We start from the raw sequence: 57,671 nt of genomic DNA on the forward strand, positions 1-57,671 counted from the left end.
CAAGGCCAACTAATATACTTTTAAAGTGCATAACACGCTCTCTTAAGGGTTTGAAATTTTAATTGAGTCGATTATATCTTTTTTACATTTCAGTTAATCGACTATTTGGTAGTAACTTGTAATGTTTTTGTGTAGCAGAGGTAAAAAACAAATTAATGTGACGGATCTCACATTTACATTCCATTTATTGACATCTTTATAGCTGTCTATGTTTTATTAAATGGGAATTCACCCTTAACCGACGATAGAAAAAACAATGACAAATAGAATGACACTATTGAGAAAAGATTGAGGTTTAGAGCAAAAATAGAGGTAAATATGAAATGAAATCAAACGAGAAATTAACAATGGATTAAAATAACCAGAGTGCTAAATAGCACCCTGGCCTTGCTTTATTATTCTGAAAGTCGAATGTTATCTATTGCAACATCACCCTGCAATCCGCCTGCTGAAATATAACGGAATCTTACTTTTAAATGATTTGCTACATTGCTAGAAGAAAGAGAAACGGTTCTGCTTTTCCCTTCATTAGCAGAACCATCAGCCTTGATGTTGGCAAATAAATTAGTCTCAAAAAAACTATTTGGGGAATTTATAGAAGGTTTTGATGTTTTTTCAGGGCTGACTAGTTAGTTTTTTTTGGAATGAATCCCAAACTTACAATCATCTGCAGCGTTCTTTTTTGGAATGAATTTCAAACTAACAACGATTTAAAGTATGTGTTTTTCGATTATAAGAATTTAATTGACTCACAAACGCGTTTTTTGAGACGGCGTTCAGGATAAAAATATCCAACGCTGTCTTTAATAATTTTCCATGTGTATATTCAAAATTCAAATGAAAATTATTTTTTTGAATGCTTATCATGATTCTACCAAAGGATACCCAAGTTATGAAATTATCACGAAATCAAATACGCTCAATCCGACGCTTATCTATGCTCATAGCTGGTGCTTATGCACTTGCGCCATCCAATTCACTTGCATTAGATGCAGATGAAATAGTTGGCGGGGCGGGGTTAAATTTGGGCATTACGTTTAATAAGAACTTCAGCCCTAGATTGACCATAGGTATTGAAGCGTATCTGGTTCAGCACATTGAACAAGCAAATTACGAATTAATTAACACCACTGATATGAATTTAGCAGTGGGCTCAATGGTGCAACTAAATTATGTTGCCAAAGACGGATTACAGACAACTATTGGATTAACAGCAGGACAGGCAAATTATTACGACCAAAATGTGTTTATGGGTGAGCTTGGCACCACTTATCGGTTTAAACAAAACGACTGGGGATTACGCGTCGGTGCGTTATTTGAACCCATGGCTTTTAATACGGCTATTCGTCATGATTTTTTTATTGAGCAAACTACGTTAAATGCAGGCATTCGAATACCGGGGACATTTGCTGGTTTGTACTCTGCTATAGTGATGGAAGGTCGCCCGCTTCGTACAGACAATAATAATCAACAACGTGAAACTCGACATGTGGTAAATAGTTTGGCAACAAAATGGGCTGACATGGCACAAGATGAATTTGAAGCTGTCTTTGCATTTGGCAATTTAGCCTTTGAATTAATGATGGCTGGTGCACCTCAATCGTTAATTGACCAAGCATTAGATTCTGGCGAACAAGAAGTCGCACACGCAAAGTATTGTGCAGACCAAGCCGCTCAATTTGATGAAAGTTTTGCACTAACAGCGCCTTGTGACTTATTTAGAAATACGTCAACAGGTGTAGACAGTTTAAGTCGATTAGCCATGGAAGGCTTAATTGATGGTTGGTATGGCGAAGGGTTAGCAGCACAGAAAATGCAAGCTGGTGCAAAACAGACAACCAATCAACTTCTAAAACAAAACTTAGAAAAGATATCATCAGAAGAAACTGGACATGCAAATCTTGGCAGCAACATTGCAAAATGGGCAATCAGTAAAGACAACACAGGCATCGTACGCGAACACGTCGCCGCATTACATCAAACTGATTTGGGCAGTTTAACTGAAGAGTTTTCTGATCCAAAATCCGGGTTTATAAAATTTAGACAGTTACAAAATCTATCTGATCAAACCCGTGATGGTTTAAATGGCGAGATTGATCGAATATTGGTTATGTAAAGGGGAAGTTTTTTGGAATGAATCCCAAACTTACAACGATCTATAGTGTGCTTTTTTTGGAATGAATCCCAAACTTACAATCATCTTTAGTGTGCAAGATTACAACTATAGCTAAGAAGTACGATGTATTGGTATAAGCCCAAATTCTTTAGGTTAAAAAAAAAGCCCCTACGCTTTCACGTAAGGGCTTTTTTTTAATCACTATAAGATAAAAGCAACCTTAGAACTGGCTAAAGAATTTCCAAGACTCCGAAGGTACCCAAGAGTTTAAACCGTCACTTCCGCCGCCGCCATCGTGTGGCGCTGGATCATGGCCGCCATTATAAGTACAGACTTTGACTGGATAATTATCATCACAGCCTTGGTAGTCATAACAAACATGTCGAGACGGGCTGGATTGATTCCAAGTTGGAATCGTCGCCGCCGTACAATTATTATCCTGCGCACGTTGCTCACCAATAAATTTCGCACCATGCTGGCCGTTACCTCGATCCCAAGGTGTCAGTGTATCGCCCATTCCGGTAGCGCTCATCCATGCAATAGGGTCGGTTGGCAGCGGATTGGGTAGCCAAATATTAAAGTTAGCAGGGCTGATTCCTACCGCGGCGCGAATTTGCTGTTGGTGATTGGTTGATAGCGAGTAAGTGATCATGCCGCCAAAGCTAAAACCAGTAGCAAACACTCGAGACTCATCCACACACAGGTTACTGGTGACTTTCGCGATAATGTCATTGAAAAGGAATCGGTTATCGGTTTCTTGCCATGTTGAACCAACTGATGAAGGTGCAACAAAAATAGCCGGCTCGCCCGCTGCAAGTGATTCACGGCGCAGACCATAATAGCTCCAGTTAGTTGCGCTTTGATTCGCCATACCGTGGTCGCCGGTGGCTATAGCATTATCGTTACTACCAATCCAATGGGAGGTATAAAACAAGCGGTACGGTTTGTTGAAGTCATAATCAGCTGGAATATCAACAATAAACTCGCGATCTTGGTTATTGCTTCTAATGTACAGCTGTCTTGAAGTGGGTAGACCCCCGCTTACTGCTTGACCGCCTTGAAGCAATGTCGATCTGCCATCCATACCACAACCCATACTTTTAACTGGAGGGTTACCCTTTGGATAGTTACCCGGCACACCCGTAGCAACTTCATCAATCGGCCCGTCAAACTGGCCAATGTGTATCCAATCAAGGTCGGCATAATCGGTATCGCCTACTTCAACACGAATTTTTTGCACGCCTGGCATTAAATGAACTTTACCTGCCGATAAGGTCTTGTATTCGCCCCAATTTGCCACATTTGGAATATCAAATGATTCGATCAATGTTGAACCACATTGTGAAAGTTTTAATGTTCTGCCTGCGCCAACTGCTCCTGAACGAATCGTTACGTCAAAGTCGCCTTCAGCTTCAACTGAAATGGTATATTCAAGCCATTCATCTTGCATCAGCCAGCCAACAGCAAAGCCACCATCAATCGTTTTAATATCAACAGCGTCGTTGATGCGATATTCACCGCCTTCGTTTGCCACAGTCACATCGTTGAAACCGTCGATGTCATAATCTTCCGCTTCGATTCGAGATGGAATCGTCGGTGCAAACTGATTAAAGGCAACACTTTCATCACTTGGGCAAGTTTCGTGCACATAAAAGTCACAAGGTTCGCCTACTATGTTGCCATCAACAATTTCAAATGAATCGATATTAGCTAAACCTTGGTCAGTCAAAGACGTCAGTTTTATTTCATTTATACCTGCTTCTAAAGAAACAGTTTGGCTAACAGTCGTCCATTGTGCCCAGTCGGCTGTTTGTGCAAATGAAACCTCGTTAAGATCGGTGCCATTTATTGAAAGCGTACCTGCACGAGTCGTTGCTGCGCCATTAGCGTAGCGCCATTTAATTTCATATTGCCCTGCTTGTTGAACGTTAACACTCCAACGGATTTTTGCGCCCACAGCATTGTTAACATCGGCAAAGCCTTCACCTGTGTAGCCCATGTGTACGGTATCCACTACCCCGTCAAACAGACAAAAGCCCACTTCGTTTTCTTCAATTAAGAATGACATTGGAGCAGGCTCGCCGAAATCAATCATTAGCGTTTGTGAGTCCATACCACCTTTGTTATCACTGACACTGGCAATAACTGTTTGGTTGCCCATGTAATCATAGGAGTCAATATTCAAACTATTTGACGTATTGATACTTTGACCGGCAATTATCCAGTTATAGCTCAACATATCATTATCTGAATCGGTCGCATTGATTTCATAAATAGAATCATTCTGAGTAATCACATTAATAACAGGTGACTGATTCTCTTGAGCAACCTGACCAAAATCAATAGGAACGGATTGAATCGCAGTGCCGCCTTTACCGTCTGTCACTGTCACCTGGACAACTTGATTGCCACTAGCATCTACATCATCGATTACTAATTCACTTGAATTACCAATCGTGGCGCCATTTAATGTCCAAACATAACTTAATGTATCGCCGTCTAAATCCAAGGCTTGAACCTGATAACTATTATTGATTTGATCAACCGAGCTAATCTGAGGGGCTCGATTGACTTGAGTCTGATTTTGAGTATCAGTTTGAGTGTCAGTTTGAGAATTAGTCTGGGTTTGGGTTTGGGTTTGGGTTTGGGTTTGGGTTTGGGTTTGGGTTTGGGTTTGGGTTTGGGTCTGGGTTTGGGTCTGTGTTTGGGTCTGACTGACCACCTCAGTTTGAGTGTCAGTTTGGTTATTTGAGTCAACGGTATTTTTTGTATCGTCACAGCTTATAAGCATCAAACTCGCCAGTATTCCTACCCCGGTTGTCATTTTATAAAATCTCATAATTAAGCCTTTGCATTAGATATATTGATTCAACAATTGAATTCAATTTGCAAACAATTATAGCGAATTTAATATTACATAAAACAAACTCAGCACACAAAATACAAACATTTATTACAAACAACATACAAATATACTGTAAACAAGAAAGACTGGATTCATCAGTTTTTCCAAGGTCTGCGCATCAATACTTACTATATTCGCCCCTCCTTCCATTACTTTTGGGTAACAAACCACCTTGTTGATTTCAAGCTCATTTGAGACTTCAGGCCCATTTTTTTATATAAATTCCCCACCTATGTCACATTTATTAAATATACCTATTTTTAAATAATCTAAAAACCATCAAAATACAAAACACTACATACAACAAACAAAGGTTAAACATGAATAACAAACCAATACTCCCAATTGCATTGATTGCCTTACTTTCTAGCTGCCAGCCATCCTCTGACGTTGGTCAAACCCAAACACAGACTAACAATTCGCTAGGACAGATATCTGATACTCAAACGGACACAAGCGCTGTAACGGATACCGAGTCTCAAACAGATTCAAATACCAACACTGAAACCAATTCATCAGTTGATACTCAAACGCAAACAATTATAAATAATCCAGTTAATATGCCGCCAACGGCCAGTATTACAGCAGCAATTACCGCAGCACAGGCGCCAGCTCAACTTTCATTTTTCTCAAATGTGAGTGATAGTGATGGCAGCGTAGTAAATTACACTTGGAGAGTTGATGGAATGGTGGTTTCAACACAACCAAATTTCTCTCATACATTCAGCCAAGCCAGAAACTATGAATTGTCTTTAATTGTGGCCGATAATGATGGTGCTAATTCAGTAGCAGCGATTCAACAAATTATCATATCTTCAACCCCACCAATCAATCAAAAGCCAGTAGCAGTCATTACTGCTGATATCCTCTCTGGTGATGCTCCCCTAACGGTAAGCTTTACTGCAGATCAGTCAATGGACGATTTAAATGATATTAAATCGTATCAGTGGAAGATTAATAATCAATTAGAAAGCTCTAACATCAGCTTTACTAAAGTGTTTGATAGCGCAGCTAAATATAACGTGACACTTATGGTAACCGATGGTGAAGGCAATGAATCTACTGTCGTGACTAAATTAATTGATGTCACCGCAGCAGTCGACACGGCACCAACGGCAAATTTTGAGATCACTGGTAATGAATTAGACGTTGATGTTAACGCAGCAAACTCCACAGACTTAGAAAGCCCTAATGCTTTAAAATATTCTTGGAACTTTAACAATGAACATGAAATTTTAAATAGCACTAGCGCAACAGCAAATTATACCTTCGCTAATGGTGGCATGAAAAATATTACCCTAACGGTAACTGATCCATCTGGAAATACAGATGACATCACTCAATCCTATGATGCTGTTGAGCCTGTAAGCGAATATGACCAATTGTTAAATACATTAGCCGCTAATGTATTAGCTAAACACTGTATTGAATGTCACGCTGCCGATTCAGGTAAACCGATTCGTTTTGCAGGCTCTTCGCCACAAGATCTAGAAGCAGGCATTACCAATTACATTTTGGCCAGAAACCCAGCTAACGTGAATCGTGTGAAATACACACCAAGTGAATCAAATGGATACACCCATCCAGGTGGACACATTATTTATTCTTCAGTACCAGCATGGGAGCAATTGGTTGACATGATTGCTGCAAATAACCCTCCTGCAGATGTACCAGATGGCGATGAAAGTTATATTTTAAATTCATCACGCGCTAACTTTGATGTGTATGACATTCAAAACTGTGGTAAAAATCAAGTCATGAAATCTGGAAACCGCTTTGTGGTAAATGGTAATGGCGTAAGATTTGGCGGTTGGAGTTCTCCTAATGATAACTCTACAGATAAGTCTGCATTTATCGGCTATTTACGTAGCGCAGATTTCTCAGTTTACAATATGGCTAACGACTACAATGGCTTTGCAGATGATTGTAATAACGTCAGAACATTAAATGACATCTTGCTTAAAAAATTCAACATGTGGGGCAATCAACATCCAACGGGTATTCAACTTTGGATTAATGACAACAAAATGAGAATGGCCGATATTGATACTGTTGTGGTCGATATGAGAATCAATTCAGCTTTAACCGTATTACCAACCATGCAAGAAATTAAAAACACTTATGCAGGTATTTTAACTAGTGCGCAAGTTGAAGATATGGACGACAGTGAATATCACGCCAACTTAATATTAAATCTTGGTCGTAATCCTGGTGAAAATGAAGGTGAAAACCAAGCATTAGTTGATCTGCATTTCACAAGAAATGACTTAGACAAATGGATGCGTGTACGTATTCCAATTGAAAAATTCAGAACGTACTACACATTAAATTATCAAGATCAAAGCCGAAGCTTAGCGCAACTTGCAAACTTAACTGTTGGCGTGGTTACCTTCATGGGTGAAACCAAAACAAGAAAAGTGGCACAAAACTATGGCGTCAATAACATAGAAAGTATTCCAAAATTGTTTAAAGAAATGCCAATCGAAATCAAATCCATTGAGCTTTCAAGACAAGAAAACGATTTTGTAAACGAGCTTTAAATCTCTAAAAGACTTTGCAAAATTTTTGTAAATTTTTGTAAATTTTTGAAAGGTGGGTCATTTATTTATATCCAAATGACTCACCGAAAAAATCTAAGTGACTCAGAGCAATCTTAAGATAATTAAAAGATGCAACACTCTTGATAATTAAAAAGATACAACACTCTAGATAATTAAAAACATACAACACTTTTCAGCAGCAATAATTTTGTATTTTATTGCTGCTTTTTTCTTTCTAGATCATATCGCCCCTCTCTCAACACCCCCCTTCCAAATAGTATGTTCCTTTATAAATTCGATTAATTTTAAATTTTTTTGATCAATACCCAGCGCAAAAAGCAAATTCAGAAACGATAACCACGTCTGATTTTGTATGCAACATGTAAATTTCTCATTGAAAAACAACAATGCAAACACTTACAATACTTATTATACAAAACAATAACATTCATATATCAAAGCAAAACATACACAAAGTGATGTCGCCAATTGATCTTAGAACAGTGATTCTGGCAATTATTTAACCAAATAAAGAGATAACATTATGAATCCTAAACTACTATCCGCCGCATGCTGCATTGCATTATTTGCAGGTTGTATCAGCCCTGAAGGTTCACCTGATGACACCGACACCAACACAAATACTTCAATCAATCATCCACCAATAGTAACGCCAAGTGCTAGTGTAAATAATTCAACCGTCAGTTTTAATGCATCTGCGTCAGATCAAGACGGCGATGTGCTTACGTATTTATGGGATTTCAAAGACGGCAATACTTCTACTGATGCCTCTGCTGTGCATAATTTCACTCAAAGTGATGTTGAACAAACCATAATGGTTTCGTTAACTGTTTTAGATGGTAAAGGCGGCTCGGTTTTTAAATCCGTGCCTATAGTTATCCCTGCTAAACCATTAGTTAAAACAATCCCAAGTGCAACGCCTTCTGTGCAAATTTCTGCAACGGGTTTAGCTGCCTTTACAGCGCAAGCATTTGATGCTGATGGAGATGTTTTAACCTATTTATGGGATTTTAAAGATGGTACTACTGATATTACAGAAAATCCTTCTCATCAATATACATTGTTAGATAATGCTCAATCCTTAAATGTAACGTTAATTGTGTCTGACGAAGATGATAATGAGGTTAACGCTAATGTCACCGTTAATATTCCAGCTAAAGCAGTGGTAAATAACAATACTGTTCCACAGGTTAATCCAACTGTTAGTGTTGCAAATTCAGGTATTGCTTCATTTAGTGCAAATGCTAGTGATCTTGATGGTGATATTTTAACTTATTTATGGACCTTTGGAGATGGTAGTACCTCTATTGAGCAAAACCCATTGCATCAATATGCCAAACAAGCGCAAGTCTCATCTTATTCTGTCTCTTTAGTTGTCACTGATGAAGATAATAATAATATTTCTAAAACTGTGCCTGTGACGATTTCAGCGCAAGAAGTGGTTAATTCTGCTCCTACTGTCGAACCTATTGCTCAACAAAGTTCACTTACAGATACAACCTTAACTATGAATTTTTCTGCAGGGGCAACCGATGCGGATAACGATAACTTAACTTATGTTTGGGACTTTAAAGATGGTGGTTCTGCTACAACGGCTACACCTTCCCATGACTTCACTCGTTTAGATGCAGCTTCAACGGTTGCTGTGACAGTAAGCGTGAGTGATTCTGTGAATCCAGCAGTGACAAAAACAATCAATGTGACTGTTCCCGCTAAAGAAGCGCCTCAAATTACAGATGTGACGTTAACGATTGAAGAAAACACAATTGGCTATTGTGGTGTAAATGGTGTGATTGCAAATAATCATGTGGGTGCTGTTGGTGATGGCTTTGCAGATAGCGCGAATTCAAATGGCGCGGCAATGGGCTGGGCAATTGATGTAAGTGCTGCTGGCACATACGATATTGAATTTAGATACGCTAATGGTGGCGCAGCTGCACGAACTGCACAAGTTTCTGCAAACGGCTCTAACCAATCCATCAGCTTTGCAGCCGATGCGAATAATTGGGCTGCATGGAAAACTCAATCTGTTGATCTAGCGTTAACTGCTGGCACTAACTACATCACGCTGACTTCTACTACAGCAGATGGCTTAGCAAATATCGATTCGGTGACGGTTTCTGGCATGATCATGGGCGATGCTCAATTAAATGAAGCTGCGTGTACTTCTATGTATTTTGTGCCTTCCAACAATTTTGTCACCAATGGTGATGTTGAAAGCGGAACAGTTAATTGGGCAAATCGAGGTGCTGCAACAGTGACACAAACGACTGCGCAAAAACATGGCGGCAACAATAGTTTGTATGTGACCGGTCGAACTGCAACTTGGCATGGTGCAAGTTTCGCAGCGGGTAATCTTGAAAATAACAGCGAATACGATGTGGCTGTTTGGGTGAAATTAGCAGCAGGCTCGCCAGATGCTCAGATTCATTTAACGGCTAAGCGTATGGATGACACCGACGATACAACCTATTTAGAATACTCAAATGTTGACACCCAAACGGTAACGGCAAATGAATGGACACTGCTTCATGGTTTGTATACGCCCGTTGATGAAACCAATTTCCAACAATTCATTATTGAGTCAGCAAACGATACGGTTTCGTATTATGTGGATGACTTTACAGTAGGCGGTACGCCTGGGGTTGCACCTCCTCCTTCAAATAATGGGTTTTACATCGGTAACATCACAACAAATGGTGCGATTCGCAATGATTTCTTACAATATTGGAATCAATTGTCATTAGAAAACGGTGGCAAATGGGATGCCGTTGAACCGACACGCGATAATTACAATTGGACTAAAAGTGATGAGGCTTACCAATTTACAAGAGCCAATGGCATTCCATATAAACACCATACCTTTGTTTGGGGCAGCCAAGCGCCAAATTGGATTGGAAATTTATCTCCTAATGAACAAGCGGCTGAAATTGAAGAATTAATTCGCGATTTCTGTACAAGGTATCCAGATGTTGAACAAATTGATGTGGTGAATGAAGCAACTCCAGGTCATGCACCTGCTGAATTTGCAAGAAATGCGTTTGGTAATGATTGGATTATTAAATCATTTCAATTAGCAAGACAGTACTGCCCTAACTCTGAATTAATTTTAAACGATTACAACGTATTAAGCTGGGACACTGATAAATTTATTACAATGGCAAGACCTGCGGTTAACTCAGGTTACGTAGATGCGATTGGCTTACAATCTCACGGGTTAGAAACTTGGAGCCTCTCAGATTTGACATCTAAGTTGAATCAAATTGCAGCATTAGGTTTACCAATTTATATCTCTGAATACGATATTGGATCGACAAATGATCAAACTCAATTAAACATTATGAAAGAGCAATTCCCAATGTTCTATAACCACCCTTCGGTTAAAGGCATTACGCTTTGGGGTTATGTTTCTGGCGCAACGTGGATTACTGGTAGTGGCTTGATGAGCTCAAACGGTACCCCAAGACCTGCTTTGACATGGTTGATGGACTACTTAGAAAACAATCCTAAATAATTTTTTTGGAATCTAAAAAAGCACGACTTAGTCGTGCTTTTTTGTGGGCGCTCTCAATATGAACAGATATGTAAGCCAAGTTATATATGTTGGCTAATAGCAAAATCTTGCGAAGTAAGAGTTAGTAATAGTTTTCGTGTAGAAGTAATTTGTTTGATTGTGTTTTTTATAAATATACCCATTAATTGTTTTCTATTTGTTAATAAAATGTTGCAAATGTAGGGATAGTTCCATTATTTATTATGTAAATAAGAGTACGATTCTGTAAGTAATTGAAAATTTAAATGTGTTCTAGAAATTCATGAATTCATTGCTTATAGGAGCATACCCGTGAAAAAACCGATATTTAGTAAACCCTTAAACAACCCTTTTAAAATGGCGCAAGGAATTGTATTCGCGTTATTGGTTGTTGGCTGCCAAGAAAATAGTAATAAATCTAATCCAGGTGAAGATCTTTCAGGTACTTCCACTGCAGCCAATACGTATACAGATACGCAGACGCAGACGCAAACGCAAGTTGGAGTAAATACACCGCCAGTAGCCAGTCCTGTGGGTCAAGTCAGTTCAAATGGCGTAGCCAGTTTTATGGCTAATGCTTTTGATAATGATCAAGATCAATTAACGTATTTGTGGAACTTTGGCGATGGCAAAAATTCGACTTTAGCCTCACCCATGCATAATTACCCACAAAGTGAAATCGAAACACAATATAACGCTCAGGTAATTATCACCGACTCAAAAGGAGATTCGATCAGCAAAGTAGTCACGGTTGTTGTGCCGGCTAAACCAGCCGTGGTTGAAAATACGATTCCTACTTCAAATCCGACCTTTAATGTGGGTCAAAATGGCTCGGTGAGCTTTGCTGCAAATGCCGTTGATCTTGATGGAGATGTATTAACGTATTTTTGGGATTTTAAAGATGGCACAACGTTAACCACTGCATCGCCTATGCATACTTATGCGTTAACAGATGCCATTCAAAATTTCCAAGTGACGTTAACGGTGTCGGATACTGACGGTAATGTCATTCCAAGTACGCTTAATGTGCAATTACCCGCTGTATTACCACCACCGAATACTGCGCCAATTGTTTCGCCGAGTTTTGAATATGGATCACAAGCGAATGATGAGTTGATCGTTAACTTCAAAGCAGGGGCGACGGATGCAGAGAATGACCCATTAACTTACAATTGGGATTTCAAAGATGGCAGCTTCTCAGATGTTGCTAATCCGTCTCATTCATATCAAATGGACTTCACTGAAGTAACCCATAATGTTCAGTTAATGGTCAGTGATGGCGTGAATCCAGCTGTGACTAAAACTGTTTCAATCACTGTCCCAAGTAAGCCAGTCGTTGAACCTAATTTGGTGACGTTATTACTTGAAGAAAATACAATGGGTTTCTGTGGGTTTAATGGTTCGGTTATGGGTGACCATGCTGGATTTAGTGGTGCAGGTTATGCCGATGGTATAAATGAGGCGGGAGCAAGCATTACATGGCAAATAGATGCAAGTGCCACCGATACTTATCAGCTAGTGTTTGCATTTGCTAATGGAGGCGCGGCTACACGTATAGGTACATTGGACGTTAATGGACAAACTCAAAACGTTAATTTTGCTGCTACGACGAATGAGTGGGCAAATTGGCAAACTCAAAACGCTTCAGTTCAAATGCAAGCTGGAGTGAACACTATTAAGTTAACCGCTAATACAGCAGATGGTTTACCGAACATAGATTCATTAACAGTAAGTTTGCTTATAGCTGGAGATGCGCAAATTAACCCTGCAAATTGTGATGCTGTGATATATCCAGTCAATAATAATTTGTTGGAAAATGGTGATTTAGAGCAAGCAGTGACTTTGCCTTGGGTCAAACGTGGCGCAGCAACCATTAATGTTGTTACGTCTCAAAGCCGAACTTCAAGTCATAGCCTTGCAGTAACCGGTCGTACTGCGACTTGGAATGGTGCAGGTTATAAAATTGATCGCCTTACATCTGGCAATATTTATGACTTTAAAGTTTGGGTGAAATTAGCAGCCGGTGAAGCTTCTGCAAATATGAAGTTTACTATGCAATTAACCGATGACAATGGCGTGTCATACCACGCAATCAGTGAAGCAATGGCTAACAGTGATGGTTGGACATTATTAAGCGGCAGTTACGATCATCAACCTGCTGGACGCGCAACTGATTTATTAGTGTATGTCGAATCTGACAGCGATACCGTTAGCTTTTTTATGGATGATTTATCCATGACTGGTGTGATTGAACAATTAGCGACCTGTGAATTGCCATCAAGATTTAGCTGGACGTCTTCAGGACCGTTAGTAAAACCACAAAAATCAAACTGGGCATCGGTTAAAGATCCAACGATCGTACAATATAATGGTAAGTTTCATATCTGGGCGACGGTGTTTGATTTGGATCAAGATATTTGGGCCTCGGCTTATATAAACTTTTCAGACTGGGCAAGTGCTGGAAGCTCTGTGCAAGTGCCTATGGCAGGCACCGCTGTTGGTAATTCAATTGCACCACAGGTGTTCTATTTTGAGCCTCAAGATAAGTGGTATTTAATTACGCAATGGGGTGGCGCTTATGCAACAACGAATGATCCAACTAATATTAATAGCTGGTCATCTAAGAGAAAACTTTTACAAAATGAACCTAATGGCTCGTTAGATTTCTGGGTGATTTGTGATGATGATAATTGCTATCTATATTTCTCGCGTGATGATGGCGTACTGTATGTTTCTAAAACGACCGTTGCTAATTTCCCTAATTTCTCTGGTTATGAAATTGTAATGGAAGATCACCGAGGCAATGGCAATAGCTTTTTATTCGAAGCATCAAACGTATATAAAGTGGATGGCCAAGATTTATACTTATTATTAGTTGAGGCTTATCGCACACCTGGTTACGGCCCACGTTATTTCCGTTCTTGGACAGCAACTAGCTTAGACGGTACTTGGCAAGCGCTTGCGGACACTGAAGAAAACCCATTTGCTGGCAACAACAACGTCGATTGGCAAGGCAATAAATGGGCAGATGGTATCAGCCATGGTGAAATGATTCGTTCAGGCATCAATCAAAAAATGACAATTGATCCGTGTAATTTACAATACTTATATCAAGGTGATACGGGCGCTTCTATTGATGGCACTTATGGTGGAGAACCTTATAATTTAGGTATTTTAAACGCAAAATAAAACAAAAAAACCCACAAGCAATTTACACTTGTGGGTTTTATTTATAAAAAAATGCAAAATTAAAAATTTATGGACACACTAATAATCAAAAGCAACATCAAAACAGCACTCACACTTTGCCAAAACAAAACAGGATTACGATTCATAATCGGTGTATTTTGTAATTTCAAAAAATCTTTATTAGGATTTTTTAAATCGTATAAAAATTCAGACAAACTCGCATAACGATTTTCTGGCTGCATGCTCATTGCTTTTTTAAGTGTTCCGTCTAACCACATTGGCACTAATGGATTGTGAATGCTAGCGGGGGTGTATTTTAGTTTTTCAAACTGTTCAAGTTTATTAGGTTTTAAAAATGCGTCGCCAAAAGGTAATTGTCCTGTAAGCATTTCATAGACAATGACAGCCAAAGAAAACTGATCACTCTTTGCACTTCTTACACCACCATAACGATATTCAGGTGCGCTGTAATGTAATGTGCCTAATGCACTTTCACGCTGTACTGTGGTGTGAATTTCTTCTACGCCTGCAATTAAACATCCACCAAAATCGATAATGGTTGGACCATTGTCACCCATGACAATGTTGTCGGGTTTTAGATCTTGATGCAAAGTCTCTTTACGATGTAGCGCTCGGATGCCTTTGATCATTTGTGCAACTAATTCGATGGTGTCTTGAATATCTAATTGTTTACGCTCATCGATTAACTGACGCATAGTTTGGCCAGGTAAGTATTCGGTTAAATAATATAAAAAGGTGCGTTTATTTGGTTTAATTATTTTTACGACATTTGGATTATTTACTCGCAGACCAATCCACTCTTCAATGATAAATCGCTCTATATAAGCAGGGTCATCCTCATAATTGCGTGATGGAGTTTTCATCACTAAGGATTTTTTGTCTTTGTCTTTAACGATATATATTTGGCTTCGTTCACTTTCATGAATAATTTTGATGACTTCTAAGTCATCTATTTTTTGTCCGATCTCTAAGTCTGGCGGAAAAGGTAAATCTTTTAATGTGGCCAACACACCTTGTTCGGTTGCTATGTCTAACTTTTCAATTTTTAATGCTTGGCATGAAATATTATCGTTACTGCCAATATCAAAAGACTGCTCTTTAAGCGCTTTACACAACCCTGCCATGTCATCAAAGTATTGATTTAATAGATCAATAATTTTGGATTCTTTTAACCAATCATGAACGCCATCAGTTGTGGATAAAAAGATGTCACCTTGTTTGGCGCTATGGGTTTTGTAATCCATATCCACGACATTGTCCGCGCCAATTGCTCTTGCTAAGTAACTTTCTTTTTTGGATAAACGAGTCACATGATCTCGGGTTAATACTTTTAATTCACCTTCACGAAAACGATAAATTCTAGAATCCCCGACATGAAATATATGCGCTTGATCTGATTTTAAAATAAGTGCAGAAAACGTCGTCAAATAACCACGCCCTGCAATGTGTGACTGCCCCATACTCCACAACCAACGGTTAAGAGAATTCACTACCGATACTGCAGAGCGTTGTACACTCCAAGAATCTGGTGTGGAAAAATAATCACTTAAAAATCCTTTTACCACTAAATGACTAGCCTGCGCTGCGCACTCTGCTGCACTTACACCATCAGCAATAACCATAGCCACACCTTTTGCATTTAATGCAGCATCTTGAGGTATTTTTGTGCCTAAGCAGTCTTGATTTTCACCTTTGCGACCTTTGTCGGATTCAAAGGCGGTTTGTATAGCGAGTTTTCCGGACAGGTGTTCTATTGTCATGACAAACCTTTATTTTTAAGAGAGTGTTTACACAGATACTAACCTAACATGGTAAAAACATCGATAATGTTTTGTGCCACTTTTTCGAGTTTTTCGCCTTTGTCCATGGCCATTTTTCTGATTAACGCATACGCGTCTTGTTCGGTGATGTTTTTTTGTTGCATTAAAATACCCTTGGCTTTATCGAGTATTTTTCGTTGTTCTAATTTATTTTTAGTTTCATTTAATTCTTGAACTAAATGTTGATGCGTTTGAAACCTTGCTAACGCAATGTTAATAATACTTGATAAACGCTTCGGCTGTAGATCATCAACTATATATGCATTTACTCCCGCATCTATAGTTTTTTTAATAATATTAGGCGTGTCTTTTTCAGCAAACATAATCACAGGTTTGGGATTATGAGTGTGAATAAATTTTAAAGAACACAATAATTCTTGTGAAGGAATATCGACACCCACAATCAAAAAATCACAGGGGTGATTTTCAATATTGATTAATAGTTCGTCATATTGTTTCAGCGTTACTTTTACATTAAAGCCTATTTCAGCAATAGAACGTGACAGTAAAGATCGACGATCGTGATTGTCATCTAACAAAATACAAGAAAGTGGGTTATTTATTTCAGTCATATTTTAAATGCAAAAAAACAAGCCGACTAAAGTCGACTTGTTATATTGAGTTAATTAATTTAATTCTATTTTTTGAATCGTACCGTCTGCCAATACTTCTGTCATATGTCCTTGTGGCTCATCTAAGAACAACGTCACAATGAAACATAACACAGCGGCAGCAGCGATGATCAAGAAAAATCCTGTTGCATTTACCGCATCTAACGCATAAAGAGTAAGAAATGTTACGCCACCCACATTACCAAATGCACCGACCATTCCTGCAATTTGTCCAGTCATGCGACGCTTAATTAATGGCACCATTGAAAACACTGCACCCTCACCTGCTTGTACGAAGAATGAACAAAACATAACCGCAACAACCGCTAACGCAATCGGCCAACCTGAACCAATTTGAGATAAAATCACATAACCTAGAGTTAAACCGACCAATAAAATTAATAATGTTTTCTTACGTCCAAATTTATCAGACAAGTACCCGCCACCTGGACGCGCCACTAAATTCATCAATGCAAACGCCGAACCTAATAAAGCTGCTTGCCCCATTGAAATACCAAATGTGTCGGCAAAAAAGCCAGGTAACATAGAAATAACCGCTAATTCAGAACCAAAGGTCACAAAGTAAGCCCAATCTAAAATTGCAACCTGTTTAAATTTATAACTATCATGTTCTTCTAACGGTTTTTTTAATACTTCACGATTTACATATAAAATTTGATAGAACTGATAAACAAACAAAGCACCTAAAATACACCAAACAATAATGGCTTGATTCGCTGATAATAATTCAACCGTAGGGTTAGAGATTTTCCAAGTTAATAATGCTAAGGCTAAATACATTGGAATATTCATCGCAGCATAAAACCAAAAATCACGTTTGTTTGAAACTTCTAAACCACCTGATTTTTTAGGTTTAAAATACGTTGACCCTTTTGGCGTGTTACGAGCTCGAGCATAAAACACAAAGCTGTAACATAAAGCAATGACACCAACTGTTGCTATACCAATTCTCCAAGATTCAATGTCAGTAAACATCGTCGTTGCAAGTGCTGCAAAACCTGGCACCAACCAATATGCAGCAGCAGAACCAAAGTTACCCCAACCGCCATAAACGCCTTCGGCCATTCCAACGGTTTTAGCAGGGAACCATTCACCTACAAGGCGAATACCAATTACAAAACCTGCACCAATAAAACCAGACAAAAATCTTAAGGTAGCTGCTTGATGCCAATCAGTTGAAAATGCAAAACCAAAGGTAATTAAAGCGGAAGTAAATAATAGAGCACTAAATACAATACGCGGGCCGAATTTATCAACCAAAATACCAATCACAATTCGCGCAGGAATGGTTAACGCCACATTCAAAGCTAACAACGCTTTCCACTGTGCGCCATTTAAACCAAACGTAGCGATGATTTCTTCTTTCATTGGAACGTGAGAAAACCACATTGCAAAGGTTAAAAAGAAAGCGAACCAAGTTAAGTGAAGCGTTCGGATGGATTGGCTACCAAAATTCAGTAGATTCAATTTATTGCTTTGCGTGGACATATCGTCACCTGTTAGAAATTTTAAAAAAACGATACAGCAATTTACATGCCAACATAAAATACACTTATAATTCAATAACTTATGTAATTTTCAGCCTAGATAAATTTATGTACGCACACCTATAGTGCGCAAAGTGCGCATTTTCAAATCAAATAATAAAAACGGTGCAGCTTTTCAATGGCTATGTTTTAAATTGTTGTGGCAGGATGCAAAATCATAATGCTGATCTAAGCTGAGATTTATACACCCACAATGACATAGCCTATGAATCCACAGCATTTTCAAAACATACTTAAGCAGGTAAGCAAGCTCGATCCTGTTCAAAAACAAACTCTAACCACCACTTTAGCTGCACATGAAAATCCCATTCTTACACGACTGTCTAAAGAAGTAATTACCCACTCAAAATGCATTCATTGTCAAAGCGACCGCTTGCGAAAATACGGTTTTAGTAATGGCAGACAGCGATTTTTTTGCAACGAATGTCGCAAAAGTTTTGTGTGCACTCGAGGCAGTGCTTATTTTTATCAGCACAAACCTGAGCTTTGGCAAAAATACTTAGAGCACATGCTTGACCAAGATAGCATTCGGCGTTGCGCAAAAGATTTAAATATTTGTGTGACCACCTCTTTTAATTGGCGTCATCGTTTTATGAATGCTACTCAAAACACCTATGAATCAAGGCTTGAAGGTATTGTTGAAGCAGATGAAACGTATTTTCGAGAATCTAAAAAAGGCGAGCGAAACTTAAACCGACCTGCAAGACAACGAGGATCTAAAGCATCCACACCCGGTATTAATCAGCACGATTGGGTGGCAGTGTTAACCGCTAAAGATCGAAATCATCATGAATTTGATCAAATATTAACTCACGTAAATGGCGCTGAAATCAATCAATGCTTAGGCTGCAAAATTGCCGACGAATCTGTTTTATGTACCGATGGACAGCCGGCTTATAATCAAATTTGCAAAGAACATCATTTGCATCATGTTGTGATATCTAACAATCAAACGCAGCAAAGTTTGTATCATATTCAAAATATCAATAATTATCACAGTCAGTTAAAGCGTTGGTATTTGAAGATGCATGGAGTGGCCAGTAAGTATTTAGCGAAGTATTTGGGTTGGTTTAGAATGCTGGACTGGCACAAATATCAGACCTTTTCTAGCGACATTAAGAGCGAAAGCGAAAAACTGTTTGAATTCAAACTGTTACAGGTGCAGCAACATAAATTTGAAACATAGCCTTTTCAATAGAATATTTTTTAAATGCTCAAAAAAAACACCAACCAGTAAAAACCAATTGGTGTTAAATAATAAGTACCTGCTTTGTTTATTTTCATGTGACTTTAATATGTTTTAGATTCGCCTCAAAAAACGATATAGCAGATAAAGTCTCTTATTTTTGATTTAATACCTTGGCCGCATCAATTGCAAAATAAGTCAATATGGCATCAGCACCCGCCCTCTTAAAGCAAATCAAGGACTCCATCATAACTTGCTCCAAATCTAACCAACCATTTTGTGCTGCTGCATGGTGCATCGCGTATTCGCCTGACACTTGGTACACAAATGTTGGCACACCCAATTCATTTTTTACTTTTGAGACAATATCTAAATAAGGCATACCAGGTTTGACCATAAACATATCAGCGCCTTCATCAATATCCATTTGCACTTCACTTATCGCCTCTAAGCTATTTGCCGGATCCATTTGGTAAGTCTTTTTATCAGCCTTACCCAAGTTTGTACTTGAGCCTACTGCGTCTCTAAAAGGACCATAATAGCTTGAAGCGTATTTAGCGGAATAGGCCAAAATATTTGTATTAATAAAGCCGTTTTCTTCTAATGTTTTGCGAATCGCACCGATTCGTCCATCCATCATGTCTGACGGTGCAACAATATCAGCACCTGCTTGAGCGTGAGATAGCGCTTGCTTACATAATATTTCAACGGTGATGTCATTTAATACATAGCCATTGTCATCGATGATGCCGTCTTGACCATGCGTGGTGAATGGATCAAGTGCGATATCTGTGATCACTGCTAATTGAGGGAATTTTGCTTTAATAGCACGCACGGTTTGTTGTGCTAAGCCTTCAGGGTTATAAGCTTCTTCTGCCATCAATGATTTCACATCCATTGGTGTAACTGGGAATATAGCAATAGCAGGAATCCCTAACTCCACCATTTGTTGGGCCTGCTCTAGTAATAAATCGATTGATAAACGATACACACCAGGCATTGAAGTAATGGCTTCTTTTTGATTTTCGCCAGGCAATACAAACACAGGCAAAATAAGATCGTTAGTGGATAATGTATTTTCTTGAACTAAGCGACGAGTCGCTTGGGTAAAACGAGTGCGTCTTAAACGCGAAGTTGGAAATTGACGATTCATACATTCACCTTAAGGCGCTAAAAAATTAAAGCGCTATCATAAGGTTTATACTGACTTGCCTCAAGCTGCTTTAACAAGCATCTTCCATTGTTGTAATTGTCGCTGTCTCTCCAAATTTCAATGGCGCTTGATAAAACAATGCACAACCTGAAGTTAGTGGCTTGATGGTTTTATCTTGTATCATTTGAATACTAGTGTCATCAAAACTAACATTTAATATATTTGCCACCGCAATCAAACTTTGAGCATCAGCAATAAACCCGTATTGAACAGGGACAGATGTTTCACCAAATTGAATAAATGCCTGAGGCTGCCTTTGTAAATTTTGAACTAAAGCCAAGCTATAGACTTGAGTATTGATAGAATGCACCGCAAATTGTAATTGACGCAACGTTAATAATTTATTGTGTTGTTGAGAATTATAAAAACTCTCTACACCCATAGCACTCACAGAGCCAGTAAGTGAGATTATTAATATCATTTCAAGTAAGGTTAAGCCAAAAATACGCACTGAAGAATTCTCTATCAAGTTAAATTATTGACAGATTGTAATCAGTTGTTAGCTAGAATAAGCGTTATGAATTGTTAACACTTAATATTTGAGAATTGAACACCGTTAATTTAAATCAAGCACTACATAATTAATGGTCTTTGTAAGAATAAATTTGCGTTTGATTTCGACCATCATTTTTACATTTATATAAAGCGGTATCCGCACCTTCTATCCATTGTTGATGCGTCACTAATTTAGGGTGGATCTCGTAAACACCTAATGAAACCGTTACTTGAACCTCTATATCCAAATATTGAATAACGCAGGATTCGATTGCTTTGCGTAGTCTTTCACAAAATACCATCGCATGTTCAGCATCAGTATCAACTAAAATAATCGTAAATTCTTCACCACCATAACGCCCAGCAATATCAGTTTCACGTAGGTTTTCTTTTAATACTCTTGATACTTCTTTTAATGCCGCATCGCCTGCTTGATGACCATGGGTGTCATTTACATTTTTAAAATGATCTATATCAAACATCACAAGCGTTGAAATATTTTGCGTGCGTATATAACGATTAAACTCATGCTTTAATGCTTCTTCCCAATATCCTCGATTGTATAATTGAGTTAATACATCCGTTCTGCTTAATGTTTTCAATTTAGCCGAAGACCTTAATGCATCTAATTTATTTACTGCAGTATCCGTAACGTCGTAAACTAAAACCGCAAGTTTATCCACTTCACCTCTTGTGTCTTTAATTGGAATGAATGTACAGTTTTGATACATAAAATCTGCCACCCCAGTGATTGGGCGATTGTTTTTAAATTTAAAAATATATGGATTTTGCTCCCAAATAGTAAAAGCTTGGTTTTTTAATTTAAAAACGGTGTCGGCTTTGTGTCGTAACCAAAATTCATCCATTTCTTTAAAAATAGTAAAAATCGACTGTTCTAATGCATCTTTTCCATCTACCCCACTATGATTTTCCATAAAACCATTCCATGATTTTACGACATAGTTTTTATCCAAGATCACCACACCGACATCAATGGTTTGCAACATTTCAATCATCCAATGAAAGTCTTGGAACTGTTCTTGCTCATGCATTTGCATACATTACTCCATCAAGTAACCAATTTTATCATTTAATACTGATAATGAATCTTCAGTAAAAAGTAATAATAAATCACAGTTAATATCTCTATTTTCGATTGTGTAATTGATTTCAATAGCCAAGGTTTGTTTCCACCTTTTTTTAGCCGATTTAATTAAATCAGGCACTTTAATATGCTGACCTAACACCACTGGCTGCCCTTGCGAGAATTTCACATCTAACTGCTCAGATACACCTTGCAAACAAGCGCCAATTAAAATATTGGAAATATCCATCAATAACTCAAGTTCAATATTTTTATCAATTAAACCATTAAAATGCGTGAGCTCGGCAATATCATCAAAGCTTGCATCATTAAAAATCAACAATGCCTCCCCAGAGATATTAGACCCTATAAACCCCTGACATACAGCAGAAACACTCTCTGTATTTTCAAGGGAGCTAAGTGCCATATGCAGCTCAGCTATATCCAACAAATTTACATTTGGAATCGGTAGAATGACGTAAACATCAAGCAATCGAGCTAAAAGGTCTGCCGCACGCCCCATCGCAACGTTTGATACCTCTTGCAAGCAATCACGTGAATCATCTGAAAAAGTAGTTTCTTGTAACATAGATCCCCCTAACCGTTAAGTACGCCGTATTGCGTTAATACCTGCGTCACTTTTTCTCGGTCAACGGGTTTTTTAATAAAATCCAATGCACCTAGTTTTTTAACACGCTCATAGGCCTCAGGCTGTATATCACCTGAAACCACAATTACCATTGAAGGGAGATCTTCTTTGTGGATAATTTCTAATGTACCGTAACCATCTAAAACTGGCATAGTAAGATCTAAAAACATAATTTCACCCTTACCTGCTTTTATCGCAGCAAGCGCTTCTTCTCCATGAGTGGCAAATGTCACATCAACATCCCACCCCTCAGGTAGCGCACGATTCATTTGCTTACGCGCAAAACTTGAATCATCACAAATTACAATTGGTAAAGCCATATATCACCTAGCATCCAAAAATGTTTATCTTTGAATAGAGTAAAGGCTATAGAGTACGGGTTAGCAAATTTAATATGTAACTGTTTGAGTCGGGATTTTAAAAAAAGGGATTAAGTGTGATTGGACGCTTACAAAATTATTTTTTATTAACTGCACTTCCTTGTGCAATATAAATTCAGCTTAAAATTATTGCGCCACTTCTTTTGGAGCAATCATTTGCTTTAGAGTGTTTTCTAGTTTAACTGACTCACTTCTTGGGAAAGGTAAAAATTTCTTCGTTAACCAATATGTTCCAGCATTATCTTGATAAACTGTATAGTTAAGCGCATCAGGTAATACAGTAAATTCACCTGCTTGCATCGTAAATTTAATACGCTCTTCGCTAATTAAATCTTTTTTGCTATTTACTAAATAATAAGATTTCACCACTTCGTAACTACCTGGTGCAAAGTCTTTAAAAACAATATATTTATTATTCAATGAAATCACAACTGTCTTACTTATTTTTGCTTTGGTATCTAAATTAATCATTTCTAACGTTAAGCGATGATTAATTAAGCTCGCAATATTATTAGGTGTGTCTCGTTTTAAATAGGTTAACGGTATGATTAACACCCCTTGATTATTTTCAAAAGATTTTTGAAATTGCGCAGTAGAATTACATGAAGATAAAATAATCAGGAAAATAAATAAGGTAGAAATTAACTTAAACATAGCGACTCCTTTAATAGTCTTAAATTGAGCCGCTATGGTATGGAATAATGACAAGAATGCAAATCGATTTACAAATTAAATATTAAAAAGCGGCCGTCACACCTAACACAACACTCTCAAAACCAAATTTAATATCATCTTGAGTAAATAAGTTAAAGTCAGAATCACTAGCTAATGTAAAGGCAAATGATTGAAATCCTGCCTGCACGCGCACATCTAAGGGAAAATATTGCTCTACTGGTAATTTGTATCGCACAAATGCATCAACAGTTTCAAATAAAACCCCTTTATAAGGTAAGGCTGAATATTCACCCACAATCGATAAGTTATCTTGAACAAATGATTTTTCAGCACTCACATACAAAAATGCTAAAGGCAACCATGTACTTTCAGTTTGCTCAACCCCACCTATTTCACCAATAGAATAATTCACTGCATGAATCCTAGCTTTCAACCCCATATCTAATTCAAATAAATCCAGCGGCCAAGTAAATGAAGCTATTACATCCAAATAACTTGCATCGATTGTCGATTCAACATCCCCTAACAATGAAGACAGGTCTATATCACCTATCTCAACATTTAAGACACTGACAATTTCACCTGTTCCGGAGTACGCAATATCTTGATAACGCATCTTTATATTAGGAAAAATAATTAAGCCACTTTTCGCATTCGCCCACAATCCAAGTCGCGACCCACTATAGTGGTAATTAACGCCATTTGTGCCGTTTGACAATTTAAACCCTCCCAGCTGACCACTTGCCTCACCTGTAGCCCAATAATTCACACCACCAGAGAATTCATATAAATAATCAAGGGCGAACAAAGGCGAGCTAACAATACTTAATACTGAAACTAACACTGCTGATTTTAAATGCTTAATCATGGGGACGACCTTGCTGGGTAATTTTGATCATTACTTTACCATAATTTACAGATCATCTAATGAGGCCTATATCAAAATAACAAAACAAAAGCATTTTGCGAAATTGGATTTGCCCTCATGATTTATTTTGTTTTAGGATGACACTATTATTAATCAACTTTAGACGTAAATTATGATCATCAAACCCATTCAATACGACCATGCAGAACTTGCCAATATTTTAGAAAAATCCGATCAATTGATGGCAGATTTGTATCCAGCAGAAAGTAATCACATGGAGCCGATTGAGGCTTTTCAAAAAAATAATATGATGTTACTTGGTTGTTTTATTGATTCAACATTAGCTGGAACGGGTGCAGTTAAAATGTTCAATAACGAATCTAACGCTGATAATCATTATGCAGAAATAAAAAGAGTATATGTTTTAGAGGAATTTCGTGGATTAGGGTTATCTAAAAAAATCATGTTTGCCTTACATGATTATTTACTTTCCCAAAATATTTTCACTTCGAAATTAGAGACAGGCATAAAACAACCAGAAGCCATTGGGCTTTATCGCGCCCTGGGTTATAAAAATGTTGGACCATTTGGTGATTACAACGAAGATCCATTAAGTTTATTCATGCAATTAGATTTAAAAAAACCGCAATAAGCAACTAATAAGCAACTAATAAGCAACTATAAAAAAATATCGTTTTTTTAAATAATAACATCGAAAAAATCGAGAAACTTTAAAAGTGGGCAACAACAAGATTTGTAAAAATAAATAACAAAAAATGACACCTAAAGTCACAGACAATAAAATAACAATTGCATTGTTTTTTATAGGGAAGTTTATATTTTTTGAGGTTTTACAATTTCAACAGGACGCTGAAATTAATTAAGAGAAGGAAGAAAAATGGTACACCCGACACGATTCGAACGTGTGACCGCCTGGTTCGTAGCCAGGTACTCTATCCAGCTGAGCTACGGGTGCACATTAAACTTTCTCTTTTCTTTGTAAAAAATGGTACACCCGACACGATTCGAACGTGTGACCGCCTGGTTCGTAGCCAGGTACTCTATCCAGCTGAGCTACGGGTGCACAAATATTTTTACATCTGCCTGCCATATTAAAATGGCGGAGAGTGAGGGATTCGAACCCTCGATAAGATTTCTCCTATACACCCTTAGCAGGGGTGCGCCTTCAGCCACTCGGCCAACTCTCCAACAGGGCGCATATACTACCAGATTTTTTTCAAATGAAAAGCAAAAACTTTAATTAAATGAAAGAGTTATGCAATTTTCTGGAATTATTTTGCGCTCCAACGAAACATTTAGAAATTTCCGAATGTTTCTTCTTCATCATCCATTTCACGCTGAATGCGCTGATAGATTTCTTCACGATGTACAGCAACGTCTTTTGGCGCATTAACACCAATACGTACTTGATTGCCTTTTACACCCAAAACAGTAACGGTGACTTCATCACCAATCATTAAGGTTTCACCAACACGGCGAGTTAAAATTAACATTTTATAGACTCCTATTACCTAAAATTGTCGATATCTATCGTTGATACAACACGCGACTTCCATAAAAGGAATTCAACGATATTGCCTAAGCATAGATATAATTTTCCAAAGTACACAATTTTTGATTATTAAATGTAAGTACCGAGGACCAGTCAGTACTTAAGCGACCAATTAATCAAATTGAGGCGCGAATAATCGGTTATTCGCTCTCAAAACGCAACTTTTTTATGGTTTTTTCGGCTCATAGTCATGCAACAAACTATGCAACAAGCTATACAGCAACCAAGCAAACAACAACTAGGTAGCTATTATTCCTCAACATCCAAATCAAATGCTGTATGAAGCGCACGAACTGCCAATTCCAAGTATTTTTCATCCACAACAACAGAGATCTTAATTTCTGATGTTGAAATCATTTGGATATTAATCGACTCTTTTGCTAACGTATCAAACATTTTGCTTGCTACGCCTGCGTGAGAACGCATACCTACACCAACGATTGATACTTTAGCTATTTTGCTATCACCAACAACTTCACGAGCACCTAATTCATTTGCAACTTGCTCTAATGCTTTTTTCGCTTTTTCATATTCGGTACGATTCACAGTAAATGTAAAATCGGTCGTATTATCTTGAGCAACGTTTTGTACAATCATATCTACTTCAACGTTAATTGCGCTTATAGGGCCTAAAATGCGCGATGCAACACCTGGAATATCAGGTACACCTAAAACAGTTAATTTAGCTTCGTCACGATTGAATGCAATACCAGAAATAATCGGTTGTTCCATTTGAGAATCATCCTCTACAGTAATTAAGGTGCCTGGACCTTCTTGAACACTATGCAACACACGAAGTGGCACATTATATTTACCTGCAAATTCAACGGCGCGAATTTGCAAAACTTTTGAACCTAAAGACGCCATTTCTAGCATTTCTTCAAATGTAATTTTGTCCATGCGTCGAGCCTTAGCAACAACCCTTGGATCCGTAGTATATACACCATCAACATCGGTATAGATTTGGCATTCGTCTGCTTTTAAAGCAGCTGCCAATGCAACACCGGTTGTGTCAGACCCACCACGACCTAATGTTGTTATATTGCCTTGCTCATCAATGCCTTGGAAACCAGCAACAATTACTACTTTGCCAGCAGCCAATTCGGCTTTAATGTTGCTTTCATCGATTTCACGGATACGTGCTTTACCAAATGCACTATCTGTTAAAATTCGCACCTGCGCACCGGTATAAGATACCGCAGGACAACCCGCTTCATTTAACGCCATACTCAACAATGCAATTGTGGTTTGCTCGCCAGTTGTTAGCAAAACATCCATTTCTCTAGGACTTGGTGATTTTGACACCGAGTTTGCTAATTCCAACATGCGATTTGTTTCACCACTCATGGCCGAAACAACAATGACCATATCATTGCCTTGTTCGCGAAATGCTTTTACTTTCTCAGCTACGCCTTTAATTCTTTCAACGGTGCCTACTGAGGTGCCACCGTATTTTTGTACAAGTAATGCCATAATTATTTTCTACGTCTTATGATAATGTTTGCACTAACCAAGATTTAGCATCTTCTAATGCGTTTGATAAAGCTTCGACATTACTGCCACCAGCCATCGCTAGATCTGGCTTTCCGCCGCCTTTGCCACCCACTTTAGTTGCTACTTGATTAACCAATTCACCCGCTTTTACTTGCCCGATAAGATCTTTACTCACACCGGCACAAATTTGGATTTTGTCTTCTGCCATAACAGAAGCCACCACTACGCAAGATTTACCCAACTTATTTTTAAGTTGGTCTACAAGCTCACGTAATGCCTTAGAATCAATACCTTCAACTTTTGCTAACAAGATAGACACACCGCCTACTTTTTCAGCCTGTGACGCCATATCGGAGCCCGCACTTGAAGCTAATTTTGATTTTAAGCGTTCAATTTCTTTTTCTAGTTGTTTCTGTTTAGCTTGTGACTGTTCAACTTTATTCAAGGCCTCTTCGTTTGATGCTTTAAATATTGATGCGATTTTAGATAAATCCGCCTCGCTGCGCTGAACTTTCTTCATTGCCGCTTTACCTGCAACCGCTTCTAAACGACGCACACCTGCTGCAATACCGCTTTCACTGATAATACTGATCAAACCAATATCACCGGTGCGTTTTGCGTGAATACCACCACAAAGCTCAACAGAGAAGTCATTCACACCCATGTTTAATACACGAACGTCATCGGCATACTTCTCACCAAATAATGCCATTGCGCCAGATTCTTTTGCCGCTTCAATGTCCATTATCTGAGTGCTGATTTCAGTATTGGCTAAAACTTGTTCGTTAACCATGTCTTCAATTTTTTGAAGCTCTTCTGGTGTAATAGCCTCTAAATGAGAGAAGTCAAAACGCAAACGATGCTCATTCACTAACGAGCCTTTTTGTTGAACATGTGCGCCCAACACTTTACGCAGTGCAGCATGTAATAAATGCGTGGCACTGTGATGCAAAGCCGTTGCTTGGCGTTTAGATGAATACACATTACAGTTCACACGATCTGAGGCATTAAATTCGCCGCTCACCACTTGACCAAAGTGCAAATGCAATTCGCCTTGTTTGATACAGTCTTCCACTTCAAATACTGAAGATTTAGAAATGATCTGACCTTTGTCGCCTGCTTGACCACCAGACTCAGCATAAAATGCCGTTTGGTCTAACACAATCACACCAGACTGACCTTCGTTTAGTTTCTCAACTAACTCACCGTCTACCGCTAAACCCGTTACCAATGCTTGATTCGATAACCCGTCATAGCCTGTAAATTCAGTTGCGCCAGCAATGTCTAATTTTTGTGAAGACACCGCAGAAAATTTACCTGCCGCCTTTGCCGTTTCTTTTTGCTTTTGCATCGCAACATCAAAGCCTGCTTCATCAATATTTAAATCACGCTCACGGGCAATATCCGCTGTTAAATCTAATGGAAAGCCGTAAGTATCGTATAACTTAAATACGGTCTCGCCATCGATGATATCGCCCTCTAAAGACTCAATCGCGCCTTCTAAAATTTTCATACCATTTACAAGAGTTTTAGCAAACTGCTCTTCTTCAAGTAATAATACTTTTTCGATATGTGCTTTTAATTCAATTAACTCAGGATAAGCATCGCCCATCACTTCGCCTAAAGCAGACACTAACTGATTAAAGAAAGCCCCTTGAACGCCTAATTTATTACCATGACGCACGGCACGACGAATAATACGGCGTAACACATAACCACGACCTTCATTTGAAGGCACCACCCCATCGGTGATCAAAAATGAACAAGAACGAATATGATCCGCAATCACACGCAATGATTTATTCTCTAAATCCGTTGATCCACATAAAGTGGCCGCAGCTTTAATTAAGTGTTGGAAAATATCAATTTCGTAGTTGCTGTGAACGCCCTGCATAATCGCAGCAATACGTTCAACGCCCATACCCGTATCAACCGAAGGCTTAGGAAGCGGCGTACGCACACCATTCGCATCTTGGTTAAACTGCATAAATACAATATTCCAGATTTCGATATAACGATCTAAATCTTCGCCTTCGCTTCCTGGAGGTCCACCTGGAACATGCTCGCCATGATCATAAAAGATCTCAGAACAAGGACCGCAAGGACCGGTATCACCCATTGACCAGAAGTTGTCTTTTTCGCCTAAACGAGACAAACGCGCGGGATCAATACCAATTTCATTGATCCATATGTCAGCCGCTTCGTCATCGTCTAAAAATACAGTGATCCACAATTTTTCTTTGGGCAGATTTAACTCTTCAGTCAGAAAAGTCCAAGCAAAACGAATCGCCTCACGCTTGAAATAATCGCCAAAACTGAAGTTACCCAACATTTCAAAGAAAGTGTGGTGGCGTGCGGTATACCCCACGTTTTCTAAATCGTTATGTTTACCCCCTGCTCGCACACAACGTTGCGAACTTGTAGCACGAGTATAATTACGCTGTTCGTCGCCTAAGAACACATCCTTAAACGGCACCATACCTGCGTTGGTGAACAATAAAGTCGGATCATTGCCCGGCACTAACGAACTAGAGGAAACCTCTTGATGTTCATTTTGAACGAAAAAATCCAAAAATTTGCGGCGTATCTCACTTGTTTTCATATCGTCTCAATTAGGGGTAAAAAATTGCGCGCAATGATACTTGTTTTTAAGAAAATTCTCTATGTGATTTTTTAATGATGGGATGAGGAGGATTTTGATAAAATAGGCTAAAGCAATCAAAGCCCATAAACATTGAAAAACAGCCGATAATATGGGTGAGTTAACACCCATTTATAGCGTTTTATAGATGATTTTAATTCAATTCTTTCAATCGAGATTGATACGCATTTTTTACACACAACTCATCTTTGCATGCATTTTTCAATTTCACCCAAATGATTTGTTTTTGTTTTAGAGTTTTCGGATCCGTTGCAAAAATTATTTTTTGCTTATATTCAAGCAACAACATTCGATCCAATGCGGCAATAAAAGAAGAATCACAGGCGAGCTTTTCAGAATAATTACTCGCTTTTTCGCAATCAAACCTAGGTAGTATATTATTACCATAATTCACTTTATCCGCCTGTAATATACTGACGTAATCATTTAAATTCTCTAAAGTTAAATGTGGATTCATTTCCAACACACCAACACCCATCAAATACGAAAATACACCAAAACCTTTACTATCTTTAATTGTAAAATCAATACCTTGATCTTTTAAATATTTGAGCATATTTAAATCGCCATTTGCAGCTGCATACATCGCAACTGTTCGATTGTTATGCATTAAGTCACGATCTGAAACGATTGCATCGACATCTATACCCGCATCAACCAATATTTTTGCTGATTCTAATTGATTTAGCTGAACTGCAGCGTGTAATGCATTTTTCCCAATATCGTTTTTAGCATTAACATCAGTTTGAGGATTACTTCGATTAATTACGTCCCAATTCGTATTTTTTTGATGCTGATATGAATTTTGTTTTTGTAATAATAACATCAAAATATCAGGACTTTTCACAGCCATCATAATAAGTGGATCAGGATCACCAATCATTGCCCATGCACCTGCGTAATATTCCATCTTTAATTGACTTGGCACTAATTCATTTAAATCAGAAACATTATTAATTTCCTTTTGAATGTCATTAAAACTATAATTTTCTAGAATCTTATAGCGTAATCCATCACGCGGTGGCTTGCCCCAATGCCCAATTTCTAAAGAAGTCGCTAACGCTGAAATACTTGCTTTTTGCGCTTCAACAAAAGACATTGAAAAATATTTTTGATAGTGTTTCGTTAAATCATGCTTAGCAGTTTGGTAACTTTCTTGTATCAGATCAAATACTTTTCGATTTTCTAAATTTACAAAAGACCATGTTTCAAAGGGTAATATTTCATTTTCTGATTTTTCTTTAAGCAATCGAGGAAAAACGTGTCTAACTAAAGCCTCATTTGATTGTTTTCGATAATGATAAAAACGCATAGTACCTTGGTGATTATCCAGCCAATTTTGACTCGGAATATCAATCACATTTAAAAAATTATCGATTGATGCAGGTAACGGATAATCATTAATTCGACAATCACTACGCGGTAAAAAATTATCTCTTTGACTTCCATAATAACCATCTAATGCTGATAATAAATTAGGGTTTTCAATAATTATTGCACAGGGTATTTCAAAAAAAGTTGCGCCGCCTAATCCATTTTGCGAATAATGTCTTAAAAATTGAATCATTACATTGTCCGACCCATCATATGAACTAGGTTCAAAGTCACTTACATAATAACTGCCTTGTAAATCGTCCTTTAAACTCTCTAATAAATTTGATATTTCTTTTTCATTACCTTGCCTATCAAACACATGTAAAATTAATGCATATAACAACTTTTCATTAGAATCTTCGCTATTTTCTAATTTAAGTAATTCGCTTTTATAATCGTATTCAACAAATGAAATATCAATTTTATCGACATTTGTATTATGTATTTTCTGAACTGCTGACACTTTGTAGTTATCCTTAAACAACTGTTCAATATTCTTGCCTTTTAATGCATCATAAGTATTTAAAAAACCATCAAGAGTGTAATCTAAATTACTTAATCCACTCACAGGGCAATTAAAGGGTGCATCAATTAACGAAGCTAAATTGGAATCATTTAACTGCCCATCATATTTAAATATTGTTGTAAAAAAAGCGTCAACGGACGCATTTGGGTAATTCATAAACACATCACATTCAAATTTAACATCCATTCGATCAATAAAAAATTCTAAATCCATATGTAATTTTCTAGATTCAACAATTTTGGTGAATATCGCATTGGCTGTTTCAAATTTGGCTATCGTGTATATATTTCTCAATGTTCTCGCTTTCATGGAAATTTCTTCAGAGCTACTCCAGAAAACCAATGAATCCATCAAATTGTGAATGGCTTTTAAATTAGTTAAATGTTTATCGGATTTCCATGCTGATTGAGTACCGAACATGTCATAGCTTACATCCATCAATCTTTCGAATTTTTCAAGTTGTCCTGTTAATATTTCATCAAATTCGCTTAATTCAAATCCATCAAACTTAGCCATTGATTCAAACAAAACAAGCGCAGCCTTAGTTTGGCTTTTTTCGAAGTCATGATCACTAAACTCTTTGTTCATCTTTAATACTATGGATCTATTTATAGATTTCTCAACCACGCCTTGTGTTATATCGTTAATCGCATAACCCATATTAGATATAATCAGTAAAAACAACAGTCCTAGATATTTCAATGCACTACTCACTTATTTATAATTTATTGTTCCCATTATCAATTAAAAACAAGCCTCGATAAACCCTTTTAACTAGTTTTTATAGAAATGGCATCAAAACTGCTAGCCCTCCTATGTAATGCATCAACGGCGATGCAAAAAAAATCAATTTTAGCAATGGCGCTCATTTAATTTTTCAATAGATTGAAAAATTATGGGCGCTTTTTTTTGGGAAAAATTAAGAGATCAATATGAATAAAAAACCTTTTAATATAGGTAAATACAAAGGGATATTAATTTCAGTGGCGCTATTTATTATGCTAGATGCGTCCGTTTTAATATTAAATTTCTACCTATCGTTTTCCATTTCCGATGACGCACAGGCTGTTAACATTGCAGGTCGCCAAAGGATGTTATCCCAAAAAACCGCAAAAAGTTTATATGAGCTACAAAGCATCAAAGGTGATGAACAGCGCATCAAAACTGTGCAAAATGAATTATTAACTACCGTTAGTTTATTTGATAAAACATTAACAGCATTCAGTGAGGGAGGAGAAACAATTAATACAGATGGACAGTCAATTAATTTATCTGCGGTTAAAACTAGGGTTTCACAGCAATCGATTAATGAAGCAAAAATATTATGGACGCCATTCTATAAATCGATTCTTCGCAGTGTTGATAACGACACTGTCAATTACGATTTACTTCCAATGGCCATTGCATTTGCTAAAACGGACAATTTAAATATTTTAGGATTAATGAATACGTTAACCGTTGACTTAGAACAAACCGCGTCCAATCAAGCAATAAAGCTAAGAATCATTCAAACAGTCGGGATCAGCTTAGCGATTTTAAACTTTTTTATTATCTTATTTCACTTTGTAAGACAGCTGCGTGAGTCTGATGAAATTGTAGAAGCTGCTAGACAAGAAACCACTGAAATTTTAGACACAGTAAAAGAAGGCTTATTTTTAATAGATCATAAATTAGAAATTGGCAGCCAATACTCAAAACAATTGATTGATATTTTAGAATTAAATGAAATATCAGGTAAAAATTTCTCGGATCTAATTTCCAATATGGTCTCGCGCAAAGAAATTGAAACCACCGAAGGGTTTGTTAATATTTTATTCAACCCTAAAATCAAAGAAAAATTAATTCGCGATTTAAATCCATTAAATTTGATTGAAGTAAATATTGAAAATAAACAATCAGTGTACAGTAATAAATTCTTGTCATTTGATTTTTCACGGGTTTATAAACACAATAAAATCCAACATATTCTTGTCACAGTATCAGACATTACTGATAAAATTCTATTAGAAAAAACCCTTGAACAGTTACGCGAACAAGAAAATGAACAGCTAGAAATGTTCTCGAGCATCATTCATACAAACAGTGATTTAGTAAAAGAGTTTATTGATGATGCTTTTGTAAGCTTTAACAAAATCAATGATCTATTAAAGGCTCAAGATTCAAGTGTGAGCTCGTTAAAATTGAAAGCTGAACAAATTTTTAGAATCATCCATAATTTTAAAGGGGAAGCACAATCTTTAAACTTACACAAATTTTCTAAAATGGCTCATGATTTTGAAACGGAATTAAAATTACTAAGTCACAATCCAATTTTATCAGGCAATGACTTTTTAGCCCTTGCAGTAAAGCTTAATGCATTAATGCAATACACAAAATCCATCAGCGAATTCGTACCAAAACTCGTAAAAATGACTCAAGAAAAATCAAACACCAATACTACAAGTTTAAAAATTAATAATAAATTTAGAGAATATAGCAATGATTTAAGCTCCCAAACTCAAAAACCATGCATATTAGCAAGCAGCGGACTAGATGAAATCAGCTTAAATTACGACACACAAAAGTTAATCAGCAGCATTATCATCCAACTTATACGCAATACTTTTGCTCATGGAATTGAAACCACCCACGATCGAGAACTTTCGCAAAAACCACTTGTTGCTCGTATAGATTGCCACCTAAGCTTGATCGATAACAAAACATTAGAACTGACTTATCAAGATGATGGTGCAGGTATTGATGTTGAAAAAGTTAAAACACGAGCAATAGAAAACAATCTATTAACCAAAGAAAAACTAGAATCTATGGATTCACGCAGAATTGTGTCTCTTATTTTTGAACCAGGTTTATCCACTACTGACCAAGCAAATGAATTAGCTGGACAAGGGATTGGAATGGATATTGTTAAAACTTCAATCATTTCAAATAACGGAAAAATTAAATTACAAAACAAACGAGGATTAGGTACAAAATTTACTATTACTCTTCCATATTTTACTAGCCAGCCAGAACAATCAAACCATTTATTAGAGGCGGTTTCATGAAAAAATTATTAGTCGTTGATGATTCAAATATCATTCGTAAACGCATTGAAAGAATCATCGATAAGGATAAATTCGAATTAGTTGGTACTGCAGTTAACGGATCTCACGCATTAGAAATGTTTGCACACTTTCAACCAGACATTATAACTATGGATTTGACGATGCCTGAAATGGACGGCATTGAATGTATTGAAAAAATAATAAGTGTAAATGCCGATATTAAAATATTAGTAATTTCAGCATTAAGTGATAAAGCAACAGGCATAGAAGCATTACAAAAAGGCGCACAGGGTTTTTTGTGCAAACCATTTACCGAAGAACAATTACAATATTCTTTACAAGAAATTTTGGAGCCATAAAAAATGGATGAAACGCAAATACAAGTATTCGTCGACGGTGTTTTACACTTTTTCAAACAATTAAATATTGATCACATAGATGTAGGCACGCCTTATTTAATGGAAAACCAAAATGCGACTTCTTTTGATTTAACTGGTGTAATTGGCATCAGCGGACCAAAAAAAGGCTGCGTATATTTCAGCTCACCGGTTATTTTGTTAAAACATTTATTATTAAAAATTGGCGAAAAAGATACAAGTGAGCATAATTTATTAGATTTAGTGGGCGAAGTAGCCAATACCATTTCAGGCAATGCACGACGTGCATTTGGATCTGAATTTATGATATCCGTTCCATTATCCATAAATGGCACACCTGACCAAATGCACCTTCCTGCAGGCACTCGCTCTTATGTGATTCCTATTTATTGGAAAGCATACAGTGCAGTTGTGGTGGTTTGTGTGCAGTAATTTTTATTTCTTGATCATACATAAAATGTGTATTCTCTAAAGATCGATTTTTTGAATTCAACTCATAAATCGATCTTCTTCATTTTCAAACACTGGGAGGACTGGTTTATTATTGTCATATTAATTCGTTTAAAATCCACCCAAAAACAAACTTAATGCTTGCGCACATGTTTCAGTAATTCTAAATTTAACTGAAAAATAAGTATCGGTTTTAAACTCATCATTAATTAATTGATTCGCCTCAAGATTAAAACAAGTAAAATCCAATCCCAATTTCGGATTAAAATGCCAACCTAATTCCAAGTCATGATACTTATTTTCTGACCAAATATTCGTCATATTTGCCATTGAGTATAAAGTAAACGAATAACCGTTCTCTTTAAAACCTAAGCGACCACCTAACCCAGCACTTAACCCTTTTTTTGAAAGACCCATTTCAGCTAAAGGCTCAAATCCAAAATCCTCTTCAAATAAAATAGGCACAAAAACAACCGAAGCGCCCCAATCTAATACTTGATCGTAATTGATAAAAAACATTGGCTCGATTAAACCCGATAAATATTGGTCTTTTTCTGGTGATTGATTTTCAAAGGAAAAGGATTTCATCGAGATAAATAGTAAAAAAAATAGGATATTCTTATTTTTTGTCATTTTATTTTCCATAAAAAAGCCAGCATCAATACTGGCTATTCTTTAAAGTTTTAACTTTTATTGGTAACGGGGTCTAGCAATTTGAAAAGCTGCCAATGAAGCCAGTACGTATAACAGCCAATCTAACTTTGACATAAAAGCTGTCAAAATTTCATAACTGGAATATCCTTCAATATAATCATAGGTAAAGTTATTAAATTTCTCAGAAATTTCAGAAGTACTTGGATTTTCATTTTCTAAAAAATCATAAATTAACATGTAATGTTTATAAGTGTAATTATAAAAATAATCATTAAAGAATTTTTTTGCTTTTTCACTATCTTTACTGCTAAATTTCGACTGAGTAAGCGCTAGTAGATCCATAAATTGATGTATTCGACCTAAAATCAAATCTTTATCATGCATATCACTATGAAGTTTTTTAAATCTACTTATATACTGATTATAGGTTTGCGCTTGAAAATCTGCTGGAATTTCTTCAACCAATGCCATTTGTTCTTTTAATAGCTCAACCCCTTTATCTTTAAGAATACTAACACCTAAAACCGAACCAATTAATAAAGAAGAAAAGGCGACGGCTGCCGATATAATTCTTAAATCTTTTTTATGTTCATTTAAAATATTAATAACAAAACCAATAAATACACCCACTAATATAACAGGTAATGTCGAATTGATTTCAAATTCAATGCTTGCCGTTATCCAAACATACATTGCAATGGCAGCTGCAACATAGCCACCAATAACCGGTTTAAGTTTATCGACAAGGGTTAGTTCTTCAGAGTCATCTTGCGTTTCATCGATTGCATCTACTTCTTGGAATTGATTTTCTTGTGCGGCTTGTTGAAATTTATGAAAAAACACACCACAACTAAAATTATTACATTGATCTGATTTGGGTTGTTCTTTTCCACATTTAGGACAGCTAAATAATCCACTACTTACAGAAGAATACTCTTGTAATGAAGGGGTTGACTCAACCTCGCTTTGAGAATCTTCCAATCCCATTACTGATAACGTATCTATATTAAAGCTTTTAGGTTTACTAGATTCTACAACCAGTTCCGGTGTTTCTTTTTTTGTTGAGCTAATAGTAGGCTGTTCTTGTTCACGCTCACTTTGAGCTTGAACTAAATTAGCTTCTAACTCTAATTCCATTGCTGCAAAGCTTGCATGCTCTTCTTCTAGAATTATATTCAAGCCGATTTTTTCAAGTTTTAGTTTATAAATATTTGCTCGGGCATGAGTTAAATCTTTTTTAATTACTTTTTTTGGTTTTAAATAACTACTTACCTTTCCAACTGGCACCCCAAATAATTTTGCAAACTCTGCTTCTACTTCATTTAGATTAAAACCCTCTAAGATTTCTCCCGAGTAAATAACTTTATATGTCGATTCCATACTGTTCTCTTTTGAATCCTGTACTTTTCAATTAAACAACCATGACGATTCAGATTGTTTCAAAATTAGTGCCGTTAAAGGTAAATAAACTGGTGTTTACTGCGGTAAATACTACAGACATTGTCTTTAACGTCACTAAGCGTTTAATCTGTTCCAGACAGATTAGTAACTGTTTTTTTAACGAAGTGCAAAGCGAATTTTCGTGTTATCTGCTTCGAGCTATGTAACGATTCAGATTGCACCAAAATTTGTGCTGATCGAGGCAAAAAAACAGGCGTTTACTGTAGTAAATACTACAGACGTCCTGTCTTTCGCCCTTAGGGTCACTAATCGTTCAATCTGTTCCAGACAGATTAGTAACTGTTTTTAACGAAATGCACAGCGAATTTTTGTGTTATCTGCTTCGAGCTAAGTAACGATTCAGATTGCACCAAAATTTGTGCTGATCGAGGCAAAAAAACAGGCGTTTACTGTAGTAAATACTACAGACGTCCTGTCTTTCGCCCTTCGGGTCGCTACGCGTTCAATCTGTTCCAGGCAGATTAGTAACTGTTTTTTTAACGAAGAGCACAGCGAATTTTTGTGTTATCTGCATAGAGCTAAGTAACGATTCAGATTGCACCAAAATTTGTGCTGATCGAGGCAAAAAAATAGGCGTTTACTGTAGTAAATAACTGTTTTTTTAACGAAGAGCAGTGCAAATTTTGGTGTGAGCTGCATCGTTACTAAACGGCTATGGCGCCCTTAATATTTGGGTGCGCTTCGTATCCCACAATCTCAAAATCTTCAAATGTATAATCAAACAAACTCTCAGGTTTACGTTTGATTTTTAATTGGGGTAATGCAAATGGCTCGCGAGTTAGTTGCAGATCGGTTTGTTCTTGGTGGTTTGAATAAATATGCGTGTCACCGCCACTCCAAACAAAATCCCCAACCTCTAAATCACATTGCTGTGCAATCATGTGTGTCAATAATGCATAGCTTGCGATGTTAAAAGGCAAACCTAAAAACACGTCACAGCTGCGTTGATATAGCTGGCAACTTAATTTGCCATTGGCTACGTAAAATTGAAACAGACTATGACAAGGCGGTAATGCCATTTCATCGACAACACCTGGATTATACGCCACCACTAACATGCGACGTGAATCAGGGTTATTTTTGATGGTGTCTACCACATTTGAAATTTGGTCAACGGTTTTGCCGTCGGCTGTTTTCCAGCTGCGCCATTGTTCGCCATAAACAGGACCTAAGTCTCCGTTTTCATCAGCCCATGCATCCCAAATTTTAACGCCGTTATCTTTTAAATATTGGATGTTGGTGTCGCCATTTAAAAACCATAAAAGTTCAATAATGATTGAGCGAAGGTGTAATTTTTTGGTGGTGACCATCGGGAAACCATCTTGTAAGTTAAAGCGCATTTGATGACCAAATACAGACTGAGTACCCGTACCTGTACGGTCTTCTTTTTGAGCGCCTTCTTCTTTAATGCGTTTGATTAAATCTAAATACTGTTTCATTATTTTTTCCCGTTTTTCTTTTCTTTTTTCTTGTTTGTTTCTACGTTTTTAAGTGGTACTGCGCCGCGTTGATGATCAAACACTGGGTTTCTGTAGGCTAAAAACATAATAACCGCCCCTGCGATAATCATTGGTACTGACAAGGTTATGCCTCGAGTGATCCAGTCGGTTCCGTATAAAAATCCATTCACACCTAATTGTGCATCTGGTTGGCGGAAGAATTCAACAAAGGTTCTAAATACACCATAGCCTAAAACAAACAAACCAGAAGCTGCCATTCTTGGACGCGGTTTGCGAATAAACCACGCAAGTATTATAAACATCACAACACCTTCAAGCACTAATTCATAAATAGTTGAAGGATGACGCATCACTAAATTACCTGCTGCGTTTTCTGGTAATTGGGTAAAGTAGACACCTAAAGGTGATTCTGTCACTCGGCCCCATAATTCGGCATTAATGGTATTTGCACCGCGAACAAATGCAATCCCCATTGGCACGATTGGCACCACCCAATCAGCAGTAGTAAATGGATTAATTTTGTATTTGCGTGAAAATAAAATATACGCAACACACACACCTATAAATCCACCGTGAAACGATAAACCGCCTTCCCAAATTCGAATAATATATAAAGGGTTTTCCATAAAAGATGAAAATTGGTAAAAGAAAGTGTACCCAATACGACCACCAGCTATCACACCAATCATTATATAAAATAATAGATCTGAATTAATTTCCTTATTCCAGCCCATTTGTGGATAACGAATTGCACGTCGATTGGCATACCACAAACCAAACAAAAAAGTGGCCAAATACGATATTCCATACCAAGATAAAGCTAACGGCGTGCCTGGGATATTAAATATCACGGCACTCATAAACGGGGATTCAAACATAAATTTGTCTCAAACAATGGAGTAAACAAACGTAAATAACTATTTTGTCACTCAATAAATATAACCACAGAGCGCATCCGTTAATTAAGAGGCACTGCATTTAAAAGATGCGCTAATTTAGCACAAAAAGCTGCTTTATTGATAATCGTAAATTAATATACCTGATCGATCCTAGCTGCATCGGGTTTTGGCCATTTTTTATCACTGCCCCCAAGGCCAGTTACTTTAACATTCATGCCTTTTGAGTCCGTCTTTGATCTTTGATTTCTATGTATTTTTAATGGGTGAAAAAAAAGCGCCAATCTTTAAATAGGCGCTTTTTTGACCAGTCGGTAAATGATTATTTTTTATACACAACTTTAGTTAATTGAAAAGACAGTCCGTAGTCTGTTGATTCAATTAACGTACCTGCACTAAATGCACCTAAGCCATAAATTAATTTTGAATCTGAACCTGCATCCATTTTATCTGCAATAAAAATTGCAGTTGCAGCATATAAAAATGGCGTTAACATACTGGTTGTGTTTTTAAATTTTAATTTTTTAAATTCATAGGAAACAGTATCGGTATTTTCTTGCATGATAGCTAATCGAGATTCGATATCTGCTGCGCTAGTTTGAAGGCTCTGTAATTGAATTTCTAACCCGCCAATTGTTTGCTCTTGTTGCGCAAGTTCAACGTTGTTTTCTTCAACTTCTACATATAACTGTGTGTTTTCCTGAGTTAAATTATCAATTGTTGCTTTTGCTTTGGCTTCATTTTTCTTTTTAGCTTCAATTAATTGATTCATTAAAGTCCATTCATCATCTGGATCCGATTGAACATCTACCGATTGTTCAATTAAAACTGGCTGCGTTGCTGGCTCTGGCTGCTCATTTGATTCTGGTTTTGCTTCCACATTAGTTTCGGATTCATTCGCTTTTCCACTTGAAACCACCACAGTTTGTGCTGTGACTTCATTAACTTCTGTAACTTTTGATTCTTCTGCTGACAACCCACCTGCAAATAATAAACTTAATGCCGTAACGGTAATATTGATTGATTTCATAAACTTCCCCCTAATAAATAACAAATAATGTATGAATTTATCATATAGGGTTTTAAAAATCTTGATAAGGTTTTAACTAATAAGTTGATAGAGCCATCACAATAAAAGTCTCGAAGTGTGAATTTTCTTGAAATTTATAGGTTTTGTAGGACTTGCTGGGCTTGAGTAATTAACATCTTTCCATCTAAACATTGCTTTTGACTAATCGTGCCACCGTCCATATCTGCATAAAATACTCCAATTATCTTATCCATATACAATATTGGACATACCCAGCAATCACCTTCTTTGAGTAATCGTTTTAAAGGTACATAACGAAGCGCTTCGTTTTCGAGATCTAAATGTTTTGCTACTTTATGTTGATAAACCCATGAAAATATATCCATTACAACACTTTGCTTGTAAATAGGCATTTCAAAACTTTGTAATAGATTTTTTTTGCCCAATGCATACCTTGCCTCTAAATGTTTATGACTCGCATCTTGCATTGCAATAACACACCTAGAAAACAAGACACCTTTATTCATTGCTTTTATCAGTGTCTGGAAAATTCGATTTACATCTACTTTGTGCCCGATCATCGATATAAAAATCTGCATGCATTCTAATTGATATTCCGATGGATTTTTTTCAACTTCAACCACTTCGATTGTTTCGGAATTTGGAATTAGATGACATACAGAACCTGCTCCATATGTTTGAGCTACCTGCGATGCTTCATCAGCACTTTGAGCAATCATCTCTCGTGCTTCTTTCTCACTGATACCTGACATTTTAGCCACAGATAAAATCAGCTTTTGCATGGTTTTAGATTCTAAACCTAGGTGCACATTTTTAGAGATGGCATCGGCAATTAATACCGCATTTACTTCAGCCTTACCCGCTGAACTAGCATTTAAGCATTGTGTAATTAAATCGCCAATTGACCATTCTTTTACCAATTCTTTTGTTATCGTTTTAAACCCTACCCCCAATACATCAAGGCAGACATTATGCAATGTCTCTTCAGGATCTTTAATTTTTTCTTCAAATTGAGTTACTTGAGCACCACCTACACCATAAAAAGCCATTTCACCAAGGTGTAATAACAAGGCTGCTATGAACACTTCTTCACGTTTTGATTCTGGTAAATGTCTGACAATATTTTTGGCTTGCACCGCGGCATGAAACGAACGCGCAATTGATTCAAGAAGTAGTTGTGTATTATTTTTTTTAAGCAATGAGTCTATGACAGATACAGAAAGACAAATTGATTTCACTTCTTGAAATCCAATATATACCGCTGCTTTTGAAATAGTTGAAATACTCACAGCCGTGGGATTATATTGAACTGAATTGGCTACTCGTAATACTTGTGAGGTAATACTTGCATCTTTTAAAATTGCTTTAGCTAAATGATCTGCGTTTGTGATTTCATTCTCTGTTAATGCATTAAGTTCATGTATCACTGTAGCAAGTGCAGGCATTTCCATTTTATTTATTCGCTTAACCCATTGTGTTAAGCCTTTTGTTGGTATCGCCATATCATGCCTTTATTTTTTTAGTAATTATTCAGCTCACACCCAAATTTGAACAGTTAAGGGTTGTACTGAATAGATACATTTTTTTAATGTTTGGATGCACTTGCAGGAGATAAAAACTCCGGCACACCCATTTTTGCCCAAAGCATCTCAGCTTGTTGCATATCTAGTAGATTAAGTTCGTCCAAAGCATCACCTGGAGCTTCGTGATTATAGGTTTGAAAATACATCAATAGTAATGTGGCATCATTAACAGATAACGGCTTAGAAAATAAATAACCTTGAATGCTATCGCAACCAAAGTTTTTTAATAATTGCGCTTGCTCTTCACTTTCAACGCCTTCGGTTAATACCTGCATATTTAAAACATGCCCCATTTCAATCATGGAATATAAAACGGCGTCCTCTTCATTATTACCAATACCATCCACAAAGGCTTTATCAATTTTCATTTTATCCACAGGGTAACGGCCCAAATAACTAAATGAACAATAGCCTGTACCAAAATCATCTAGCGCTAACGACACATTTAATTTACGCACACTTTTCATTCGATTTATGGCAATTTCAATGTCATCTACATACAAGCTTTCAGTTAACTCTAATTCAATGTATCGCCCATCAACATTATGTACCATTAATAGTTGAGATAACGATTCAACAAAATCCGTACGCATGAATTGTTTAACTGATACGTTAATGGCGATTTTTTGGCCTTTGCGTAACAGTGAATTGTTTAACCAAACTCTTACTTGTTTTATCGATTGCTCTAGCACCCATTCACCAATTGAAAAGATTAAATTACTTTCTTCTGCAATTGGGATAAATACAGCTGGCGATACAAATCGATCTTCAAAACACCAACGTAAAAGTACTTCAAACCCTGTTATTTGATTGTCTTTTAAAGAAATTTGCGGTTGAAAAACTAAGGATAACTGATTTGCAGAAATGGCCTTTCTCAAGTTTTGTTCAATCTCAAAACGCTGGTTAATTTTTTGCCCTATTTGAACATTATAAATGGCTATATTTTGTGATTCTTGAAAATACAAACTGTGCAATGCTGTAAATGCATTTCTCATGATCTCTTCATGTTTTTCATGCATTTGTGCTTTAGCATAGCCCTGTTGAATTTGTAAATTAAACTGCTGATTTTGAATAAAAAATGATTGCTTAAAGATCGTTTCTAATTTTCTACTTATTAACGAAATAGAAATGTTTTGTGTATGATCCACAATTAACAAACTTAAAACTGAACCTTCATACTGATACACGTAACTTGCCTCTTGTTCGTGATCAATCAATACTTCATTCACACCTCGATTTATTCTTTCGATTACTTGTTTATAGAACATTTCAATTCCGTCATTTCCTAATGCAGAAATCACATGAGAGACACCAACAAACTGAAGCATTCCTAAATAAATATCCGTTTGTAGTGAGTTTTGAATATTTTGAAAACTTTCAATATTTTCTTCAAGTTTTCGTCTATTTGGTAATCCTGTATTGGGATCGTGGTAAGCAAAATATTGAAGACGTTCCTTTGTGTCATTCTCTTTTTGAATATTTTCAATGTAAATATGGTATTCCTCATGCATCATTACATAATGCACTTTATATTGATGAGCCACACCATTGATATCTTCAATCCATTTATCAAACTCAACTTTATTTTGTTTCATATAATTTAATCGAGAGATGTAATCTTTAGGTAAAATAAAAATTGAAGGGGTATTTGTTTGACCAAATAGTTTATCTAATGTTCTTTGTCCTGATGGATTGAGGTATTCAATACTCATTCTTTTATTGATACTTAAAACAGGTGACGGATTTAATTGTGGAAAGGTTTTGAGTAATTCATGATTTTTATTATGTTGTTTTTGTTTGCCCAACATCACAACAAATAAAAATATAAACACCAAAATCACGATGGAATAACTAACAAAAATATTCACTATTTTTTTAATCAAACTTTGATTATTTAAATTCTCAGCATTAGTTAATGAATTAATTTCTTTACGCATTTGTAAAAGCAACACATCAATTTCATTACTTTTTAATGAAATTCTCTCCAACAAATTAAAGGCATTTGTTTGTTCGGATGCAATATTAAGCTTTTTCTGAAGTTGGTCGCCATAACGCTGTATTTCAAGAAATCGCTGATTTAAAAATTGTGAGCTTTCATTAAAGTACTGACCATCAACTAATTGCTGAATTTGATTTTGTATTTGGCGAGCCAATTCATTTAATGATGCCTCTGATTCGTCCTTATTGACAAACTTAGCATACAGCGTTTGCTCGTATTTAATGATTAATGTATTTAGTTGAATGATTGATTCAGTTTGAGGGATTTGTGTACTTACGATGGTGTCAATTTTGGATATTAAGTCTTTGCCTGCAAGCATTGAATAGATTGAAACAATTGCTCCAATCGAAAATACAAAAAATGTTGCAAACCATAAAGATTTATTAACCTTCACTCATACACCCTATTAAACCGATTAAGTTCAGCATTTAGCTCAGCTCCAATATGCCTTAACATTTTTTAAGGCTTAATATACAGACTAGCTGAGCTAAATGATTTTGAAGGGTGTTTTACAAATATTTACCAATTGGCTGGATCAGCGATCAGACCTGCTAATTTTTGGTGATTTTGCCCGAAATAGAACAAACCAATACTTAATTGCGTATGAAAAAACGACTTTTCATCTTCAATGCTGGTTAACCAATAATGACAAGATCGTTGAAACGCTTCGTCTTCCCGTGCTGCTATTTTTTCAATTTCATTTGAGACTTGAGTTAAGGTAAGGCGATCTCTTTTTTGAAAGGTCTCAATAATTGATTCACCATACAAAGAAGCTAGCGTTTTTTCATAGGCAAATTTAAAATCTAATGTTGCTTTAAAATTACTTTGATGCCCTGTAAACCACTTATTAAAAGCCATGGCATGCTGTTCAGTGGCCAATCGTTGATCACATAATTGAGATAGCTGTATATTATTTTCAACAAAAGCAATGACATCGCTTGTTTGCGCGAAGCTATCTGAGAGTAATTGGGTGTTATTTTGGGAGCTAGCAGGTTCCATTTTTGGCTTCAATACCAATGGAGATTCTGCATGAGTGTAAAAAATAACAAAATTGAGCGTTATCAATGTGATGGTTTTATTTAAGAAATTCATATGTATAAACCTTAAAATGAAATGTAATGGCATCATAATATAAAACACAACTGAATCGTGACTGAATTAATTGTGATGCTTTAATTTTTTTGCTTAAGCCAAATAAAATGGGCCATTCGTCCAGTTTTATCGCCCTGTCGATAGGAGAATAATTTAGGATCAGTGACTGTACAAAACTGCTCGCATGTAATATCTGTGATTTGATTTTGAATCAAAATGACATGGGCTATTTGATATATATTTGCCATTGTTTTACCAGGACTATGCTCTGCTGCAAAGGCTGTTTGAAACTGCGGGGATTTTTCAATAAACTGATTTCTAACATCTATTCCTACTTCAAAGGCATTAACACCAATTGCAGCTCCTAAATACGCTTGAATGTGTTTTGTTTTAAACAAAGCTAAACTTTGCTCAATTACGCCATTCAATAATCCACGCCAACCACCATGGATAATTGCAACTTCTTTTCCGTTTTTATCTGCCAAGAATATTGGTAAACAATCTGCGGTTAAAACCGCACAAATACTTTCATTTAAACGGGTATACGACGCATCGGCATTCACACCTATATTTTGAACATTCGCCTCAACACAGTGATTGCTGTGAATTTGATTAAGCCAGATGATAGGTTTTGTCAGTTTTTGCTGACAAATTAAATACTGTCGATTATTGTCAACCTCTGCAATGGAATTCTGTTGCTCATGCTCATTAAAAACATGCTTCGCCAAATTAAAGCTCTGGGGAAATTGCGTATTTTTTAATGTAAATCCGGCCCGAATATTCGGATGACAATCCCAATTAAGAGATTGCCAAACTGAATTTTGGTTATCAATAACGCTCATGTGAGTCGAATTCTGTTTGTAACTCGGCCAGTAAATTTACGAAATCTTCTGGGAGATCACATTCAAAGCTCATTTGATCTTGGGTAAGCGGGTGGATTAACTCTAAATGCTGTGCATGTAATGCCTGTCGTGGAAACGACTTTAATGCAAATTGAAGTTCAGGTGAGATACCTTTTGGTAAACGTAATCGTCCTGCGTAAGTACTATCACCTACTAATGGATAGTGCAAATACGCCATATGGACTCGAATTTGATGAGTTCGACCCGTTTCTAACTTTAAACGTATATGAGTGTGGTGATCGTATTTTTTAATCAGTCGATAGTGAGTAATTGCCTCTTTTCCCATTGGCTGCACTGCCATTTTAGTACGCTGGGTACTATGGCGCGCGATAGGTTCATCAACTACTCCACCTCCGGTTAATTGACCACATACCACTGCTTCGTATTCACGCCCCATTTCTCGGGTTTGAAGTTGTTGAATTAAATGCGTATGCGCATCTAATGTACGCGCAACCACCATTAATCCTGTTGTATCTTTATCAATACGATGAACAATACCTGCACGAGGTACCTGAGATAATTCAGGGTAATGAAACAAAAGTGCATTTAAAAGTGTGCCGTCTTGATTACCGGCACCAGGATGCACAACTAAGTTTGTCGGTTTATTGATCACAATAATTGTGTCATCTTCATAAACCACTGTAATAGGTATGTCTTGAGGCTGGTGATCCAAAGCCATTTCAAGACTGCCGTTTAGCAGCATGACTTCGCCCCCGGTTAATTTTTCTTTGCTTTTACGTTTTTTTCCATCAACAGTTAATTCACCTGATGCGATCCAAGCTTGTAACTTCGAGCGCGAATATTCTGGGAACAATTGAACCGCGATATGGTCAACTCGTTGGTGGCTAAATTCGGTTGTAACGGTTCGTTCTTCATTTAGTGGTTCAGACATGGTTTTTCCAGTTGGGCTAAAGTCAAAGCTGTGGTTAAATAGGCAGCTATTTTATCTATTTGGTTTATGTAATGCAGTCAAAATTCTTACTATCTTGTATTTTAATTTTCTTAATTCAGGCTTGCGCCTCTGGTGATGTAGTCGACAGGCTAAAAAGCGAAGGCGAATTATTTCAAAACGCCCAGTCGTACTTAGAGCAAAAAAACTATTTAATGGCCATTGAGCAATTAAGTCTATTAGAGTCACGGTTCCCATTTGGTTTATACGCTAACGAAGTCAAACTTCAATTAATTTATGCCCATTATCAAAATAGTGATTTTACGATTTCAGCTTTACATGCTGAACGTTTTATTCGATTTAATCTGGATCATCCACAATTGGATTATGCCTATTTTGTAAAAGCCATGGCTAAATATTCAGAATATCAAGCTTCCGCATCGAGCTTATTAAAACGCGGCCCTGAAGGGTTTGACCAAACAGCAGGCCAAGCAGCATTTGCAAACTTCCAGCAATTATTAGCGGTGTTTCCAAATACTCAATATAAAGTGCAGGCTCAAGCTAAAATGCGTATTTTAAAAGAAAATTTCGCGGCTTATGATAATCGCATTGCGATTTTTTACTTAAAAAGCCAAAACTATATTGCAGCTATTAATCGCGCAAACTATGTACTTGAAAACTTCCCAGGCTCACAACAACAAGCCGATGCATTAAGTGTTTTAATATTGGCTAACAAAGGGCTTGGCAATGAAGAACAAGCCCAGCATGCACTAGGATTACTAAAACAGTATTTCCCAGCGCATAAATCTTTAGTCTTGGGAGAATTTTCAACTCCTTTTGTAGAAGAAAAAAGATTATGGCTACAATTGCTGACCCTTGGATTTTTTAGCTAATCCAAATCACACCAATTGCAATAGACGCTACTCCTAAAAGCCCTTGAAAACCAATGGATAATTTTTGGGAGTACTTTGCAAGCTTAGTATGACTTAAAGAAAGAATTCCTGCCAAAATAGTCATAGCAATGACCACCCCCACAGAAAATAACACTAAATACCCAATAGACATCCATAACGCAGACTGACCAGCCATGGGGATTAATGCAAGTACTGGCGCGCTTCCTGCCAAGCCATGCAATATACCTACTAATAAAGGCACGTGTTCGACATGAGTGCGCTTAGAATCTACCCAATGCACATGTTTAATATCACCATGAGAATGAACTTCAAGCACTAATTTTTTACGCCAAATATTCCAAAGATTCCACACACCTAAAACAATCAATACTATTCCCACAAACCATTCAGCATAACCGGTAAACGACTCAGATAGTTGCCAATTCAAAATAAATGCGATTAATCCCAAAACAATAACAGTAATGCCATGACCAAATGCCCAATTCAAAGCATATCGACTGAATTTCCAGAACGAACCTTTTTTGTTATGCATATTGGAAACAGCCATGACATGGTCAGGTTCAAAGGCATGAATCAGCCCGACAATTAAAGCGGTGAGTAAAATAGATTGTTCAAACATGGGAAGGACTACTTAAATTGGAAAACGCGCATATTACCTCAGTTGGCTATTATTTACCAAGATTGCACCGATCTGTCCTGTCATATTTATTATCTTTTAAACAAAAAAAAGCCAGCTTTCGCTGGCTTTAAAAGGTTATTGATTTATTAATTCGCGTTATCGTTACCGATCATTGGCGCTAAACAGCTTTCCAAATAATCCATTTTCCAAGTATTTACGCTTTCCCAATCATTGCCCAATATACCACCTGTATCGCCTGAGTTTGGATTCCAAGCCCAGTAAGTGAAAGAGAATCCTTCACTTCGATCACACATGTATTCAACAAACGATTCAAACCATTTGTTTGATGCTGAATTGGCAATATCATTTTTAATACCAAACTCACCTATAAACATGTGCCCGAAACTTTCGTTATAGATATAGCCAAAACGATCTTCCCAAATATATTGTAAATTTCGTGGGAATGACGAATCTTTAAACCATGGCTGCACATAAACTTCAGGACCGTATTCATGCGGTGAATAAACCAATTTTGAATTATCAATTGCAAAATTAATTGGATAATCACGCACGCCTTTTAAGTTCCCGCCCCACCAGTATGAATCTAATGCTTTTTGTGCATCATCCATTTCTTGGTGACCATTTAAATGCTCGACGCCCTCCACGATAATTAACACATTTGGGTTAATTTGTTGAATGGCATTACCAGCACGTTCAGCTGCTGAGTTCCAGTTCATAGAAGGATCAGCTGACCCCCAAGCCGCCTCAAAGTGTGGTTCGTTATTTAAATCAAATGCAATTACCGCATCTTGATTTTGGTAACGCGTTGCTAACTCTTTCCAAGTATCGATCCACTGTTGTTCTGTGCCAAACTCTGATACCCAGTGACCTTCAACTAGATAACGATCAGATGCACGTGAGTGAGAGTCTAATACTACTTTTAATCCAATATCATCCGCATATTCAATAATGGCATCCATTAGATCAAGTGGCGTTTGAGAAGCATTCATGCCATTGGCAGTAAGATCGATATCTAATTCGGCCAATGTTAAGTCGCCATCTAAAGAACGCTTAATTACTTCATCAGAGAACGGAATACGAACAGTGTTGAATTTAAGCAGTTTGATATGATCCAGCATCTGCTCATAAGTACGACCGCCTTCCCAAATACCCATTGGAATTAAGTTTTTAGTTTCAAAACCAAACCAATTAACACCCGTCAAGCGAACCATGTCGCCATTTGAATCGTATAAACGACGAGCTTCATTTCCAGGGCCTGTCCCAACATGTAACCAGTTATTATTACCGTTTGGCAGTAATTCATTTGCAGTTTTAACATCTGCTTGCACTTGAGTGCCGGCTTCAGTGATGGTTGCTATTGAGAAGTCAATGTATGGATTTTCAATTAACGTTGGTACGTCTTGATTTTCCACATCCGCACCTTCACAGTCAGCATCATACTCATCATTTTTCCAAGCAAAACTATCAACATTTAAACCCGTACCGAAGAATTCAATACGGTCGATGTACATTTCCCAATTACCCGGAGTTTTAGATTGAAAGAAGAACTTAGTAGCAAATTTACCATCATCAACAAAGCTCTCACCTTCAATGTTAGAAAACTCTTCACCAACAAAGTCAGAAGCATCTAAACGAATTGTTTGATATGTGCTACTTAACGAATAAGTAGAACCAAGTGCTCCGTCATACGCTGCGTAATTACCCCAATCAGGTTTATATGCTTCAATTGGTTCTAACATAGGTACAAATTCACCCGAACCTTTAACTGTAATTTCAATGTAATCTAAGTTAGTCAAATCAACTTCATGTTCTTCAAATAAAATATTGGTGCCTACGCCTGCATATTCACTCACCTGCATTTTCACATGCAATGCATAACGATCTTGGTCAACATTTGGATCACCGCGCTCAACTGCCTCAATGATATTATATGGATTAATTGCTAAACCACTTGCATTGGTAATTGTGGTGGCATCATCTCCAAATACATACCAATAGCCGCCGCCTTCTGTGTAGTTTTCACAATAGTTAATTGCTACTGCGCCACCTAAGTTATTTTGATGATCGGCATCATTAAAGTCATCTAAAACAATTTTATTCTCATTACCAAAATCAAACACGTGATGAGCAGGTAAATTATATTCAACTACCCCACCATTTTCATCGATGGTAACAACACGAGGAGTTGGATAATCAAGTGGAGATTCACCGTATGGAATTTTTGTATAAATCACATTACCAGATCTTAATTCCCCTGATTGCATGCTGTCTTCTATCGCGTCATCAACTAAATCTTGAGGGACTGGCAACTCACCGTTATATGCACCCGTTGGATCTCTTAATACCACGTTGATTGAATCACTATCAGTCTTACCAGCTGCATCCTCAACCGTTAAAGTAGCGGTGTATGTTCCAGGGTCTGAAAAAGTGACTGCGGCAGTCGGACCATTGAAATTTTGTCCATTTATCACCCAAGAAAAAGCGACAATACCATTATCATCATCTGAATCAGTACTTGTGAAGTAAACAGTCTGCGGTGCATCCCCTGATGTTATATCGGCTGCTGCTACTGCATTTGGCTTTTGATTAGCAGGGGTCACTTTTATAGATATACTATCAATTGATTGATTACCTTGCGCGTCAGTTACGGTTAGTTGAGCGTTGTACGTTCCTGGTGTTGTAAAGGTTTTGTTAACTATTTCACCTGGTAATGAATCACCACCAATCACCCAGTCATAAGTTAAGCCAGATAGATCGCCATCATTAGTTGAGCTGGAACCATTAAAAGTCACGGTTAATGGTGCTTCGCCTTCTAATACATTTGCATTTGCAACCGCTGTAAGGTCACCATTTTCTGCAAGGACATTAATCGTTACTGTGTCAGTATCAAACAACCCTTCCATATCCGTAACGGTTAACGTCACAATATATTCGCCACCAACGGTAAACTCATAGTCCGTTTTGGCTGTGGTTGCTATATTGGTTCCATTTATATCCCACAAATAAGTTAATCCAGATACACCACCATCATCAGAGCTTGATGCGTCAAAGTTTACCGTTAAATCTGCGCTACCTGTCAGTTTATCTGCAATTGCTACAGCTGTCGGCTTTGCATTTGCATCGGTTAAATTGATGGTAGTTGTCGTTGAATTTGTGTGGAAATCCCCATCCTCAACAGTAAGTGTGATTACATACTGCCCACCTTCTTCGAATTTATAGGTTTGCTTTCCACCGAACAACGTTTCACCATTGATTGACCATTGATAACCGATTACCCCTACATCATCCGTGGAACCTGTCCCATCAAATGTAATACTCATCGGCGCTTGGCCTGTTGTTGCGCTTGGTGTTATTTTAGCAACAGGAATTAGTGGGGCAGTGGCTTCAATCGTAATGGTTTCAGTATAGTTTACCGACTGTTTACCATCACTCACATCTACACTCACCAATACATCACCAGGACTATTAGGTAGAGATATTGTTCTGCCAGTGTCAGGCTGAATTTGACCATTAACTGTCCAAGTATAAGTTAAAGGATCATTATCAGAATCAGTGGCTATTGCAGTCAATAGATTATTAGATTGATGCATTATAATAGTAGGGGGAGTATTTTCCGGTGAACTTGAGCGTGTGCATCCATTAAGGGCAAGGATTGCACCCAATGTACAGACAAGGATCGTTTTATTAAAAATCATTTTATACCTCAACGTTTAATAGAAATGACGTTCTGAGATAACAAACTGCTTTTTCATACACTTTAATGCACGTCAAAGCGACAACATTTAGTTTTCTCTATTCGTTTAATTTCAAAAGGGCAAATTAAATTCAACTTGCCGCAACTTTTTGTTTGGAATACTTCAAACATAAGCATGTTATGAAGTCTCCCTAGAAGTTGTAAAAAATATAATTCGAATCCATCGCTTATTTTTTACAATTCATCACAGTTGCTTGATGCTAGTCTTAGCTTAATTATTAGACAAATAGAGTTTGATCAATATATGTACAACATCACAAATTTAGAATTTATTTTTGTTACTTGAATGTACTATGCACGATTTGCATCAAAACTTAACACCTGTTTAATGTCCGTTTTTTCAAGTGCAAGCATCATTACACGATCCAAACCTACTGCGACTCCTGAACATTCGGGTAATCCATTATTTAATGCTTCAATCAATAAATGATCCAAGTTAATTTGCGGTTTGTTTTGAGATTTTCGTAACGTATTATCCTTTTTAAATCGAGTTAGCTGCTCTAAGGCATCTGTCAATTCCCAATAACCATTTGCTAACTCTAAACCATTGGCATACAACTCAAAACGATGGGCAACCAATTGACTATTCTCATCTAATTCTGTTTTTGCAAGCGATGCCTGACTTGGCGGATATTGTGTAATAAAGCACCACTTTTCTTGAGGTAACTTAGGCTCAACTACCATGCAAAAAAGCAGATCTAACAGCTCATCTCTTGAAAGCCCGACAGGTATTTCGCCAAGCAATTCAATGGCTTTGTGTTCAATTTTTTCATCAGAATCCACCGTCCAATCGATGGCAGTATGTTCAAATAGCGCCAATTTATAGCTTAATTCTAGCGTTTCACGCACAGGCATAAATTGATGAAGTAATTCGACCACTTCGTCCATTAACTGCTTTAAGGACCAGTTTGGTCGATACCATTCTAACATTGAAAATTCACGATTATGGCGAGTCCCTTGTTCGTCTTGGCGAAACGCAGGGCATATTTGATAAATCGGTCCGCTTTGGCTTGCTAACAATCGTTTCATATGAAATTCAGGTGAAGTATTTAAATATCCTACACCTTCAACTACATAACTTTGAAGATTAGGCTCGGTATTACCACAGGCACTTAGTAATGGCGTTGTGACTTCCAAACATCCTTTATTATTAAAATACTCTCGAATGGTGTGTATAATTTTTGCTCTTGCTTTTAATGTTTCAATCGTAGCACTGGGAGCCCACATTTCATTACTAGAATCGTTCATAATTTTCTTTCACCCATAAAAAAAGCGATGATAACATCGCTCTAGTAGCACTAGTGTGTAGCAATCAATTACTTGGCTCGACTTGAATATTCGCCAGTTCGAGTATCAACACGAATCACTTCGCCTTCAGCAATAAATAACGGAACTCGAACTACAGCGCCAGTTGTTAAAGTAGCAGGCTTAGACCCACCATTAGCCGTGTCGCCTTTTACACCGGGATCGGTTTCAGTAATCTCTAGATCAATAAAATTAGGAGGCGCTACAGTCAAAATCGCACCGTTAAATAAAGTCACTTCGTATTCAACCTGCTCTTTCAACCAATCTTTTACATCTGAAATGGATTTTTCATCACCAGAGTATTGCTCAAAAGAGCCATCTGTTGCCATAAAAAACCAAAATTCACCATCGGTATACGAATACTCCATGGTGTATTCCATAACATCCGCACCCTCAAGAGATTCACCTGATTTAAATGTGCGCTCCCAAGTACGGCCTGTTGCTAAGTTTTTCATCTTAACTCGGTTAAATGCTTGACCTTTACCTGGTTTTACAAATTCGTTTTCAACAATCGAACATGGGTCGCCATCTAATAAAACTTTAAGACCTGATTTGAATTCACTGGTAGAATAGTTAGCCATTGTTTTTATCCCAAAAATACATTAAAAAATCGGCCAACATGATACCTGTTTTAAACTTACCTGTCGCTAGTAAAAAAAAACCATGGCAAATTGAGCTCTCCAAGGCACAAATCAGCCTTAAAGAATTGCTCTATTTTTGCGAATTACCCATGCAAGATTCATTATTGGAGCATTCTGACTTTATAATTAAAGCCACGCCTAATTACTTAAATTGCATTGTAAAAGGCAATATTAACGACCCTTTATTATTACAAATTCTCCCCTTTAAATCTGAAAATGATCTAATAGAGGGATATAGTAACGATCCATTACTTGAAAAATCGCAAAATCCTCAAGCTGCGATTGTGCATAAATATCAAAACCGTATTTTAGTCGTCGCGACAGGCAGCTGTGCGATTCATTGTCGTTATTGTTTTAGGCGTCATTTTCCCTATGAAGAAAACAAACATTCAAAACAACAATGGATTCAAACAGTTGATTATTTAAACAAACACCAAGAAGTAAATGAAATTATTTTTTCAGGAGGTGACCCCCTAAGTTTAAGTGACGCATCTTTAAAAATGATGATCAATGATCTTGAAAAAATTCCCACAATTAAAACCATACGCTTTCATTCGCGTATTCCAGTTGTTTTACCAAGTCGTATTGATGCTGATTTTGAATCGATTTTTAAACAATCCACTAAACATTTAGTAATGGTGATTCATAGTAATCATGCAAATGAGCTAAATACCGAAGTAAAACTTGCCTGTAAAACTCTTAAATCCAATGGATTTACACTTTTAAATCAATCTGTAATTTTAAAAAATATAAATAACCACGCCGATATTTTAGCTAAACTCAGTGAGAGGTTATTTGATTGCGGGGTAATGCCTTATTATTTGCACTTACTTGACCAAGTTCACGGTTCGGAACATTTTAGCTTACCACTTAATGAAGTCACTTTGATTTATGAGCAATTACAAGCCAAACTATCAGGCTACCTTGTACCAAAATTAGCAAAAGAAGAACCCAATCATTCTAATAAAACGCTTATAGTCTAAAAAATTGCACTTTTTTACCTCATTAGACTACCTAAAAGCGACACTTAGCGGTATATTGGAAATGTTTAAATCTTCGTAATTAACATACCTAAAACAATACAGTTAATCTGGAGTGGAAATATCATCATTCAATCTTCCGAGTTAGCAGGTTTCGGCTTATCTAATTTAACATTGAAAAGCCTATAGCAAGGATCTAAGAGCACTATGTTTAATAAAGCAGATTCAGAATACTTAAAAATAGCACCCAAAAAATTGGATTCACTGTCGTTTTGCGAGGCTTCAGTACGTCAATTAAATAATTGGGCAAAAAATTTACCAATTGCGAATATTGGTGAAACCTCACGCTTGTTATATCACGCTGTAATAGAAATTAATCAATTAAAAATATCCGAACACAGTCGTTTTGATATGTTAGAGCTTATTCGGCAACCCATTTATTATGTGTGTGATGCATTGTCACGAAAATACCTTGAACACGCACTGGTATTAGACGACTCACAAAAGAAAGTAGCCAATTTATCTCAATCTTTACAGCTGCATTTAGCGACAGGATATAAATCGGTTGTTCGCGAATATATTCAAGCCCATGGTAATGCGGGTAAAACCAAAGAATATGTCAACATTGCCGTACACAGATGCCTATGTGATTTAACACCAAGTTTGTTAAGAAATTACAAATTATATTTACCTAACCCTCCTGGTTTATGGAAAGAAATTCATCAAATCTATTTCATGGCGAAAGCCCTTCAAGTGGAAAAATTTGCAACTCTTGACCCATTAAACAAACACAACGTTAAATTAACCGTTGAACAATGCTATTTACGCGGAATTTTATTAAGCACTTCACAGCCAAATCAACTTCAAAAAACAGATTTAACACTGATATATGAATCTTTAGAGCTCTGGGTACATAAAATTGAATTAAATACAGTGGTTGCAGAAAAAGACGTCATTTTAATTGACCCCGATAGCGATGGCGCTCCGATTTATCGTTATCTAGCTAAAATTTCAAATTTAGCGCAATACAATGGCATCAATACTTTGCATTTGATTCGAGCACTGCATCAACATTTA

The 57,671-nt window shown here is 37.0% G+C and carries 42 protein-coding genes and 3 tRNA genes (2 of these 45 only partly in view); 12 read left to right on the forward strand and 33 right to left on the reverse strand.

Features of this window, described 5'->3' with window-relative positions; translation table 11 throughout:
• On the reverse strand, window positions 1-31 hold the beginning of the coding sequence (locus TYM08_RS16910) for a DUF1592 domain-containing protein (protein WP_422380328.1). Its footprint begins 3,323 nt before the window's first position; 31 of the gene's 3,354 nt are visible here — the first part of the coding sequence; its start codon is at window positions 29-31; its stop codon lies beyond the left edge, outside the window.
• Window positions 32-892: 861 nt separating this feature from the next.
• Here TYM08_RS16910 and TYM08_RS16915 point away from each other — a divergent pair.
• Complete coding sequence (locus TYM08_RS16915) at window positions 893-2,116, forward strand: hypothetical protein (protein WP_422380329.1); 1,224 nt, start codon at window positions 893-895, stop codon at window positions 2,114-2,116.
• 220 nt (window positions 2,117-2,336) lie between these two features.
• On the opposite strand, the gene TYM08_RS16920 is transcribed toward TYM08_RS16915, so the two are convergent.
• A complete protein-coding gene (locus tag TYM08_RS16920; protein WP_422380330.1) occupies window positions 2,337-4,955 on the reverse strand; it encodes a carbohydrate-binding protein in 2,619 nt (872 codons plus the stop codon).
• A 386-nt stretch (window positions 4,956-5,341) separates the two neighbouring features.
• Here TYM08_RS16920 and TYM08_RS16925 point away from each other — a divergent pair, with 386 nt between their 5' ends.
• From TYM08_RS16925 to TYM08_RS16935, 3 genes are all read left to right on the forward strand, one after another.
• Window positions 5,342-7,561 (forward strand): PKD domain-containing protein, encoded by a 2,220-nt coding sequence (locus tag TYM08_RS16925; protein WP_422380331.1) that lies wholly within the window; start codon window positions 5,342-5,344, stop codon window positions 7,559-7,561.
• 544 nt (window positions 7,562-8,105) lie between these two features.
• A complete protein-coding gene (locus tag TYM08_RS16930) occupies window positions 8,106-11,096 on the forward strand; it encodes an endo-1,4-beta-xylanase (protein WP_422380332.1) in 2,991 nt (996 codons plus the stop codon).
• 330 nt (window positions 11,097-11,426) lie between these two features.
• Window positions 11,427-14,303, forward strand: a complete 2,877-nt coding sequence (locus TYM08_RS16935) for a non-reducing end alpha-L-arabinofuranosidase family hydrolase (protein WP_422380333.1) — start codon at window positions 11,427-11,429, stop codon at window positions 14,301-14,303.
• A gap of 59 nt (window positions 14,304-14,362) precedes the next feature.
• On the opposite strand, the gene TYM08_RS16940 is transcribed toward TYM08_RS16935, so the two are convergent.
• The 3 genes from TYM08_RS16940 to TYM08_RS16950 are packed head-to-tail and all read right to left on the reverse strand — an operon-like array spanning window position 14,363 to window position 18,264.
• Window positions 14,363-16,084 (reverse strand): protein kinase domain-containing protein, encoded by a 1,722-nt coding sequence (locus TYM08_RS16940; protein WP_422380334.1) that lies wholly within the window; start codon window positions 16,082-16,084, stop codon window positions 14,363-14,365.
• A 38-nt stretch (window positions 16,085-16,122) separates the two neighbouring features.
• Complete coding sequence (locus TYM08_RS16945) at window positions 16,123-16,716, reverse strand: ANTAR domain-containing response regulator (protein ID WP_422380335.1); 594 nt, start codon at window positions 16,714-16,716, stop codon at window positions 16,123-16,125.
• A 54-nt stretch (window positions 16,717-16,770) separates the two neighbouring features.
• Complete coding sequence (locus tag TYM08_RS16950) at window positions 16,771-18,264, reverse strand: MFS transporter (protein WP_422380336.1); 1,494 nt, start codon at window positions 18,262-18,264, stop codon at window positions 16,771-16,773.
• Between the two features lie 264 nt (window positions 18,265-18,528).
• Here TYM08_RS16950 and TYM08_RS16955 point away from each other — a divergent pair, with 264 nt between their 5' ends.
• Complete coding sequence (locus tag TYM08_RS16955; protein ID WP_422380337.1) at window positions 18,529-19,509, forward strand: IS1595 family transposase; 981 nt, start codon at window positions 18,529-18,531, stop codon at window positions 19,507-19,509.
• 154 nt (window positions 19,510-19,663) lie between these two features.
• Here TYM08_RS16955 and hemB read toward each other — a convergent pair whose 3' ends face one another.
• The 7 genes from hemB to TYM08_RS16990 form a co-directional block, all read right to left on the reverse strand.
• Window positions 19,664-20,662 (reverse strand): porphobilinogen synthase, encoded by a 999-nt coding sequence (gene hemB, locus TYM08_RS16960; RefSeq protein WP_422380338.1) that lies wholly within the window; start codon window positions 20,660-20,662, stop codon window positions 19,664-19,666.
• Window positions 20,663-20,732: 70 nt separating this feature from the next.
• Window positions 20,733-21,173, reverse strand: coding sequence for a hypothetical protein (locus tag TYM08_RS16965; RefSeq protein ID WP_422380339.1), 441 nt, complete (start codon window positions 21,171-21,173; stop codon window positions 20,733-20,735).
• 130 nt (window positions 21,174-21,303) lie between these two features.
• A complete protein-coding gene (locus tag TYM08_RS16970) occupies window positions 21,304-22,275 on the reverse strand; it encodes a sensor domain-containing diguanylate cyclase (protein ID WP_422380340.1) in 972 nt (323 codons plus the stop codon).
• A gap of 3 nt (window positions 22,276-22,278) precedes the next feature.
• Window positions 22,279-22,890, reverse strand: a complete 612-nt coding sequence (locus tag TYM08_RS16975) for a histidine kinase (protein WP_422380341.1) — start codon at window positions 22,888-22,890, stop codon at window positions 22,279-22,281.
• Between the two features lie 8 nt (window positions 22,891-22,898).
• Entirely contained in the window at window positions 22,899-23,270 is a 372-nt protein-coding gene (locus TYM08_RS16980; protein WP_422380342.1) for a response regulator, read from the reverse strand.
• A 186-nt stretch (window positions 23,271-23,456) separates the two neighbouring features.
• Window positions 23,457-23,984 (reverse strand): hypothetical protein, encoded by a 528-nt coding sequence (locus tag TYM08_RS16985; RefSeq protein ID WP_422380343.1) that lies wholly within the window; start codon window positions 23,982-23,984, stop codon window positions 23,457-23,459.
• Between the two features lie 82 nt (window positions 23,985-24,066).
• Window positions 24,067-24,873: a hypothetical protein gene (locus TYM08_RS16990; protein ID WP_422380344.1), complete on the reverse strand. Its 807-nt coding sequence runs from the start codon at window positions 24,871-24,873 to the stop codon at window positions 24,067-24,069.
• A 172-nt stretch (window positions 24,874-25,045) separates the two neighbouring features.
• Between TYM08_RS16990 and TYM08_RS16995 the strand changes: the two genes are divergently transcribed.
• Window positions 25,046-25,525, forward strand: coding sequence for a GNAT family N-acetyltransferase (locus TYM08_RS16995; RefSeq protein ID WP_422380345.1), 480 nt, complete (start codon window positions 25,046-25,048; stop codon window positions 25,523-25,525).
• Between the two features lie 247 nt (window positions 25,526-25,772).
• Here the strand turns inward: TYM08_RS16995 and TYM08_RS17000 are convergent.
• From TYM08_RS17000 to TYM08_RS17030, 7 genes are all read right to left on the reverse strand, one after another.
• Window positions 25,773-25,849, reverse strand: a tRNA-Arg gene (locus tag TYM08_RS17000).
• Between the two features lie 31 nt (window positions 25,850-25,880).
• Window positions 25,881-25,957, reverse strand: a tRNA-Arg gene (locus tag TYM08_RS17005).
• 34 nt (window positions 25,958-25,991) lie between these two features.
• Window positions 25,992-26,081: transfer RNA gene (locus TYM08_RS17010), tRNA-Ser, on the reverse strand.
• 108 nt (window positions 26,082-26,189) lie between these two features.
• Window positions 26,190-26,387: a carbon storage regulator CsrA gene (gene csrA / locus TYM08_RS17015; RefSeq protein ID WP_422380346.1), complete on the reverse strand. Its 198-nt coding sequence runs from the start codon at window positions 26,385-26,387 to the stop codon at window positions 26,190-26,192.
• Between the two features lie 308 nt (window positions 26,388-26,695).
• Complete coding sequence (locus TYM08_RS17020; RefSeq protein ID WP_422380347.1) at window positions 26,696-27,919, reverse strand: aspartate kinase; 1,224 nt, start codon at window positions 27,917-27,919, stop codon at window positions 26,696-26,698.
• Between the two features lie 16 nt (window positions 27,920-27,935).
• Window positions 27,936-30,542 carry an alanine--tRNA ligase gene (gene alaS, locus TYM08_RS17025; RefSeq protein ID WP_422380348.1) on the reverse strand — a complete coding sequence of 869 codons (2,607 nt, stop codon included), beginning with the start codon at window positions 30,540-30,542 and terminating at the stop codon, window positions 27,936-27,938.
• A gap of 193 nt (window positions 30,543-30,735) precedes the next feature.
• Complete coding sequence (locus tag TYM08_RS17030) at window positions 30,736-33,090, reverse strand: ankyrin repeat domain-containing protein (RefSeq protein WP_422380349.1); 2,355 nt, start codon at window positions 33,088-33,090, stop codon at window positions 30,736-30,738.
• A 344-nt stretch (window positions 33,091-33,434) separates the two neighbouring features.
• Between TYM08_RS17030 and TYM08_RS17035 the strand changes: the two genes are divergently transcribed.
• The 3 genes from TYM08_RS17035 to TYM08_RS17045 are packed head-to-tail and all read left to right on the forward strand — an operon-like array spanning window position 33,435 to window position 36,355.
• On the forward strand, window positions 33,435-35,546 hold the full coding sequence (locus TYM08_RS17035) for an ATP-binding protein (RefSeq protein WP_422380350.1): 2,112 nt from the start codon (window positions 33,435-33,437) through the stop codon (window positions 35,544-35,546).
• Entirely contained in the window at window positions 35,543-35,905 is a 363-nt protein-coding gene (locus TYM08_RS17040; protein ID WP_422380351.1) for a response regulator, read from the forward strand. Before TYM08_RS17035 ends, TYM08_RS17040 begins: the two co-directional genes overlap by 4 nt.
• 3 nt (window positions 35,906-35,908) lie before the next feature.
• Window positions 35,909-36,355 (forward strand): chemotaxis protein CheX, encoded by a 447-nt coding sequence (locus TYM08_RS17045; RefSeq protein WP_422380352.1) that lies wholly within the window; start codon window positions 35,909-35,911, stop codon window positions 36,353-36,355.
• Between the two features lie 129 nt (window positions 36,356-36,484).
• On the opposite strand, the gene TYM08_RS17050 is transcribed toward TYM08_RS17045, so the two are convergent.
• The 10 genes from TYM08_RS17050 to rluD all read right to left on the reverse strand — a co-directional run bounded on the left by TYM08_RS17050 (window position 36,485) and on the right by rluD (window position 48,363).
• Entirely contained in the window at window positions 36,485-37,006 is a 522-nt protein-coding gene (locus TYM08_RS17050) for a hypothetical protein (protein ID WP_422380353.1), read from the reverse strand.
• Between the two features lie 57 nt (window positions 37,007-37,063).
• Window positions 37,064-38,407, reverse strand: coding sequence for a hypothetical protein (locus tag TYM08_RS17055; RefSeq protein WP_422380354.1), 1,344 nt, complete (start codon window positions 38,405-38,407; stop codon window positions 37,064-37,066).
• Between the two features lie 725 nt (window positions 38,408-39,132).
• Entirely contained in the window at window positions 39,133-39,927 is a 795-nt protein-coding gene (gene thyA, locus TYM08_RS17060) for a thymidylate synthase (RefSeq protein ID WP_422380355.1), read from the reverse strand.
• Window positions 39,927-40,826 carry a prolipoprotein diacylglyceryl transferase gene (gene lgt, locus TYM08_RS17065; RefSeq protein ID WP_422380356.1) on the reverse strand — a complete coding sequence of 300 codons (900 nt, stop codon included), beginning with the start codon at window positions 40,824-40,826 and terminating at the stop codon, window positions 39,927-39,929. Before lgt ends, thyA begins: the two co-directional genes overlap by 1 nt.
• Window positions 40,827-41,166: 340 nt before the next feature.
• Complete coding sequence (locus TYM08_RS17070) at window positions 41,167-41,874, reverse strand: hypothetical protein (protein WP_422380357.1); 708 nt, start codon at window positions 41,872-41,874, stop codon at window positions 41,167-41,169.
• 134 nt (window positions 41,875-42,008) lie between these two features.
• On the reverse strand, window positions 42,009-43,397 hold the full coding sequence (locus TYM08_RS17075) for an HDOD domain-containing protein (protein ID WP_422380358.1): 1,389 nt from the start codon (window positions 43,395-43,397) through the stop codon (window positions 42,009-42,011).
• 83 nt (window positions 43,398-43,480) lie between these two features.
• Complete coding sequence (locus tag TYM08_RS17080; protein ID WP_422380359.1) at window positions 43,481-45,871, reverse strand: putative bifunctional diguanylate cyclase/phosphodiesterase; 2,391 nt, start codon at window positions 45,869-45,871, stop codon at window positions 43,481-43,483.
• 125 nt (window positions 45,872-45,996) lie between these two features.
• Window positions 45,997-46,569, reverse strand: a complete 573-nt coding sequence (locus TYM08_RS17085) for a hypothetical protein (RefSeq protein ID WP_422380360.1) — start codon at window positions 46,567-46,569, stop codon at window positions 45,997-45,999.
• A gap of 80 nt (window positions 46,570-46,649) precedes the next feature.
• Window positions 46,650-47,411, reverse strand: coding sequence for a peptidoglycan editing factor PgeF (gene pgeF, locus TYM08_RS17090; RefSeq protein ID WP_422380361.1), 762 nt, complete (start codon window positions 47,409-47,411; stop codon window positions 46,650-46,652).
• Window positions 47,398-48,363, reverse strand: coding sequence for a 23S rRNA pseudouridine(1911/1915/1917) synthase RluD (gene rluD, locus TYM08_RS17095; RefSeq protein WP_422380362.1), 966 nt, complete (start codon window positions 48,361-48,363; stop codon window positions 47,398-47,400). The genes pgeF and rluD overlap by 14 nt, the downstream gene beginning before the upstream one ends.
• Window positions 48,364-48,434: 71 nt before the next feature.
• Here rluD and TYM08_RS17100 point away from each other — a divergent pair, with 71 nt between their 5' ends.
• On the forward strand, window positions 48,435-49,253 hold the full coding sequence (locus TYM08_RS17100; protein WP_422380363.1) for an outer membrane protein assembly factor BamD: 819 nt from the start codon (window positions 48,435-48,437) through the stop codon (window positions 49,251-49,253).
• On the opposite strand, the gene TYM08_RS17105 is transcribed toward TYM08_RS17100, so the two are convergent.
• From TYM08_RS17105 to efp, 4 genes are all read right to left on the reverse strand, one after another.
• The gene (locus TYM08_RS17105) at window positions 49,246-49,893 is read right to left on the reverse strand and encodes a sulfite exporter TauE/SafE family protein (protein ID WP_422380364.1); all 648 of its coding nucleotides are present in this window, start codon (window positions 49,891-49,893) and stop codon (window positions 49,246-49,248) included. The two genes, TYM08_RS17100 and TYM08_RS17105, sit on opposite strands and share 8 nt — an antisense overlap.
• Window positions 49,894-50,039: 146 nt before the next feature.
• Complete coding sequence (locus TYM08_RS17110) at window positions 50,040-53,609, reverse strand: cellulase family glycosylhydrolase (protein WP_422380365.1); 3,570 nt, start codon at window positions 53,607-53,609, stop codon at window positions 50,040-50,042.
• 350 nt (window positions 53,610-53,959) lie between these two features.
• A complete protein-coding gene (gene epmA / locus TYM08_RS17115) occupies window positions 53,960-54,916 on the reverse strand; it encodes an EF-P lysine aminoacylase EpmA (RefSeq protein ID WP_422380366.1) in 957 nt (318 codons plus the stop codon).
• A 68-nt stretch (window positions 54,917-54,984) separates the two neighbouring features.
• Window positions 54,985-55,554 carry an elongation factor P gene (gene efp, locus TYM08_RS17120; protein WP_422380367.1) on the reverse strand — a complete coding sequence of 190 codons (570 nt, stop codon included), beginning with the start codon at window positions 55,552-55,554 and terminating at the stop codon, window positions 54,985-54,987.
• A gap of 38 nt (window positions 55,555-55,592) precedes the next feature.
• Here efp and epmB point away from each other — a divergent pair, with 38 nt between their 5' ends.
• Both epmB and TYM08_RS17130 read left to right on the forward strand, forming a co-directional pair.
• A complete protein-coding gene (gene epmB / locus TYM08_RS17125) occupies window positions 55,593-56,597 on the forward strand; it encodes an EF-P beta-lysylation protein EpmB (protein WP_422380368.1) in 1,005 nt (334 codons plus the stop codon).
• Window positions 56,598-56,801: 204 nt separating this feature from the next.
• Window positions 56,802-57,671, forward strand: the 5' end (the start) of a protein-coding gene (locus TYM08_RS17130; RefSeq protein WP_422380369.1) for a hypothetical protein. Its footprint extends 903 nt past the window's final position; only the first 870 of its 1,773 coding nucleotides appear in the window; it begins with the start codon at window positions 56,802-56,804; its stop codon lies beyond the right edge, outside the window.

It is taken from the genome of Marinicellulosiphila megalodicopiae (assembly GCF_045862395.1).
In the GTDB taxonomy this organism is placed as follows: domain Bacteria; phylum Pseudomonadota; class Gammaproteobacteria; order Pseudomonadales; family Natronospirillaceae; genus Marinicellulosiphila; species Marinicellulosiphila megalodicopiae.

Excerpts from the sequence above, each read along its gene's own strand:
- TYM08_RS17105 (WP_422380364.1), bottom strand. The coding sequence starts at position 49,893 with ATGTTTGAACAATCTATTTTACTCACCGCTTTAATTGTCGGGCTGATT.
- TYM08_RS16945 (WP_422380335.1), bottom strand. The coding sequence starts at position 16,716 with ATGACTGAAATAAATAACCCACTTTCTTGTATTTTGTTAGATGACAAT.
- TYM08_RS16980 (WP_422380342.1), bottom strand. The coding sequence starts at position 23,270 with ATGGCTTTACCAATTGTAATTTGTGATGATTCAAGTTTTGCGCGTAAG.
- lgt (WP_422380356.1), bottom strand. The coding sequence starts at position 40,826 with ATGTTTGAATCCCCGTTTATGAGTGCCGTGATATTTAATATCCCAGGC.
- TYM08_RS16925 (WP_422380331.1), top strand. The coding sequence starts at position 5,342 with ATGAATAACAAACCAATACTCCCAATTGCATTGATTGCCTTACTTTCT.
- TYM08_RS17020 (WP_422380347.1), bottom strand. The coding sequence starts at position 27,919 with ATGGCATTACTTGTACAAAAATACGGTGGCACCTCAGTAGGCACCGTT.
- TYM08_RS17045 (WP_422380352.1), top strand. The coding sequence starts at position 35,909 with ATGGATGAAACGCAAATACAAGTATTCGTCGACGGTGTTTTACACTTT.
- csrA (WP_422380346.1), bottom strand. The coding sequence starts at position 26,387 with ATGTTAATTTTAACTCGCCGTGTTGGTGAAACCTTAATGATTGGTGAT.
- epmA (WP_422380366.1), bottom strand. The coding sequence starts at position 54,916 with ATGAACGATTCTAGTAATGAAATGTGGGCTCCCAGTGCTACGATTGAA.
- TYM08_RS17070 (WP_422380357.1), bottom strand. The coding sequence starts at position 41,874 with ATGAAATCAATCAATATTACCGTTACGGCATTAAGTTTATTATTTGCA.
- TYM08_RS16930 (WP_422380332.1), top strand. The coding sequence starts at position 8,106 with ATGAATCCTAAACTACTATCCGCCGCATGCTGCATTGCATTATTTGCA.
- TYM08_RS17075 (WP_422380358.1), bottom strand. The coding sequence starts at position 43,397 with ATGGCGATACCAACAAAAGGCTTAACACAATGGGTTAAGCGAATAAAT.
- TYM08_RS16985 (WP_422380343.1), bottom strand. The coding sequence starts at position 23,984 with ATGTTTAAGTTAATTTCTACCTTATTTATTTTCCTGATTATTTTATCT.
- pgeF (WP_422380361.1), bottom strand. The coding sequence starts at position 47,411 with ATGAGCGTTATTGATAACCAAAATTCAGTTTGGCAATCTCTTAATTGG.
- efp (WP_422380367.1), bottom strand. The coding sequence starts at position 55,554 with ATGGCTAACTATTCTACCAGTGAATTCAAATCAGGTCTTAAAGTTTTA.
- TYM08_RS17050 (WP_422380353.1), bottom strand. The coding sequence starts at position 37,006 with ATGACAAAAAATAAGAATATCCTATTTTTTTTACTATTTATCTCGATG.
- TYM08_RS16970 (WP_422380340.1), bottom strand. The coding sequence starts at position 22,275 with ATGCAAATGCATGAGCAAGAACAGTTCCAAGACTTTCATTGGATGATT.
- epmB (WP_422380368.1), top strand. The coding sequence starts at position 55,593 with ATGATACCTGTTTTAAACTTACCTGTCGCTAGTAAAAAAAAACCATGG.
- TYM08_RS16995 (WP_422380345.1), top strand. The coding sequence starts at position 25,046 with ATGATCATCAAACCCATTCAATACGACCATGCAGAACTTGCCAATATT.
- TYM08_RS17035 (WP_422380350.1), top strand. The coding sequence starts at position 33,435 with ATGAATAAAAAACCTTTTAATATAGGTAAATACAAAGGGATATTAATT.
- TYM08_RS16955 (WP_422380337.1), top strand. The coding sequence starts at position 18,529 with ATGAATCCACAGCATTTTCAAAACATACTTAAGCAGGTAAGCAAGCTC.
- TYM08_RS16990 (WP_422380344.1), bottom strand. The coding sequence starts at position 24,873 with ATGATTAAGCATTTAAAATCAGCAGTGTTAGTTTCAGTATTAAGTATT.
- alaS (WP_422380348.1), bottom strand. The coding sequence starts at position 30,542 with ATGAAAACAAGTGAGATACGCCGCAAATTTTTGGATTTTTTCGTTCAA.
- hemB (WP_422380338.1), bottom strand. The coding sequence starts at position 20,662 with ATGAATCGTCAATTTCCAACTTCGCGTTTAAGACGCACTCGTTTTACC.
- TYM08_RS17040 (WP_422380351.1), top strand. The coding sequence starts at position 35,543 with ATGAAAAAATTATTAGTCGTTGATGATTCAAATATCATTCGTAAACGC.
- TYM08_RS16975 (WP_422380341.1), bottom strand. The coding sequence starts at position 22,890 with ATGTTACAAGAAACTACTTTTTCAGATGATTCACGTGATTGCTTGCAA.
- TYM08_RS17055 (WP_422380354.1), bottom strand. The coding sequence starts at position 38,407 with ATGGAATCGACATATAAAGTTATTTACTCGGGAGAAATCTTAGAGGGT.
- TYM08_RS16950 (WP_422380336.1), bottom strand. The coding sequence starts at position 18,264 with ATGTCCACGCAAAGCAATAAATTGAATCTACTGAATTTTGGTAGCCAA.
- TYM08_RS17100 (WP_422380363.1), top strand. The coding sequence starts at position 48,435 with ATGCAGTCAAAATTCTTACTATCTTGTATTTTAATTTTCTTAATTCAG.
- TYM08_RS16915 (WP_422380329.1), top strand. The coding sequence starts at position 893 with ATGAAATTATCACGAAATCAAATACGCTCAATCCGACGCTTATCTATG.
- TYM08_RS16940 (WP_422380334.1), bottom strand. The coding sequence starts at position 16,084 with ATGACAATAGAACACCTGTCCGGAAAACTCGCTATACAAACCGCCTTT.
- TYM08_RS17110 (WP_422380365.1), bottom strand. The coding sequence starts at position 53,609 with ATGATTTTTAATAAAACGATCCTTGTCTGTACATTGGGTGCAATCCTT.
- TYM08_RS16920 (WP_422380330.1), bottom strand. The coding sequence starts at position 4,955 with ATGAGATTTTATAAAATGACAACCGGGGTAGGAATACTGGCGAGTTTG.
- thyA (WP_422380355.1), bottom strand. The coding sequence starts at position 39,927 with ATGAAACAGTATTTAGATTTAATCAAACGCATTAAAGAAGAAGGCGCT.
- TYM08_RS17085 (WP_422380360.1), bottom strand. The coding sequence starts at position 46,569 with ATGAATTTCTTAAATAAAACCATCACATTGATAACGCTCAATTTTGTT.
- rluD (WP_422380362.1), bottom strand. The coding sequence starts at position 48,363 with ATGTCTGAACCACTAAATGAAGAACGAACCGTTACAACCGAATTTAGC.
- TYM08_RS17030 (WP_422380349.1), bottom strand. The coding sequence starts at position 33,090 with ATGAACAAAGAGTTTAGTGATCATGACTTCGAAAAAAGCCAAACTAAG.